Source organism: Salmonella enterica subsp. diarizonae, assembly GCF_008692785.1.
Taxonomy (GTDB): domain Bacteria; phylum Pseudomonadota; class Gammaproteobacteria; order Enterobacterales; family Enterobacteriaceae; genus Salmonella; species Salmonella diarizonae.
Genome location: NZ_VXJV01000004.1, coordinates 230,687 through 287,921, shown reverse-complemented (window position 1 = coordinate 287,921; position 57,235 = coordinate 230,687). Strand labels below are relative to the sequence as shown.

Sequence of the window (57,235 nt, the reverse complement as noted above, 5' to 3'; positions counted from 1 at the left end):
CTTCTTTTGTAGGCCGGGTAAGCGTAGCGCTACCCGGCAAGTGGGTTTGATGCCGGATGGCGGCCGCGCCTAATCCGGCCTGGAGCCAGCCTTCTACTCTTTTCCCTCAGGAGGGTACCGTGTTTCTCGCACAAGAAATTATTCGTAAAAAGCGTGATGGTCATGCGTTGAGTGACGAAGAAATTCGTTTCTTTATCAATGGCATTCGTGACAACACTATCTCGGAAGGACAGATTGCCGCCCTGGCGATGACCATCTTCTTCCACGATATGACCATGCCGGAGCGCGTTTCGCTGACCATGGCGATGCGGGATTCCGGTACTGTTCTTGACTGGAAAAGCCTGAATCTCAATGGCCCGATTGTCGATAAGCATTCGACCGGCGGCGTGGGGGACGTGACGTCTCTAATGCTGGGGCCAATGGTAGCGGCCTGCGGCGGCTATGTGCCGATGATCTCCGGTCGCGGCCTCGGACATACCGGCGGTACACTCGATAAACTGGAAGCGATCCCGGGCTTCGATATCTTCCCGGACGACAACCGTTTCCGCGAAATTATTCAAGACGTGGGTGTGGCGATTATTGGGCAAACCAGCTCGCTTGCACCGGCGGACAAACGTTTTTACGCCACCCGCGATATTACCGCGACGGTGGACTCTATTCCACTGATCACCGGTTCCATCCTCGCCAAAAAACTGGCCGAAGGGCTGGATGCGCTGGTGATGGACGTAAAAGTCGGCAGCGGCGCGTTTATGCCGACCTATGAACTCTCGGAAGCGCTGGCTGAAGCGATTGTCGGCGTGGCGAACGGCGCGGGAGTTCGCACCACGGCGTTGTTAACCGACATGAACCAGGTGCTGGCTTCGAGCGCGGGTAACGCGGTGGAAGTGCGCGAAGCGGTGCAGTTCCTGACTGGCGAGTACCGCAATCCGCGCTTGTTTGACGTCACCATGGCGCTGTGCGTGGAGATGCTGATCTCCGGTCAGCTTGCTAAAGATGATGCGCAAGCGCGGGCGAAATTACAGGCGGTGCTGGATAACGGTAAAGCGGCAGAGGTCTTTGGTCGTATGGTGGCAGCGCAGAAAGGCCCGAGCGATTTCGTTGAGAACTACGATAAATACCTGCCGACCGCCATGTTGAGCAAAGCGGTATATGCTGATACCGAAGGGTTTATCAGCGCGATGGATACGCGTGCGCTGGGAATGGCGGTCGTCTCGATGGGCGGCGGTCGTCGCCAGGCGTCAGACACTATTGATTACAGCGTCGGTTTTACCGATATGGCGCGTCTGGGCGACAGCATTGATGGACAGCGCCCGCTGGCAGTGATTCATGCCAAAGACGAAGCCAGTTGGCAGGAAGCGGCGAAGGCCGTCAAAGCGGCAATTATCCTTGACGATAAAGCGCCAGCAAGCACACCTTCGGTCTATCGTCGAATTACTGAATAGTTGTATACTGATCTGATCAATTATTTTTGAAGCACTAAGTACGGAGAAAATATGAAACGTGCATTTATTATGGTGCTGGACTCATTCGGCATCGGCGCTACTGAAGACGCGGATCGTTTTGGCGACGTAGGTTCCGACACGCTGGGCCACATCGCAGAAGCTTGTGCCAAAGGCGAAGCTGACAATGGCCGTAAAGGCCCGCTGAATCTGCCTAACCTGACTCGTCTGGGGCTGGTGAAAGCGCATGAAGGTTCTACCGGTAAAATTGCCGCAGGTATGGACGGCAACGCGGACGTCATTGGCGCATACGCATGGGCGCACGAACTGTCTTCCGGCAAAGATACGCCGTCCGGCCACTGGGAAATCGCTGGCGTGCCGGTGCTGTTCGACTGGGGTTATTTCAGCGATCACGAAAACAGCTTCCCGCAGGAGCTGCTGGATAAGCTGGTGAAACGCGCCAACCTGCCGGGCTATCTCGGTAACTGCCACTCATCCGGGACCGTTATTCTGGACAAACTGGGCGAAGAGCACATGAAAACCGGCAAGCCGATTTTCTATACCTCCGCTGACTCCGTGTTCCAGATTGCCTGCCACGAAGAGACCTTTGGCCTGGATAAACTCTACGAGCTGTGCGAAATCGCCCGTGAGGAGCTGACCGAAGGCGGCTACAACATTGGCCGTGTGATCGCGCGTCCGTTTATCGGCGACAAGGCCGGTAACTTCCAGCGTACCGGCAACCGTCACGACCTGGCCGTAGAACCGCCAGCGCCGACCGTGTTGCAGAAACTGGTCGATGAAAAACAGGGCCATGTGGTGTCCGTGGGTAAGATTGCCGACATCTACGCCAACTGCGGTATCACCAAAAAAGTGAAAGCGACCGGTCTGGATGCGCTGTTCGACGCCACCCTCAAAGAGATGAAAGAGGCGGGCGATAAAACCATCGTCTTCACTAACTTCGTTGACTTCGACTCCTCCTGGGGGCACCGTCGCGATGTTGCGGGCTATGCTGCGGGACTGGAACTGTTTGACCGTCGTCTGCCGGAATTGATGGAGCTGGTGGGGGAAGATGACATTCTGATCCTGACCGCTGACCACGGCTGCGATCCGACCTGGACCGGTACGGACCACACCCGCGAGCACATTCCGGTGCTGATCTACGGCCCGAAAGTGAAACCAGGCTCGCTGGGCCACCGTGAAACCTTTGCGGATATCGGCCAGACGCTGGCGACCTACTTTGGCACATCGCCAATGGAATACGGTAAAAACATGCTTTAAAACCGTGTTGCAACCTGTAGGCCTGATAAGGCATCGCCGCCATCAGGCGCTCGCTATGAATATATTGCCGGATGGCGCTACGCTTATCCGGCCTACGCCTGGTAAAGGTGTTTGATTAATTAAAAGGAAATAATAATGGCTACCCCACATATTAATGCAGAAATGGGCGATTTCGCTGACGTCGTTTTGATGCCGGGCGACCCGCTGCGTGCGAAACATATTGCGGAAACGTTCCTTGAAGACGTGCGTGAAGTGAACAACGTGCGCGGCATGTTAGGTTTCACCGGGACTTACAAAGGCCGCAAGATCTCCGTGATGGGCCACGGTATGGGCATTCCATCCTGCTCTATCTATACCAAAGAGCTGATCACCGATTTCGGCGTCAAGAAAATTATTCGCGTCGGCTCCTGCGGCGCAGTGCGTATGGACGTTAAACTGCGTGACGTGGTTATTGGCATGGGCGCCTGCACCGATTCCAAAGTGAATCGTATTCGTTTTAAAGATCACGATTTCGCAGCGATTGCCGATTTCGGCATGGTACGTAATGCGGTAGACGCAGCGAAAGCGCTGGGCGTTGACGCACGCGTCGGTAATCTGTTCTCCGCCGATCTGTTCTACTCTCCGGACGGTGAAATGTTCGACGTGATGGAAAAATACGGCATTCTGGGCGTGGAAATGGAAGCGGCGGGCATCTACGGCGTTGCCGCGGAATTTGGCGCGAAAGCGTTGACTATCTGCACCGTGTCCGACCATATCCGTACTCACGAACAGACTACGGCCGCTGAACGTCAGACCACCTTCAACGACATGATCAAAATCGCGCTGGAATCCGTTCTGCTGGGCGATAAAGAGTAAGGGCTGTTGGGCCGGGTGGCGGCTTCGCCTGACCCGGCCTACGGTTTTGGAGGCCCGCTAAGCGCAGCGCCAGCGGGCTTTTTATTAGCGCACTGCCAGTGCAATCCACGCCGATAATTCGCGCAACTCTTTTTCCTGTTCCGGGAAGTCAACCCGTAGCGCACTACACACCTGTTGCAGTACCTCCGCGCGGTATTGACAGCCCTGTAACCTCTCCGCCAGTGCTTCCAGCGGTACCGGGTTCAGACTGTCGGTAAAAATTTGCGCACGGGTAATATGGCCTTTCTCGACGTCGAAATGCAGCTCTATTCCACCCCAGGTGAAGCGTTCATCCAGCAGATGTGAAAAGGCGGGCGCCTGACCGAAATTCCACTCCCAACTGCTTTGACGGGCGAATGTCTCCGCAAAGTTGGGCAGATCCGGCGTGTTGTCCGGTGAGATCACTTCCGCCTCGACGCGTTCGCCATAATGCGCGAAAAAAGCTTCCGTGACCGCGGCGCATACTCGCTCATGGGTGATGCCCGGCAGCAGTTCGGTAAGATTCGCGACGCGTGAACGCACAGAGGTAATGCCTTTGGCGGCCAGCTTTTTCTTGTCCGGATTGAGATAGTTCGCCAGACGGTTAAGATCGGCGTTCAGCAACAGCGTACCGTGATGAAAGCCGCGATCTTTGGTTTCTCGATAGGCGGAACCGGAGACTTTGCGGTCGCCTTCGGCGGTTTTCACCACCAGATCGTTACGCCCGGAGGCTTCTGCCGTGACGCCCAGCGAATTCAGCGCCGCGAGCACAATATGGGTGGAGATGGTTTTATCGTATTCCGGTTTACCGGCCATAAAGGTAAAGCAGGTATTGCCGAGGTCATGGAATACCGCGCCGCCGCCGCTGCTACGGCGAGCCAGACGGACGTTATCTTCTTCCATACGACGCGTATTACACTCTTTCCACGGGTTTTGCGCGCGTCCAATGACCACCGTATCCGCGTTGCGCCACAGGAACAGCACGCGCTGGGTGGCAGGCATCTGGCGGAAAATGCACTCTTCTACCGCCAGGTTAAACCAGGGGTCGTAAGAGTCAGAAATAAGCAGGCGTAACGTTGTCATGGTGGTTTTCCTTACCTTTATTAAGCCGTCATTTTACTCTTTTTTCTCATGCTCTTCCTCTTCCGGAACAGGCTTGCTGGCTGTTAACAGAAAGGGTGACTGCTGCCAGCGGGTGCGTTTACCCTGCAACAACGTGCGTGTCAGCACCACGCCTATCGCCAGCGAAAGCAGCAGCATCAGGCGCAAAATGTTGGTGGTGTTATCCACCTGTTTCGCTTCGGTCGCCAGCGTATGGGTATCCAGCGTCAGACGCAGGTAGCCCAAGGGGCCGTTTTTCCCCTGGATAGGTTCGACAATTTGTTGGTTAAAATAGCTGCCCGCTTTTTTGCCATCCAGCGCCAGCCTGTCGCGCACGTTGACGCTTTCGCCTGCGCGAGTGATAAGATCGCCCTGTTCATCATAGACGCCGGCATCCAGAATACGGCTCTCTTGCGTGAGCTGGTGCAGTACGGCGTTGATACGTTTTTCATCCGGCGTTTCGCTGCGCATCAGCGGGGCGATGTTGAGCGTCACCTGACGCGCCAGCGTGCGGGCCAATTCTTCCAGTTGCGGGTTACGCTGCCGCTGATGGTTTTGGCTAAACCAGGAGGCGCCCTGCATGAGCGCGACGAGCAGTGTGAGACAGAACAATACAATCACTGCACGATGCAGCCGAAATTTCAGTTTTGCGCGAGCCATATTCCACCTGCTGAAAATTTGAGGCTTAATGTTGCCAGAAGTGATGGTTACAAGGTAGCCTCATGCGTTATTTTCCGCGGGGCGGTTACCGGCCTGAACGATTAACAGGAGCTTTAATGCCTAACATTACCTGGTGCGATCTGCCTGAAGATGTCTCTTTATGGCCTGGTTTGCCTCTCTCTTTAAGCGGCGACGAGGTGATGCCTCTGGATTACCACGCAGGCCGCAGCGGTTGGCTGCTGTATGGGCGCGGGCTGGATAAGCAGCGTTTAACCCAATATCAGACCAAACTGGGCGCCGCAATGGTGATTGTCGCCGCCTGGTGCGTGGAAGATTATCAGGTTATTCGCCTGGCGGGGTCGCTGACGCCGCGTGCGACGCGGCTGGCGCATGAGGCACAGTTGGATGTCGCGCCGCTGGGTAAAATTCCGCATCTGCGCACGCCTGGGCTGCTGGTGATGGATATGGATTCCACGGCGATCCAGATTGAGTGTATCGATGAAATCGCTAAGCTGGCCGGTACCGGAGAGAAGGTGGCTGAAGTCACCGAGCGCGCGATGCGCGGCGAGCTTGATTTTACCGCCAGCCTACGCAGCCGCGTGGCGACGCTGAAAGGCGCGGATGCCGATATTTTGCGCCAGGTGCGCGAGAATCTACCGCTAATGCCAGGATTAACACAGTTGGTGCTAAAACTGGAAACGCTCGGCTGGAAAGTCGCTATCGCGTCCGGCGGCTTCACTTTCTTCGCCGACTATCTGCGTGACAAGCTACGCCTGACGGCGGCGGTCGCCAACGAGCTGGAGATCATGGACGGTAAATTTACCGGTCATGTTATCGGCGATATTGTAGACGCCGAGTATAAAGCCAATACCTTGCTTCGTTTGGTGCAAGAGCATGACATCCCGCTGGCGCAGACGGTGGCGATTGGCGATGGCGCTAACGATCTGCCAATGATCAAAGCGGCAGGATTAGGAATTGCTTTCCATGCCAAGCCAAAAGTAAACGAAAAGACGGAGATTACAATCCGTCACGCTGACCTGATGGGCGTGTTTTGCATTCTCTCCGGCAGCATGAACCAGAAATAATGACATTGCCGGATGGGGCGTTCATTTTGTAGGTCGGCTAAGACGTGTTAGCGTCGTTATCCGGCAAACGTGTTAACGAAAGAGGTATATCGTGGCGAAAGCTCCCAAACGCGCCTTTGTCTGTAATGAATGTGGTGCCGATTACCCACGCTGGCAGGGGCAGTGCAGCGCCTGTCATGCCTGGAACACCATCACGGAAATGCGTGTTGCCGCATCGCCCACTGTCGCCCGTAACGAACGTCTGAGCGGATACGCCGGCAGTGCGGGCGTATCAAAAGTCCAGAAACTGTCTGATATCAGTCTTGAGGCGCTGCCGCGTTTTTCTACCGGTTTCAAGGAGTTTGACCGCGTACTGGGGGGCGGCGTAGTGCCCGGCAGCGCCATTTTGATCGGCGGTAATCCCGGCGCGGGCAAATCAACATTGCTGCTGCAAACGCTGTGTAAACTCGCCGAGCAGATGAAAACGCTCTACGTCACCGGCGAAGAGTCGCTTCAGCAGGTGGCAATGCGCGCGCACCGTCTCGGCCTGCCGACGGCGAATCTGAATATGCTGTCCGAAACCAGTATTGAGCAGATCTGCCTGATTGCGGAAGAAGAGCAGCCGAAGCTAATGGTTATCGACTCCATACAGGTGATGCATATGGCGGACATCCAGTCGTCGCCGGGCAGCGTTGCCCAGGTCCGCGAAACGGCAGCCTACCTGACGCGCTTCGCCAAAACGCGCGGCGTGGCGATCGTGATGGTTGGCCACGTTACCAAAGACGGGTCGTTGGCGGGGCCGAAAGTCCTGGAACACTGTATCGACTGCTCTGTGCTGCTCGACGGCGACGCCGATTCTCGTTTCCGTACTCTGCGCAGCCATAAAAACCGCTTTGGCGCAGTCAATGAGCTGGGCGTCTTTGCTATGACCGAACAGGGGTTGCGCGAAGTGAGCAATCCGTCCGCCATCTTTTTAAGCCGCGGCGATGAGGTCACTTCCGGCAGTTCAGTGATGGTAGTCTGGGAAGGTACGCGACCCTTGCTGGTGGAGATTCAGGCGCTGGTCGATCACTCGATGATGGCGAATCCCAGACGCGTGGCGGTCGGTCTGGAACAAAACCGTCTGGCAATCCTGCTGGCGGTGCTGCACCGACACGGCGGTCTGCAAATGTCGGATCAGGACGTCTTCGTCAACGTGGTCGGCGGCGTGAAAGTCACCGAAACCAGCGCGGATCTGGCTTTACTGCTGGCGATGGTCTCCAGCCTGCGTGACAGGCCGTTGCCGCAGGATCTGGTGGTGTTTGGCGAAGTGGGGCTGGCAGGCGAGATTCGTCCGGTGCCGAGCGGGCAGGAGCGTATTTCCGAGGCGGCGAAACACGGTTTTCGTCGGGCGATTGTGCCTGCCGCCAACGTACCGAAAAAGCCGCCGGAAGGAATGCAGGTGTTCGGCGTTAAAAAGCTTGCAGATGCGTTAAGCGTCTTTGACGACTTATAATAATCTGTATGTGTTTGATGTAGGCCATCAGGCGTAGCGTTGCCGGATGGCGACGCCGGGGCGTCTTATCCGGCCTACGATCTTTTTTTGCAGGAGGCTCTTGTGTCATCGTTCGACTATCTCAAAACCGCGATTAAGCAGCAAGGTTGCACTCTGCAACAGGTGGCTGACGCCAGCGGTATGACCAAGGGGTATCTGAGTCAGTTACTTAACGCCAAAATCAAAAGTCCCAGCGCGCAAAAACTGGAGGCGCTGCACCGTTTCCTCGGGCTGGAGTTTCCCCGCCAGCAGAAAAACATTGGCGTGGTGTTCGGTAAATTTTATCCACTGCATACCGGACACATCTATTTGATCCAGCGCGCCTGTAGCCAGGTGGATGAGTTGCACATCATTATGGGATATGACGATACGCGCGATCGCGGACTGTTTGAGGATAGCGCCATGTCGCAGCAGCCCACCGTGTCGGATCGCCTGCGCTGGTTGCTGCAAACCTTCAAATACCAAAAAAATATTCGTATCCACGCCTTTAATGAAGAGGGGATGGAGCCTTACCCGCATGGCTGGGACGTCTGGAGCAACGGCATTAAAGCGTTTATGGCAGAGAAGGGAATACAGCCGAGCTGGATCTACACTTCCGAAGAGGCCGATGCGCCGCAGTACCTTGAGCATTTAGGGATTGAGACGGTACTGGTCGATCCTGAACGCACATTTATGAATATCAGCGGGGCGCAAATCCGCGAAAATCCGTTTCGTTACTGGGAATATATTCCGACCGAAGTGAAGCCGTTTTTCGTGCGTACCGTCGCTATTCTGGGCGGGGAATCAAGCGGCAAGTCTACGCTGGTCAATAAGCTCGCCAATATTTTTAATACCACCAGCGCCTGGGAATATGGCCGCGACTATGTCTTTTCGCATTTGGGCGGCGATGAGATGGCGTTACAATATTCCGACTACGATAAAATCGCGCTGGGTCATGCGCAATATATTGATTTTGCAGTGAAATATGCTAACAAAGTGGCGTTCATCGATACCGACTTCGTCACCACCCAGGCATTTTGCAAAAAATACGAAGGGCGTGAGCATCCGTTTGTCCAGGCGCTGATTGACGAATATCGCTTCGACCTGGTGATTTTGCTGGAGAACAATACGCCGTGGGTAGCTGACGGACTGCGAAGCCTGGGCAGTTCAGTGGATCGCAAAGCATTCCAGAGCCTGTTGGTCGAGATGCTGAAAGAGAACAACATTGAGTTTGTTCACGTTAAAGAGGCTGATTACGATGGCCGCTTCTTGCGCTGCGTGGAGCTGGTGAAAGAGATGATGGGGGAGCAGGGATAAACTTTTTGCCCGATGGCGCTTGCGCTTATCGGGCCTGGCATAGGCCGGGTAAGCGCAAGCGCCACCCGGCATTCTGGCTTTTATTTGGCGATACGTTTGTACTTGATACGCTTCGGTTCCAGCGCCTCGGCGCCCAGCGTGCGTTTCTTGTACTCTTCGTATTCGGTAAAGTTACCTTCGAAGAATTCCACCTTACCTTCATCCTGATAATCCAGAATGTGGGTGGCGATACGGTCAAGGAACCAACGGTCGTGCGAGATAACCATCGCGCAGCCCGGGAACTCCAGCAGGGCGTTTTCCAGCGCGCGCAGGGTTTCGATATCCAGGTCGTTTGTCGGTTCGTCGAGCAGCAGGACGTTGCCGCCCACCTGCAGCAGTTTAGCCAGATGCAGACGACCGCGCTCACCGCCGGACAGCTCACCAACGCGTTTGCCTTGATCGACGCCTTTGAAGTTGAAGCGGCCTACATAGGCGCGGCTCGGCATTTCGGTGTTGCCGATCTTCATGATATCCAGCCCGCCGGACACTTCTTCCCAGACGGTTTTGCTGTTATCCATCGCGTCGCGGAACTGATCGACCGAGGCCAGCTTGACGGTTTCACCCAGTGTAATAGTGCCGCTATCAGGCTGCTCCTGACCGGACATCATGCGGAACAGGGTCGATTTACCCGCGCCGTTCGGCCCGATGATCCCGACGATAGCGCCTTTCGGTACCGAGAAGCTCAGGTCGTCTATCAACACGCGATCGCCGTAGGATTTACGCAGGTTGCTGACTTCAATGACTTTGTCGCCCAGACGCGGTCCAGGTGGAATAAACAGTTCGTTGGTTTCGTTACGTTTTTGATACTCAACGTTGTTCAGCTCCTCAAAGCGAGCCAGACGCGCCTTGCCTTTCGACTGACGGCCTTTCGCGCCCTGACGCACCCACTCCAGCTCTTTCTCAATGGATTTACGGCGCGCCGCTTCGGCAGACGCTTCCTGCGCCAGACGCTGATCTTTCTGCTCCAGCCAGGAGGAATAGTTGCCTTCCCACGGAATACCTTCGCCGCGGTCAAGCTCCAGAATCCAGCCGGCGACGTTATCGAGGAAGTAACGGTCGTGGGTAATCGCCACGACGGTGCCTTCGAAATCGTGCAGGAAGCGTTCCAGCCAGGCCACGGACTCCGCATCCAGGTGGTTAGTCGGTTCGTCGAGCAGCAGCATATCTGGTTTTTCCAGCAACAGACGGCACAGCGCCACGCGGCGGCGCTCACCGCCGGACAGTTTTTCGACTTTGGCATCCCAGTCCGGCAGACGCAGGGCGTCAGCGGCGCGCTCAAGCTGGACGTTCAGGTTATGTCCGTCGTGCGCCTGGATAATCTCTTCAAGCCGGCCTTGCTCTGCCGCCAGCTTGTCGAAGTCGGCATCCGGATCGGCGTACAACGCGTACACCTCATCCAGACGTTTGAGAGCGTTAACCACTTCAGAAACGGCCTCTTCAATCGACTCGCGTACCGTGTGTTCAGGATTTAGCTGAGGTTCCTGCGGCAGGTAGCCAATCTTAATGCCAGGCTGCGGGCGCGCTTCGCCCTCGATATCAGTATCGAGACCCGCCATGATGCGCAGCAGGGTAGACTTACCGGCGCCGTTAAGGCCCAGTACGCCGATTTTGGCGCCAGGGAAGAAGCTCAGCGAGATGTTTTTCAGAATATGACGTTTCGGCGGAACCACTTTGCCGACACGATGCATGGTATAAACGAATTGAGCCACGTTGGACTTCGCCTCTATGTTTATCGTGATGGTGAATAGATTTCAAAGGCGAAGTGTAGCCTTTTTCCCTGCCTAAGCCCAGCCAGCAGATCGTACTCGCAATAAAAGTAAAAAAGTGTCCGTAACGTGGCGCAAATGGCTATGACTGGTTAGCATAAATTCATTACGCGGCATGATGCTGCATTGGATAACAATTGAGGAAGAGCTTGTGGATAGAGCCAAACCATTTGCCTGGCGTCTCATCGCCGCCAGCGTATGCCTGCTGACCTTTTGTCACCTCGCGCGTGCCGACTCACTGGAGGAGCAGCGTAACCGTTATGCGCAGATTAAACAGGCCTGGGACAACCGTCAGATGGATGTGGTAGAGCAGATGATGCCGGGTCTGAAAGATTATCCGCTCTATCCGTACCTGGAATACCGTAAGATCACCGACGATTTAATGAACCAACCGGCGATTGCCGTCACGCAGTTTGTTCGCACCAATCCTACGCTTCCGCCTGCGCGTACGCTGCAATCACGCTTCGTCAATGAACTGGCGCGTCGTGAAGACTGGCGCGGCTTGCTGGCGTTTAGCCCGGAGAAACCCGGCACCACGGAAGCGCAATGCAACTATTACTACGCGAAATGGAGCACCGGGCAAACGGAAGAGGCCTGGCAGGGCGCGAAAGACCTTTGGTTGACCGGCAAAAGCCAGCCGAATGCCTGCGATAAACTGTTCAGCGTCTGGCGGGCCTCCGGCAAGCAAGACCCGCTGGCGTACCTGGAGCGTATTCGGCTGGCGATGAAAGCCGGGAATACCGGTCTGGTTACGGTGCTGGCCGGACAGATGCCGGCGGAATATCAAACGATCGCCTCAGCGATCATTACCCTGGCCAACGACCCTAATAACGTGTTGTCCTTCGCGTGGGCCACCGGCGCCACCGATTTTACCCGCCAGATGGCGGCAGTCGCGTTTGCCAGCGTTGCACGCCAGGACGCGGAAAATGCGCGTCTGATGATTCCATCGCTGGTACAGGCGCAGAAACTTAATGAGGAACAAACGCAGGCGCTGCGCGATATCGTCGCCTGGCGACTGATGGGCAACGATGTGACCGATGCGCAGGCGAAATGGCGCGATGACGCGATTATGCGTTCGCAATCGACATCGCTTATCGAGCGGCGCGTGCGTATGGCGCTGGGGACGGGCGATCGTCGCGGCCTCAATACCTGGCTTGCCCGACTGCCAATGGAAGCGAAAGAGAAAGACGAATGGCGTTACTGGCAGGCGGATTTATTGCTGGAGCGTGGTCGTGACGCCGAAGCGAAAGAGATTCTTCATGCTTTAATGCAGAAGCGCGGTTTTTATCCGATGGTCGCGGCGCAGCGTTTAGGCGAAGAGTACACCCTTAAAATCGATAAAGCGCCCGCCAACGTAAACAGCGCGCTGACACAGGGGCCGGAGATGGCGCGTGTACGTGAGCTGATGTACTGGAATCTGGATAACACGGCGCGCAGCGAATGGGCGAATCTGGTAAAAAGCCGTACTAAATCCGAACAGGCGCTGTTGGCGCGCTATGCGTTTAACCAGCACTGGTGGGATCTGAGCGTACAGGCGACGATCGCCGGAAAACTGTGGGATCATCTGGAGGAACGTTTCCCGCTGGCGTATAACGATCTTTTTACACGCTATACCCGCGGAAAAGATATCTCACAAAGCTATGCCATGGCGATTGCCCGCCAGGAGAGCGCCTGGAACCCGAAAGTAAAATCGCCGGTGGGGGCCAGCGGCTTAATGCAGATCATGCCGGGGACGGCCACCCATACGGTGAAAATGTTTTCGATCCCGGACTACCGCAGCCCTGGCCAACTGTTGGAGCCGGAGACCAACATCAACATTGGCACCCACTATTTGCAGTATGTCTATCAGCAGTTTGGCAATAACCGCATTTTCGCCTCTGCGGCGTATAACGCCGGGCCGGGGCGAGTACGCACCTGGCTTGGTAATAGCGCCGGGCGTATCGACGCCGTAGCGTTTGTCGAAAGCATTCCCTTTTCGGAAACGCGCGGCTACGTGAAAAACGTTCTGGCCTATGACGCTTACTATCGCCACTTTATGGGGCAGAAAGAGACCTTAATGAGCGACTCTGAGTGGCAGCGACGGTATTAATGCGGACGGGTTATGTTATCATTTGTACTCGTGTAACAGTACAAACGGCGGTATAACATGACCCAGCATTCCCCTTATTCATCGGCTATCGCCGAACAACGTAATCAGGAGTGGCTTCGTTTTGTGGAGTTACTCCGCCAGGCATATGCAGAAGATCTGCACCTGCCTTTATTACAACTGATGCTTACGCCGGACGAGCGTGAAGCGCTGGGAACGCGCGTGCGCATTATTGAGGAGTTGCTGCGGGGCGAAATGAGCCAGCGCGAATTGAAAACCGAGCTGGGGGCGGGCATCGCCACCATCACGCGGGGATCAAACAGCCTGAAATCCGCGCCGGTTGAACTGCGTCATTGGCTTGAGAATGTACTGCTGAAAAACGCCTGATGGCGCTGCGCTTATCAGGCCGGCAACAGACGGCGTTTACCGTAGGCCGAATACTATCCGGCAATAACGCCCAGGTTTAACGGTATATCGCGTTATGAAACGGGCTGAGCGCCAGGATCACCGCCTGGTGGTAAACGCTGGAGCGCGTTAATTTTCCGGCGGTAAATACGCCAATGGCGCCCTCTTTGCGGCCAATCTCGTCAATACCGGTATATTGGGACATCACCGGGCCGAGAGCCGCGCCGGCACGCACATTTTCAAGAATAACGGCTGGCAGGGGCAGCGTCGCGGAACGCGCCTCGCCGCGCTGTTCGACGCTTTCGATCGCGACCCAACTGAAGGTGCTGTCATCATCAATGCCCGCTTCAATGGCGACCCAAAAGTCTGCTTCCGGATACAGCAAACGCGCATTCGCGATGCGATTTCGTGCGCCAGCGCGCGTTTCCTCGCTTCCGAAGGGCTGCTCCGGTACGCCGCTCTCGACGGCGACGGGCGTAATATGGCACGATCCTTCGCCGAAAATCTCTTCAAATGCCTGTAGAATTGCCTGAATTTTGGCAGGATTGGTGGTCGCGGAGATAACCTGGTGCATAATTAAGCTCAGTTTTAAAAATTTATCGCAGTATAACGGAAAAAAAACATGTTACAGGTATACCTTGTTCGCCACGGTGAAACGCAGTGGAACGCCGAGCGACGTATTCAGGGCCAATCGGACAGTCCACTGACGGCAAAAGGCGAGCAGCAGGCCATGCAGGTAGGAGAACGCGCCCGCAGCCTCGGCATCACCCATATCATCAGCAGCGATTTAGGCCGCACAAAACGCACGGCGGAGATTATCGCCCAGGCGTGCGGTTGTGATATCACCTTTGACTCCCGCCTGCGCGAGCTGGATATGGGCGTGCTGGAAAAGCGCCAGATCGACTCGCTGACGGAAGAAGAAGAGGGCTGGCGTCGTCAGTTGGTCAACGGCACTCAGGATGGCCGCATTCCCGGTGGGGAATCGATGCAGGAGTTGAGCGATCGCGTTCATGCCGCGCTGGCGTCCTGCCTTGAATTGCCGCAGGGCAGCCGCCCCTTGTTGGTCAGCCACGGTATCGCGTTGGGCTGTCTGGTCAGTACTATACTGGGACTGCCCGCCTGGGCGGAACGCCGGTTACGTTTGCGCAACTGCTCTATTTCCCGCGTCGATTACCAGGAAAGTCAGTGGCTGGCATCTGGCTGGGTGGTAGAAACCGCAGGGGACGTTTCGCATCTGGACGCCCCCGCGTTGGATGAATTACAGCGTTAACGGCGAATTGGGATCAGAAATTCGCAGCGTAGGTGAATAGGGCGATCGCCGGTTTTGGTATCTTCTGACGGATAATATCGCTCTATATCCTGTCCTTTACGACGGGTCAGATTCAGCATTGGCATACAGGTACCGTAAACGGTCAGGATAAAGTCCTGCACGCCGGTTCCTAAGCCTTCATAGGTGAACATGACGTATTCACCGCCCTGCAACAGCACGGGGCGCGCCGACTGGACATAGCCATCGGCCTGCTCTTGCGGCAGCGCGGTGGTATAGAACACTTCCTGCTCATCGTCTTTCTCCAGGCTGGGGCGCGTTTCATTAAGCCCATAAAGCACTGGCGGAATAGTTGGCGAATGACCGAGGAAATCATGCCAGAATTGCACGCGCATTTCGTGGCGGAAGTCGGAAATCTGTTCCAGCGAGCAGGAATAGCTCTGCGTGACGCCAAGGAGCTGCGTATCTTCCAGCGTAACGAACTGATGTTCCGGCACGGTAAACTCGCCTAGCCGTAATGGCGGGCGAATGCCAAAGGCGCTCCATTCCGGGGAGCGACGATACAGTGCTGGCGTCTGAGAAAACTGTTTCTTAAAGGCGCGCGTAAAGGTTTGCTGAGAATCGAAGCGGTACTGGAGAGCAATATCCAGAATCGGACGCGCAGTCAAACGCAGCGCCACCGCTGATTTAGATAAACGACGGGCGCGGATATAAGCGCCTATGGCGTGGCCCGTCACGTCCTTAAACATTCTCTGCAGGTGCCACTTGGAATAGCCCGCTTTTGCCGCCACATTGTCAAGTGACAGCGGCTGATCCAGATGACCTTCCAGCCAGATTAACAGGTCGCGAATAATGCCAGCCTGATCCATAAAATATCCCCATCCTTTCAACAACGAGCACCCGATATCAGGTAAGAGGATAATAGCATTTTTTGTTCTTTTAGCATTCAGTGTTTTTTTTGAGCTTAAATGCTTTTTTTTGGACAACATAACACGTAATCATTCTAATCCTGTGATCTATAACCCTTTTATTTTAGAATGTTTAATAATTGTGCAATGTAACTTTTATGAATGGTAACAATATGAAATACAAGAACTTAGTACTCTTCTCAATTTTGTTGATGCTGGGGCAGATCGCCCGCGCGGAACAAATTGGTTCAGTCGATACGGTATTTAAAATGTTCGGCCCCGACCATAAAATCGTGGTGGAAGCTTTTGACGATCCTGATGTCAAAAACGTGACGTGCTATGTTAGCCGGGCGAAAACGGGCGGCATAAAAGGCGGATTAGGGCTGGCGGAAGATACGTCTGACGCCGCCATCTCTTGCCAGCAGGTTGGGCCTATTGAGCTGAGCGATAAAATTAAGAACGGTAAGGCGCAAGGAGAGGTGGTTTTCAAAAAACGTACCTCATTGATATTTAAGTCTCTACAGGTCGTGCGTTTCTATGATGAGAAACGCAACACGCTGGCGTATCTGGCCTACTCCGACAAAGTGGTCGAGGGGTCGCCGAAAAACGCCATCAGTGCGGTGCCTGTCATGCCGTGGCGGTAATAACAGGGAAAGAGTAGGCAGCACCGCTGGTCTGGTTAAAGGATACGCGCGCTATTGGGCTTTGGAATGTGGCGGTACCGGAAGCAACCGGGCCGCCTAAGGCAACCAGTTCAATATTGTAGGCGGGGGCCATCACATAGTGTGTTTTATCGCGATTATGGTAGATATTATCGTAGGGGCCAGAATTCGTTTGGGTTTTAATCGCAATTCTTACGCCGGAAAGACCGGTGCTTAATACTGGTGTGTTGTTCCCGTCATTCGCATTTATTGTCGCTGATGTATTTGACTACGCGCTACCGGGCTCATATAAGAAACCGACCTTATAATCGCGACTACAGCCATCCATTGTGACTTCAGAAGTGGAAACCCAGCCCGATTGCCACAACACTTCGCCTACGGCAGATCTTGGTCGTCTGTGGAAAAATAATGCCGCTGCTGGATACTGGGTATAATTTCAAGTATTGTCGCATTAGTGCGGATAAGTCAGCAGAAATTGCACAGCCGTTTTTCATACGGCCAGGGCAGATATTTATTTTTTTAGAAAAATTAAGAGGTTTTATGTTACCAGTATCTGCGTCTCAATCTGCTATCGCCCCAATTTCTATGTCTGAGGGACGACCACTAAGTGATCGACTTTCTATTGAAAATCTTCAGTGGCTTAAAGGTGCTGTCCTGAAACCTGCTGAAATGGCTATGGGGCCTTGTGTATTAACCTCTGCGGGTATCTTTACTTATCTTAATGGAGGAGGAAAAGAAAAGGCTGATGTTTTTTTCGAACAGGTACGATATAACGGCATGACAGGAAAAGACTGTTCGATGGAAATCATTGATATTTTTAGCAGTCTTATAGACACAGGTATACCCCTAAAGGTTGATATTTATTTTTCCAACACCCATATCCGGGACAGAGAGGGGTGTACACATGGCCGATTAGCTGAAAAATTAGGACATATTGCACAGGAACATCCTTTTGATATCGACCTGGTCAGATACAAACTGAATTCTCTTTCTGCCGGACAATGTTTGATCCTGACAATTGATAACGCTCATGTTATCTCAGTCGCGCGCGATGCTGAAAATTTATGGCTGTTTGATACCAACTTAAATCCTCATAAAAATTGTTATGAACAGAAATACCGTGAAATCATTATCGAAACTCAAAGAGAGATAGCACCTTACCTCTTTACGCCATCAGGGGAAAAATACGCCTGTAATGAGGAAGCACAATGTATTCTGGATAACTATTTAAGTCGTGTTATCAAGAGGCAACCAGTAATAATAAGTGTCGACTCACAGTGAAGCATTTACCTGTAGTACAACTCATGTTTGACTGATGGACAACTGTGACGCACACCCCGATAAACTTGTCCGGCGTTGCCCCGAGCAGGGGCTGAGGGAACTCCACAACATCGGTGCTAATAAACCAAAACTATATTTCGGTAGGCTTTAACAAGATGGTTAAGAGCGACGCTTAGCATCGTTCGTCGTAACATTAATGGAGAGCGTCGCAGGATATTATTCGCTAACGTCAGGTATAAGATAATCCGTCTTGATTTAAGTTTGTTGGCCTGGTGTCTCAGATATAATCCTTTATTTCAGAGTGATAGCCAAGAAGACATAATACTATTGTGCTCAGTGTAACCAGCAGACTAAGTACCGAGTAAGCAAGGTACTTTAGTTTTCGCAAGTTGAGAAGCAGCGCCATACGACAATTTTTGTATAAAAGAGTACGTCATAACGGCAGGCCAGGAAGGACAGTGAAGCCACTCAGCGGAAGGAGACATAAAAAACAGCCAGTAAGAATGACTTACTGGCTGTTTTTACTGTTCGGCGCCAGGGCCGAATTAATCTTGCAGGTCGCCGCAGAAGCGGTAACCTTCGCCGTGGATGGTGGCGATGATTTCCGGCGTATCCGGCGTGGATTCGAAATGCTTACGAATACGACGAATGGTGACGTCAACAGTACGGTCATGCGGCTTCAGCTCGCGTCCGGTCATTTTCTTCAACAGCTCTGCGCGCGACTGGATTTTGCCAGGGTTTTCGCAGAAGTGAAGCATCGCGCGGAACTCGCTGCGCGGTAGTTTATACTGCTCGCCGTCCGGGCCGATCAGTGAACGACTGTTGATATCCAGTTCCCAACCGTTGAACTTGTAGCTTTCAACGCTACGGCGCTCTTCGCTGACGGTACCCAGGTTCATGGTACGGGACAGCAGGTTGCGGGCACGGATGGTCAGTTCGCGTGGGTTAAACGGTTTGGTGATGTAATCATCCGCGCCGATTTCGAGGCCGAGAATTTTGTCGACTTCGTTATCGCGGCCCGTCAGGAACATCAGCGCAACGTTTGCCTGCTCACGCAGTTCACGCGCTAACAGGAGACCGTTTTTCCCTGGCAGATTGATATCCATGATCACCAGGTTGATGTCATATTCAGAGAGGATCTGATGCATTTCCGCGCCATCTGTCGCTTCGAATACATCATAGCCTTCCGCTTCGAAAATACTTTTCAACGTGTTGCGTGTTACCAACTCGTCTTCAACGATAAGAATGTGCGGGGTCTGCATGTTTGCTACCTAAATTGCCAACTAAATCGAAACAGGAAGTACAAAAGTCCCTGACCTGCCTGATGCATGTCGCAAATTAACATGATCGGCGTAACATGACTAAAGTACGTAATTGCGTTCTTGATGCACTTTCCATCAACGTCAACAACATCATTAGCTTGGTCGTGGGTACTTTCCCTCTGGACCCGACAGTGTCAAAAACGGCTGTCATCCTAACCATTTTAACAGCAACATAACAGGCTAAGACGTACCGGACACCCAATAAAACTACGCTTCGTTGACATATATCAAGTTCAATTGTAGCACGTTAACAGTTTGATGAAATCATCGTAGCTAAATGCTAGCTTTCATCACAAATTTGCAATATTCCAACTAGTTGCGTAAGCCAACTAATAAATGCGATGAATCCAAAGGGCGCAATCCATTTTAAATTAAATTATCCTAAATAAACAGCAGGATAAGCATGTTTTGTTAACATAAACGGCAATAGTACAGATACGCAATAGTGTAGCGTCTTTTACTGAATCAAAAATACTTTTTCAGTGACATTCGTTAAAATTTTGTAAATTCGCGAAGCGTAATATGCTGACAAATACCAGCTAATTTCCTGTAAGTTAGTCAAAAAGAGTAATAAAATGCGTGTAACAATCGTTCTTGTCGCTCCCGCCAGAGCGGAAAATATTGGCGCAGCCGCCCGGGCTATGAAGACCATGGGATTTACTAACCTGCGTATTGTCGACAGCCAGGCGCACCTGGATCCTGCCACCCGTTGGGTCGCGCATGGTTCTGGTGATGTTATTGATAATATTGATGTTTTCCATACCCTTGCCGACGCGCTCCACGATGTTGATTTTACCGTAGCGACGACAGCCCGCAGTCGGGCAAAATTTCACTACTATGCTTCGCCCGCTGAACTGGTTCCCTTATTGCAGGAAAAATCACGCTGGATGCATCATGCCGCGCTGGTTTTTGGCCGTGAGGATTCCGGTCTGACCAATGACGAGCTGGCGCTGGCGGATGTGTTGACCGGCGTGCCGATGGCGGCGGATTACCCTTCGCTCAATCTCGGGCAGGCGGTCATGGTGTATTGCTATCAATTAGCAGGTTTAATGCAACAGCCTACGGAATCCGTTGATATTGCTGATGGATCGCAGTTACAGGCATTACGTGCGCGCCTTTTACGCCTGTTAACGACTCTGGAGGCGGCTGATGACCACAAATTAACCGACTGGCTACAACAGCGAATCGGCCTGCTGGGACAGCGAGACACGGTAATGTTGCACCGTTTGGTCCACGATATTGAAAAAAAGCTAACGAAATAACGTGCTGTAATTTTTAAAATAATAAGAGGTTACGTCTGGTTGCAAGAGGCCGGGACAGGGTGGATTGGTCGAAAATAAATATATCGCCAGCAGCACATGAACAAGTTTCGGAATGTGATCAATTTAAAAAATTATTGACTTAGGCGGGCAGATACTTTAACCAATATAGGAATACAAGACAGACAAATAAAAATGACAGAGTACACAACATCCATGAATCGCATCAGCACCACCACCATTACCACCATCACCATTACCACAGGTAACGGTGCGGGCTGACGCGTACAGGAAACACAGAAAAAAGCCCGCACCTGAACAGTGCGGGCTTTTTTTTCGACCAGAGATCACGAGGTAACAACCATGCGAGTGTTGAAGTTCGGCGGTACATCAGTGGCAAATGCAGAACGTTTTCTGCGTGTTGCCGATATTCTGGAAAGCAATGCCAGGCAAGGGCAGGTAGCGACCGTACTTTCCGCCCCCGCGAAAATTACCAACCATCTGGTGGCGATGATTGAAAAAACCATCGGCGGCCAGGATGTTTTGCCGAATATCAGCGATGCCGAACGTATTTTTTCTGATCTGCTCGCAGGGCTTGCCAACGCGCAGCCGGGATTCCCGCTTGCACGGTTGAAAATCGTCGTCGAACAAGAATTCGCGCAGATCAAACATGTTTTGCATGGTATCAGCCTGCTGGGCCAGTGCCCGGACAGCATCAACGCCGCGCTGATTTGCCGTGGCGAAAAAATGTCTATCGCTATTATGGCGGGACTCCTGGAGGCGCGTGGACATCGCGTCACGGTGATTGATCCGGTAGAAAAACTGCTGGCGGTGGGCCATTACCTTGAATCTACCGTCGATATCGCGGAATCGACTCGCCGTATCGCCGCCAGTCAGATTCCGACCGATCATATGATCCTGATGGCGGGCTTTACCGCCGGTAATGAAAAAGGTGAACTGGTGGTGCTGGGCCGTAACGGCTCCGACTATTCCGCCGCCGTTCTGGCCGCCTGTTTACGCGCTGACTGCTGTGAAATCTGGACTGACGTCGATGGCGTGTATACCTGTGACCCGCGCCAGGTGCCGGACGCCAGGCTGCTGAAATCGATGTCCTACCAGGAAGCGATGGAACTCTCTTACTTCGGTGCCAAAGTCCTCCACCCTCGCACCATTACGCCCATCGCCCAGTTCCAGATCCCCTGTCTGATTAAAAATACCGGCAATCCGCAGGCACCAGGAACGCTGATCGGCGCGTCCAGCGACGATGATGATCTGCCGGTTAAAGGGATCTCTAACCTTAACAACATGGCGATGTTTAGCGTCTCCGGCCCAGGGATGAAAGGGATGATTGGGATGGCGGCGCGTGTTTTCGCCGCCATGTCTCGCGCTGGGATCTCGGTGGTACTCATTACCCAGTCCTCCTCTGAGTACAGCATCAGCTTCTGTGTGCCGCAGAGTGACTGCGCGCGTGCCCGGCGTGCGATGCAGGATGAGTTCTATCTGGAGCTGAAAGAGGGGCTGCTGGAACCGCTGGCAGTCACTGAGCGGTTGGCGATCATCTCTGTTGTCGGCGACGGTATGCGCACGCTACGCGGCATTTCAGCGAAATTTTTCGCCGCGCTGGCGCGGGCCAATATCAATATCGTGGCGATTGCTCAGGGATCTTCTGAGCGTTCCATTTCTGTGGTGGTGAATAACGACGATGCTACAACCGGCGTGCGGGTAACGCACCAGATGCTGTTCAATACCGATCAGGTGATTGAAGTGTTTGTCATTGGCGTTGGCGGCGTCGGCGGCGCGCTACTGGAACAGCTTAAACGTCAGCAAACCTGGCTGAAGAACAAGCACATCGATCTACGCGTATGCGGCGTGGCGAACTCAAAGGCGTTGCTAACCAATGTGCATGGCCTGAATCTGGAGAACTGGCAGGCGGAACTGGCGCAAGCGAACGCGCCGTTCAATCTGGGGCGCTTAATTCGCCTTGTGAAAGAATATCATCTACTCAATCCGGTAATTGTCGATTGTACCTCCAGTCAGGCGGTGGCCGACCAGTATGCTGACTTCCTGCGTGAAGGGTTCCATGTGGTGACGCCGAACAAGAAAGCGAATACCTCGTCGATGGACTACTACCATCAGCTACGTTTCGCCGCCGCGAAATCACGGCGAAAATTCTTGTATGACACCAACGTCGGCGCCGGTTTGCCGGTAATCGAAAACTTGCAAAACCTGCTGAATGCGGGCGATGAACTGCAAAAATTCTCCGGTATTCTTTCCGGGTCGCTCTCTTTTATTTTCGGCAAACTGGAAGAGGGAATGAGTCTCTCACAGGCGACCGCCCTGGCGCGCGAGATGGGCTATACCGAACCCGATCCGCGCGACGATCTTTCCGGCATGGATGTGGCACGTAAACTGTTGATCCTCGCCCGCGAGACGGGCCGTGAGTTGGAGCTTTCCGATATCGTGATTGAGCCGGTACTGCCGGACGGGTTTGACGCCTCCGGCGATGTGACCGACTTTATGGCGAATCTACCGCAGCTTGACGACGCGTTTGCCGCCCGCGTGGCGAAAGCCCGTGATGAAGGTAAGGTATTGCGCTATGTTGGCAATATCGAAGAGGATGGCGTGTGCCGCGTGAAGATTGCTGACGTTGATGGTAACGATCCGCTCTTCAAAGTGAAAAATGGTGAAAATGCGCTGGCGTTCTACAGCCACTATTATCAGCCTTTGCCGCTGGTGCTGCGTGGCTACGGCGCAGGCAATGATGTGACGGCGGCGGGCGTATTTGCCGATCTGTTACGTACCCTCTCATGGAAGTTAGGAGTTTAACATGGTGAAAGTTTATGCCCCGGCTTCCAGCGCGAACATGAGCGTCGGTTTCGACGTCCTGGGCGCGGCTGTCACGCCCGTTGACGGCGCGTTGCTGGGCGATGTGGTATCCGTTGAAGCAGCGGACAGTTTCCGTCTGAATAACCTGGGGAAATTTGCCGATAAACTGCCGCCGGAGCCGCGTGAAAATATTGTTTATCAGTGTTGGGAACGCTTTTGCCAGGCATTGGGGAAAACCATCCCGGTGGCGATGACGCTGGAAAAAAATATGCCGATTGGTTCCGGGTTAGGGTCCAGCGCCTGTTCCGTCGTCGCCGCGCTGGTCGCGATGAATGAGCACTGCGGCAAACCGTTAAACGACACGCGTCTGTTGGCGCTGATGGGCGAGCTGGAAGGTCGTATCTCCGGCAGCATCCATTACGATAACGTCGCGCCGTGCTTTCTTGGCGGTATGCAGTTGATGATTGAAGAAAACGGCATTATTAGTCAGCAGGTGCCGGGCTTTGATGAGTGGCTATGGGTACTGGCTTATCCGGGCATTAAAGTTTCCACCGCAGAAGCTCGGGCTATTTTGCCCGCGCAGTATCGCCGTCAGGATTGCATTGCGCATGGACGGCATCTGGCCGGTTTTATTCACGCCTGCTACTCGCGACAGCCGCAGCTTGCCGCCGCGCTGATGAAAGATGTCATTGCCGAGCCATACCGCGCGCGTTTACTGCCGGGCTTTAGCCAGGCGCGGCAGGCGGTAGCGGAGATCGGCGCGCTGGCGAGCGGGATTTCCGGATCGGGGCCGACGCTGTTTGCGCTATGCGATAAACCGGAGACGGCGCAGCGCGTCGCGGACTGGCTGAGCAAACATTATCTGCAAAATCAGGAAGGCTTTGTTCATATTTGCCGGCTGGATACGGCGGGCGCACGAGTAGTGGGATAATCAATGAAACTCTATAATCTGAAAGACCATAATGAGCAGGTCAGCTTTGCGCAGGCCGTCACGCAAGGGCTGGGCAAGCAGCAGGGACTTTTTTTTCCGCACGACCTGCCGGAGTTTAGCCTGACGGAAATTGATGAGATGCTCAACCAGGACTTTGTCAGCCGTAGCGCAAAGATCCTCTCGGCATTTATTGGCGATGAAATACCTCAGGAGATTCTGGAAGAGCGCGTCCGCGCGGCGTTTGCTTTCCCGGCGCCGGTAGCGCAGGTAGAAAGCGATGTCGGCTGCCTGGAGCTGTTCCATGGTCCGACGCTGGCATTTAAAGACTTCGGCGGGCGTTTTATGGCGCAAATGCTGACGCATCTCAGCGGCGACAAGCCGGTGACGATTCTGACCGCAACGTCAGGCGATACCGGCGCGGCGGTGGCTCACGCGTTCTATGGCCTGGAAAATGTGCGGGTCGTCATTCTCTATCCGCGCGGTAAGATCAGTCCGTTGCAGGAAAAACTATTCTGTACGCTGGGCGGTAACATCGAAACCGTGGCGATAGACGGTGATTTCGACGCTTGCCAGGCGCTGGTGAAACAGGCATTTGATGACGAAGAGCTGAAAACGGCTCTGGGGCTGAATTCGGCTAACTCTATTAATATTAGCCGCCTGCTGGCGCAAATTTGCTACTACTTTGAAGCCGTGGCGCAATTACCTCAGGCGGCGCGTAATCAACTGGTGATCTCCGTACCCAGTGGCAATTTTGGCGATTTGACGGCAGGACTGCTGGCGAAGTCGTTAGGTCTACCGGTGAAACGTTTTATCGCCGCCACCAACGTCAACGACACGGTGCCGCGTTTCCTGCATGATGGGAAGTGGGCGCCGAAAGCGACGCAGGCGACCTTGTCGAATGCGATGGATGTCAGCCAGCCGAATAACTGGCCGCGCGTGGAGGAGCTATTCCGCCGTAAAATCTGGCGTCTGACTGAGCTGGGCTATGCGGCGGTAGATGATACTACGACACAGCAGACGATGCGCGAGCTGAAAGCGAAAGGTTATATTTCGGAGCCTCATGCGGCGGTAGCGTATCGGGCATTGCGCGACCAGTTAAACCCTGGCGAGTATGGCTTGTTTCTCGGAACGGCGCATCCGGCGAAGTTTAAAGAGAGCGTGGAGTCCATTCTGGGGGAAACGCTGGCGTTGCCTGAAGCGCTCGCCGAACGCGCCGATCTGCCGCTGCTTTCACATCATCTGCCTGCGGATTTTGCCGCCCTGCGTAAGCTGATGATGACCCGCCAATAACCGTTGTGCCCGGTGGCGCTGTCGCTTACCGGGCCTACGGGGCAATGTCGTTACTGCTCGTAGCGTTTAAAGACCAGCTCGTCTTGCGTGGAGGTTCCTTCATCAAAGAAATACCCTTCACTGCTAAATGCAGTAAGTTGTTCCGGCTTTGTTAAGCGGTTTTCAATAATAAAACGACTCATCAGTCCGCGCGCTTTTTTGGCGTAGAAGCTTACCACCTTAAACTTACCGTTTTTCTCATCAAGGAACACGGGCTTAATCAGTTCGGCGGTCAGTTTCTTCGGCTTCACCGATTTAAAATATTCCTCGGAGGCCAGATTCACCACCACCCGATCGCCCTGCGCCTCAAGCGCCTCGTTGAGCTTATCGGTAATGATATCTCCCCAGAATTGATAAAGATCTTTGCCGCGCGGATTTTCCAGGCGAATTCCCATTTCCAGACGATAGGGCTGCATTAAATCCAGCGGGCGCAATACGCCATACAAGCCAGAGAGCATTCGCAGATGCTGCTGAGCAAAATCAAAATCCGCGTCGCTGAACGTTTCCGCCTGTAGGCCGGTATAAACATCGCCTTTAAACGCCAGAATCGCCTGGCGCGCGTTATCCGGCGTAAAATGGGGCTGCCAGTCATGAAAACGCGTGGCGTTGAGATCCGCCAGTTTGTCGCTAATTCCCATCAGCCTGGCAATTTGCGGCGCCGAAAGCTGGCGGGCCTGGTGAATAAGCTGCTGGCTGTGATCCAACAGCTCCGGCTGGGTATAGCGGGTCGTGGCCAGCGGGCTTTGATAATCAAGCGTTTTTGCAGGTGAAATCAGAATCAGCATATCCAGTCCTTGCAGGGAATTTTCTGTGACTTTAGCAAAAAAACGCCACAGAGTTGACCAATGGTTGCGATTGTCGGCTTAATCGCGCGATGCCGCATCCCAGGTATCTGGCGCCAGTTGTGGTTCGATATCCGGGAAGCGCTGCGGATCGAACTGTGGTCTTACGCCCAGTTTCCGTTGTCGCAGATAATCGCTGGCGAGGGTATACACCACCGGCGAGAGCAGCAAAATCGCCGTCAGGTTGGTAATGGCCATACAGGCCATGATCACGTCGGCGAGCTGCCATATCAGCGGAAAACTGAGAAGCGTACCGGCGATGACCATGCCAATCGTCGCAAGACGTAACAGCCAGATGGCCTTTGCGTTATGTAACCGCAGAAAAAACAGGTTGTTCTCGGCGTAAATGTAGTTGGTGACGATAGAACTGAAAGCGAACAGGATGACCATAAGCGCGACAAAACTGGCGCCCCATTCACCGGTCAAAGAAACCATTGCGTGCTGGATAAGCTGAATGCCTTCTGTTGACGCGTGGGACGCGTGATTCCCCGCCAGCAGGATAATCATCGCGCTGGCGGTACAAATGATAATGGTATCGCTGAATACGCCAATCATTTGCACAATCCCCTGCGCGACAGGGTGAGGTGGATACGACGCTGCCGCAGCGGCCGCATTAGGCGTTGACCCCATTCCCGCTTCATTAGAGAACATCCCACGTTGAAAACCGCTGGTAATAGCCTGAGTGAGCGTATATCCGGCTGCGCCTGCCGCGGCTTCCTGCCAGCCAAATGCGCTTTTGACTATCGAGGCGATAACGCCAGGCATTTGCTCAATATGCCAGAGGCAAATGAACACGCTGCTGGCGACCCACAATAACGCGATAATGGGAATCAGCCACTGCATCAGGCGGGCGACGCCTTTTATGCCGCGAATAATAATTAACAGTGAACAGAACGCCAGAGCAATGCCGGAGATAAGCGGCGGAATGTTGAAGGCGAAATGGAGCGCGCGTGAGACGGAATTCGCCTGCACGCTATTAAAAATCAACCCGTAGGCGATGAGCAGAAAGAGGGCGAAAACCACGCCCATCCAGCGCATTCCCAGCCCGCGCGCCATATACCACGCCGGGCCGCCGCGGAACTGGCCTGTCGGGTCGCGTTCTTTATAAAGCTGGGCAAGCGAACACTCGGCGAAGGAGGTCGCCATGCCGATGATGGCCGAGACCCACATCCAGAATACCGCGCCGGGTCCGCCTGCGGCGATAGCCAGCGCCACGCCGGCCAGATTACCGCTGCCAATCCGCGCTGCGAGACTGGTACACAGCGCCTGAAATGACGTCAGGCCGCCTGGCTGCGGGCTAAGGCTCCCTTTCAGGCTGCGGCTAAATTGACGAATATAACGAAACTGAATGAATCCGGTACGCCAGGTAAACCAACATCCTGCGCCGAACAGCAGGTAAATCATTACCGAGCCCCAGAGTATTTCGTTAATAAAACTGAAAAACTCAGGCATTAACGTCCCTCTTGTTGATGCCGGCACGCTTTCATGATCCTGTATAAGCGTGGCCCATGATGTGGATGACCTTGTCAGGCTAATATTAACGGCAGTTTACCATAAATACGGCGGTATCCTTTAATTGCGCATAAACCGTTGGCAGATACGCAATCAATCTACAAGGGCAGCCAGGTGCATGTAGGCGGTTGCGCTGTGAGTGCGTCGTGTTATCATCAGGGTAGACCGGTTACATCCCCTAACAAGCTGTTTAAAGAGAAACTCTATCATGACGGACAAATTGACCTCCCTTCGTCAGTTCACCACCGTAGTGGCCGACACCGGAGATATCGCGGCAATGAAGCTGTACCAGCCGCAGGATGCTACAACTAACCCTTCTCTCATTCTTAACGCAGCGCAAATCCCGGAATATCGTAAGCTGATTGACGATGCTGTCGCCTGGGCGAAGCAGCAGAGCAGCGACCGCGCACAGCAGGTTGTTGACGCGACCGATAAGCTGGCGGTGAATATTGGTCTGGAAATCCTGAAGCTGGTGCCGGGGCGTATTTCTACCGAAGTTGATGCGCGTCTATCTTATGACACCGACGCGTCTATCGCCAAAGCAAAACGTATCATTAAACTCTACAATGATGCGGGTATCAGCAACGATCGTATCCTGATCAAGCTGGCGTCCACCTGGCAAGGCATTCGCGCAGCCGAACAGCTGGAAAAAGAAGGTATCAACTGTAACCTGACGCTGTTGTTCTCCTTCGCACAGGCGCGCGCGTGCGCCGAAGCGGGCGTCTACCTGATCTCGCCGTTCGTAGGTCGTATTCTTGACTGGTATAAAGCCAATACTGACAAGAAAGACTATGCGCCAGCCGAAGATCCGGGCGTGGTTTCCGTAACGGAAATCTACGAGTACTACAAACAGCATGGTTATGAAACCGTGGTTATGGGCGCAAGCTTCCGTAACGTAGGCGAAATTCTGGAACTGGCGGGCTGCGACCGTCTGACTATCGCGCCGGCATTACTGAAAGAACTGGCGGAAAGCGAAGGGGCGATTGAGCGTAAGCTCTCTTTCTCCGGCGAAGTCAAAGCGCGTCCGGAACGCATTACCGAAGCCGAGTTCCTGTGGCAGCATAACCAGGACCCAATGGCAGTTGACAAACTGGCGGATGGTATCCGTAAGTTTGCAGTAGACCAGGAAAAACTGGAAAAAATGATCGGCGATCTGCTGTAATACTAACGGATTGCATGACAATATAGCCCGCTTTCCGGTTGAGAGCGGGCTTTTTTTTATTAATGCCGCAGTGACGGGATCTCTTCTACGCTAACGTCGGTCGTTTCGATGATATCGGCCATCGGTATGCCTTTTTTCAGCATTGCCCTGGCAATTTTACGTGAGGTTTTACGTTCGCCAGTTTGCATCCCTTGTTGTATCTCTTCCATACGACCTTTCTGCTTCAGTTGTTCTGCTAACGTCATCAGTTCGTCTCCATACTGAGGCGCGCGCTGCGCTATTTCATACAGCAATGTGTGGGCATCCTGTGCCTCTCCCGCCTGGAGCAGGTAGTTTACCGGCGCAATAACCTGCTGTCCGCTACACCCAATGTTTTACCTGTTCGAGGATTTAGTATTGCTGTCCATTCGCGTGTATGATTCTGCATAACGTGACAGTTTTAACGGAATAATTATGAATACCTTACGTATTGGCTTAGTTTCTATCTCCGACCGCGCTTCAAGCGGCGTTTACCAGGATAAAGGCATTCCCGCGCTTGAGGAGTGGCTCGCTTCCGCGCTGAGCACGCCTTTCGAGGTTCAACGGCGCTTAATTCCTGATGAACAGGAAATTATCGAGCAAACGTTGTGTGAACTGGTCGATGAAATGAGCTGTCATCTGGTGCTGACCACTGGCGGTACCGGTCCGGCGCGCCGCGACGTCACGCCGGACGCGACCCTTGCCATCGCCGACCGCGAAATGCCTGGTTTTGGCGAGCAGATGCGCCAGATCAGCCTGCGCTTTGTGCCGACCGCCATTCTTTCCCGTCAGGTGGGCGTTATCCGTAAACAGGCGTTAATTCTTAATCTGCCTGGACAGCCAAAATCGATCAAGGAAACGCTGGAAGGCGTAAAAGCGGACGATGGCAGCGTTATTGTGCCGGGCATTTTTGCGAGTGTGCCGTATTGCATACAGTTGCTTGACGGGCCGTATGTCGAAACGGCGTCGGAAGTAGTCGCCTCTTTCCGTCCGAAAAGCGCCAGACGTGAGAATATGTCAGCCTGACCGGGAGATACTGATGGCGGCGTCGACCAGCGTTTTTACGTTTCGTACAACGTAGGCTTGATAAGCGAGCGCCATCAAGCATTGCAGAGTAGGGGTATTCCTCCCTGTGCGGGAGGAATAAAAGAGATTTAGTGCGCCTCGCCGATTGGCAGAATAGTACGGCCAAATTGCTCGTTTAGCACTTCACCCATCGCCAGATAAATAGCGCTGGCGCCGCAAACCAGACCAACCCAGCCTGCGACATGGATAATCGCTTCATTACCGGTGATATTGCCAACCGCCAGCAGAGCGAACAGGACGGTCAGGCTCAGGAAAACAAATTGCAGCGCGCGGGCGGCTTTCAGCGTACCAAAGAACATAAACAGCGTGAACACGCCCCACAGACCTAAATAAGCGCCGAGTAGCTGGGCGTCAGGCGCATCCGTCAGGCCTATTTTCGGCATCAGCAGGATAGCGACCAGCGTCAGCCAGAACGAACCGTAAGAGGTAAAGGCCGTTAAACCAAAGGTATTGCCTTTTTTATACTCCAGCAGACCGGCAAAAATTTGCGCGATACCGCCGTAGAAAATCCCCATCGCCAGAATAATACCGTCCAGGGCGAAAAAACCGGCATTGTGCAGGTTAAGCAGAATGGTGGTCATGCCGAAGCCCATCAGGCCCAGCGGTGCCGGATTAGCCAACTTAGTGTTGCCCATAATTCCTCAAAATCATCATAATTGAATGGTGAAATAGTTTCCCGAAATAACGAGTTCCGTATTCGGGGCGCGGCATAATAATCAGGGGGGAGAGGGCTGTCTATGATCTAATAAGGGGAAAAGAAAATATTTTCCCCTGTGAGGGCATTCACGCCTGAATCGCCGCCATCATTCGTCGCAGGCAGGCAATTTGCAACACTGCCGGAATAGTAACGCGATACGCGCTGCCGCTCATCGCTTTGATGCCGTTTAACGCCGCGCCGACCGGGCCGCCGAGACCTGCGCCGCGCAACAATCCGTGACCCAGGATGCTCATTGCGGCATGGGTACGCAAAATGCGGGTAAGCTGGGTGGAAAGCAGGTGGGAGACCCCTTTTGCCAGACGGCGATCTTTCATGAGCAGCGGCAGCAGATCTTCCAGTTCAGAAACTTTGGCCTCTACGGCTTGCAGAAATTCCTGCTTATGCGCCGCGTCCATCTTCTGCCAGGTATGACGTAAAAAATGCTCCAGCAGTTGCTGTTCTATTTCAAACGTCGACATGCTTTTATCTGCTTTGAGTTTTAGCCGTTTTGCGACATCCAGCAGAATCGCGCGGTACTGTTTTCCGTGTCCGCGCAATTTGTTGGCGATACTGTCGCCGCCGTAATGCTGAAATTCGCCGGCAATGAGCCGCCAGTTACGGCGGTGTTGCTCCGGGTGACCTTCCATTGCTTTGAATAGCTCGTTATGGCTAAGGACGCTCGACAAGCGAGCTTTGCCCTTTTCGTTATGCGTCAGCAAACGGGCGAAATCGGCGAGCTGCTCTTCGCTACAGTGCTGAAGAAAGTCTAAATCCTCGTCGTGTAAATAGGTGACGTTCATTTTCAGTCTGGCTTTTGGAATAGAAATAACAGCGATTAATCGTCGCCGATGACTTTAAGTCTCGCCATATCGGAAGAATTTACCGTATGACCTGAGAAGGTAATCTTTGATACGCAGCGTTTGTTGTCGTTATCGCTATTAATATTGATCCAGCCTGTTGTCTGGCCCTCTTTGATTGAGGAAGGGACGTTCAGGCTTTGGCTGGCGCTACGCGCAGTTTTAAAATAGACGGATGCGCCGCTAAGTTCGATGTCGCCGTGATCCGCCGTGAATTGAATGCGCTTCACGATGCGGCAGACGGGAATTTTCAGCGCGAGATCGTTCGTTTCATTTCTGGGCATGGCAATAACGCCCAACACTTTATGGTCGTTTGCACGCGCGACGCTACTTAACGCCAGGCCGAGCAGCAGGCCGGCGGAAATCGTTAACACAAATCGCATGGAATTTCTCTTTGACGGGTTCAATAAGCAATTACCGTCTATCATACTCTGCTCGTGGCAACGATTCAGGTTTGTAATCTTTTCTTTTTATTACAATTTTTACGTGAATAATATTTTGGTGTTTAATTTATTTAGTGAATGTTTATCTGCCTGTTTTTCCGTCTTTCCCTCTCGTCAATAAAAAATTTTTTCATCTCCCCCTTGATGACGTGGGTTACGACCCCATCTTGTAGTCAACCGCAGTGGTGAGTCTGAAAAAAAACGATTCAGGGTAGTTGAAACCGTATGTTTCGCCCTTATTACAGATTCACAACCACATGATGACCGAATTTTTAGTGGAGACGTTTAGATGGGTAAAATTATTGGTATCGACCTGGGTACTACCAACTCTTGTGTAGCGATCATGGATGGAACGCAGGCACGCGTGCTGGAGAACGCCGAGGGCGATCGCACTACGCCTTCTATCATTGCTTATACCCAGGATGGTGAAACTCTGGTTGGTCAGCCGGCTAAACGTCAGGCAGTGACAAACCCGCAAAACACCCTGTTTGCGATTAAACGCCTGATTGGCCGCCGCTTCCAGGACGAAGAAGTTCAACGTGACGTTTCTATCATGCCGTACAAAATCATCGGCGCCGACAACGGCGACGCATGGCTTGATGTGAAAGGCCAGAAAATGGCGCCGCCGCAGATTTCTGCCGAAGTGCTGAAGAAAATGAAGAAAACGGCTGAAGATTATCTGGGCGAACCGGTAACTGAAGCGGTTATCACCGTACCGGCTTACTTTAACGATGCGCAGCGTCAGGCAACCAAAGATGCTGGTCGTATCGCGGGGCTGGAAGTAAAACGTATCATCAACGAACCGACTGCCGCAGCGCTGGCTTACGGTCTGGATAAAGAAGTTGGCAACCGTACTATCGCGGTATATGACCTCGGTGGCGGTACCTTCGATATCTCCATTATCGAAATCGACGAAGTAGACGGCGAAAAAACCTTTGAAGTTCTGGCGACCAACGGTGATACCCACCTGGGTGGCGAAGACTTCGATACCCGCCTGATCAACTACCTCGTTGACGAATTTAAGAAAGATCAGGGCATTGACCTGCGTAACGATCCGCTGGCAATGCAGCGCCTGAAAGAAGCCGCAGAAAAAGCCAAAATCGAGCTGTCTTCTGCGCAGCAGACCGACGTGAACCTGCCGTATATTACCGCAGATGCCACCGGTCCGAAGCATATGAACATCAAAGTGACCCGTGCGAAACTGGAAAGCCTGGTTGAAGATCTGGTGAACCGTTCTATCGAGCCGCTGAAAGTCGCACTGCAGGATGCTGGCCTGTCCGTGTCTGATATCAACGACGTGATCCTCGTCGGCGGTCAGACCCGTATGCCAATGGTGCAGAAAAAAGTGGCTGAGTTCTTTGGTAAAGAGCCGCGTAAAGACGTTAACCCGGACGAAGCTGTGGCTATCGGCGCAGCGGTACAGGGCGGCGTATTGACCGGTGATGTGAAAGACGTACTGCTGCTGGACGTTACCCCGCTGTCTCTGGGTATCGAAACGATGGGTGGCGTGATGACTCCGCTTATCACCAAAAACACCACCATCCCGACCAAGCACAGCCAGGTGTTCTCTACTGCGGAAGACAACCAGTCTGCAGTAACCATCCATGTGTTGCAGGGTGAGCGTAAACGTGCGTCTGATAACAAATCTCTGGGTCAGTTCAACCTGGATGGCATCAACCCGGCGCCGCGCGGTATGCCGCAGATCGAAGTCACCTTCGATATCGATGCTGACGGTATCCTGCACGTCTCCGCGAAAGATAAAAATAGCGGTAAAGAGCAGAAGATCACCATCAAGGCGTCTTCTGGTCTGAACGAAGAAGAAATTCAGAAAATGGTTCGCGATGCAGAAGCGAACGCTGAATCCGACCGTAAGTTCGAAGAACTGGTTCAGACCCGTAACCAGGGCGACCATCTGCTGCATAGCACCCGTAAGCAGGTTGAAGAAGCAGGCGATAAACTGCCTGCTGATGACAAAACCGCTATCGAGTCTGCGCTGAGCGCGCTGGAAACCGCCCTGAAAGGCGAAGATAAAGCCGCTATCGAAGCGAAAATGCAGGAACTGGCGCAGGTTTCCCAGAAACTGATGGAAATCGCGCAGCAGCAACATGCGCAGCAGCAGGCTGGCTCCGCTGATGCTTCTGCAAACAACGCGAAAGATGACGACGTTGTCGACGCTGAGTTTGAAGAAGTAAAAGATAAAAAATAATCGCCCTTTGAACGGGTAATTACTGGCACGGGCGAAGAGGTTTCCTCTCCGCCCGTGTATGCATGTTAAGGGCAGATAAAAAGAGATGGCGAAAAGAGATTACTACGAGATTTTAGGCGTTTCCAAAACAGCGGAAGAGCGTGAAATCAAAAAGGCGTACAAGCGCCTGGCCATGAAATATCATCCGGACCGCAATCAGGGTGATAAAGAGGCCGAAGCTAAATTTAAAGAGATTAAAGAAGCCTATGAAGTGCTGACCGATGCGCAAAAACGCGCAGCCTACGATCAGTATGGTCACGCCGCGTTTGAACAAGGCGGTATGGGCGGCGGCTTTAATGGCGGCGCTGATTTCAGTGATATCTTTGGTGACGTTTTTGGCGATATCTTTGGCGGCGGGCGCGGTCGCCAACGTGCGGCGCGTGGGGCTGATTTGCGTTATAACATGGATCTCACCCTGGAAGAAGCGGTGCGTGGCGTGACCAAAGAGATCCGTATTCCGACGCTGGAAGAGTGCGACGTTTGCCACGGCAGCGGCGCGAAAGCTGGCACGCAACCGCAAACCTGTCCGACCTGTCACGGTTCCGGTCAGGTGCAGATGCGCCAGGGATTCTTTGCTGTACAGCAGACCTGTCCGCACTGTCAGGGACGCGGTACGCTGATCAAAGATCCGTGCCATAAATGTCATGGTCATGGGCGTGTTGAAAAGAGTAAAACCCTGTCCGTTAAAATCCCCGCAGGCGTGGATACCGGTGACCGTATTCGTCTGGCAGGCGAGGGCGAAGCGGGCGAGCATGGCGCACCGGCAGGCGACTTGTACGTTCAGGTCCAGGTGAAACAACACCCTATTTTCGAGCGTGAAGGCAATAATCTTTATTGCGAAGTGCCGATCAACTTTGCGATGGCGGCGCTGGGCGGTGAAATCGAAGTGCCGACGTTAGATGGTCGCGTGAAGCTGAAAGTACCGAGCGAAACGCAAACGGGCAAGCTGTTCCGTATGCGCGGAAAAGGCGTGAAGTCCGTACGCGGCGGCGCGCAGGGCGATTTGCTGTGCCGTGTGGTGGTTGAAACGCCGGTCGGTCTGAGCGAAAAACAGAAGCAATTGCTAAAAGATCTTCAGGAAAGTTTTGGCGGCCCGACGGGGGAGAAAAACAGCCCGCGTTCAAAAAGCTTCTTTGACGGCGTGAAAAAATTCTTTGATGATTTGACCCGCTAACCGTTTTTCCGTTGTATTTTTCTTCAGCCCGGGTGTTTATCCGGGCTTTTTTCTGCCTGTACGCGCCCAGGCCTCTGCTAAACGCATCATATTCTCTCATTTGTTGATATTGTGTTTTTACTGATAAACAAATTGATGTTAATCAGCAGGTTTGCATACGCTCATTTTAAAAAAAACGTGATGTGATGACATTACGATTGCTTTTTTAGATGCTGTGAATTGATTTATCTTGAGTATTATCTATATTGCTTTTTTTAGTTTCCGGAGGCAGACAGCGAATGGGATCGAAAGGTGCCAACAAGAACTTTGATTATAATTTAATCAAAATTCTTGACGCTGTTATTTTGTCAGGAAATGCGGCTATGGCGGCTAAGAAGTTAGGCATTACGCCGGCTGCCGTTTCGCTGGCGTTAAAGCGCTTGCAGAGTTATTACCCGGAAGAGCTGTTTAGCAGAGGGAAAGGCGGACTCATCCCCACGGCTAAGGCTGTCGACATTCACCAAAATTTCAGTCAGGTGATGAAACTGGTGGACGACACCTTTCTCAGTAAGAGCAAAAAAGATGAAGCATTTCAGATAACGCTGTTAGGCAGTGATATTGTTGAAAGCTATTACCTTTCTCAGCTCTATAACAGTGACATTTTTGACCGTATTCTGATAAATCATTTCTCCGTCAGAAATATGAGCCGGGAGCGTATCAGCGAGCTTCTGTTTACTGCGCAAGGCGATCTGCTGATTGGCGCTGAACCTTTGCTGGAATCCGGTATTGAGAATCAAGTCATTGATAGTTTTAAATCGTTTGTTTGTATCTGTAGCAGTAAACATATGCTAAGTACTCTGTCACAACTGTCGCTACATCATTTTTATTCTTCGCGTCATGCATTGTATCAGCCAGGAATGGGGGCTTCGATGATATATCATGATAGCGAATTATTTAAGGATGAGCTTTATTATACCGGCAGGCGTATTGTCGGCTATCGCAGTGATTCACTTAACGGTTTGATGAGCATGATCGAACGAACATCATTGATTGCGTTGATGCCTTTAAAATTAGCGCTTTTCTATAAAAATTATCGTAAATATGACATTAAATTTATTCAGCCTCCGCCCGAGTTGGCTTTTAAGTCAATTCAGGTCTACGCATCCTGGAATAAAAATAGTAGAAATATATCGACGATTAATGAGATGGTAAGCATGTTACAAACGCTTTCCTCCTTTCGTCGCTAATACATCTCATTTTTAGTCTTTGAGTGAATATGCTTTTAAATGATGTGCTTTGATTTTTACGCTCCTGACAGGGCGCTTACACTCCTCGTGTTAATTATTCATTTATAATGATTCAGGAGTGTTAAAATGTCTATTCCCAACCATGTATCGACAACGGAAGTTGTGCTATTGGAGCTGGAGATCTTACTCACTATTATTGCGATTGGCGCGTGGGGGGGCTTTGTCAGCTATCTTTTACGCAAAGATAAGAAAGAATATAATAGTTCTCATGAAAGTATTAAATATTGTTTAACGCAGATCGTTATTTCCTGTTTTACCAGTTTCTTGCTAAGCGCGATTGCGATTGAAAAAGAGTGTAGTTTCAACATGGTTCTGCTGGCGGCAGGCTTAGGTGGTGTTTTCGCTGGTCCCATTTTAAAAATACTTGGGCAGAGAATTAAAAAAATTATCGAAGGGAATACTTCAGATTAATTATTCTTCGCAATATCAGGCTCATCCGTGAGCCTTTTATACGCCTTTTTTCAGCCTGATTCAGGTTACTCTATTCTTAATCCAGCCATAAATAAATTGTTCGTTGTTGTGGTTTTTTTCAGCAACATTTAAGTAGTACGCACCCTGGCTGCAATTGAGGGCCTTCACCAAAACGGCTTCCCCTTCCTGGCCTCGCCGGACCAGATAATGTTCAAGAGCGGCAAGCGTCCGCGGGCCAATATTGCCATCCACATGAATATCCGGGTAGCGTTTACCTTCGTGATTAAAGACGTTCAACCAGCGTTGTAGCCACGCACTGGGATGGTAAGCGCCTATGTTGACTGCCGCATCGCACAGCTCGAATGAGACTGGCCACGATAACGTCGAGATGACATCAAAGCCTGGTTTTATCCAGTAATCCTCTTCGAGAATCGCGTAGGCTTCGGTGCGGGTCAGATCCCGCATATCACCAGCATAACCATGCGCTCGCGCCGTTGCTTCGGTAATGCCCCAATGGGTAGCGCCACCTTTATCTTTAGGATTAAATACGTAGCCGCCTTCAAGCGCTATAATTCCATCTATAATTGGATTCATCTTCCCTTTCCTTCGCTTAGTGAATATGCAGATACATGAGTGAACCTAACGTTACTGAGAATACAGTCGTCAGAGCGGCGATGGTTTGCCGTACAATCTGTTTATTTCTTCCCTTTGTTTTGCTGTCCGTCGCGGTAATGGATATATCGCTATTAACCTTGAGACCTTGTCTTGGAATGGTAATAAAAAGATCGTTAATGCCAAGCGCTTTAAGGTCGCGTCTGATTAAATAGAGTATCTGCGTTAGATTTGCATCATTAACATAGTGGCTTCGACTTCCCCATAACGCGTTGGTTATTTTTTGTCGCTCGATAATCTCCAGGTGAGCATTCTCGATGATGAAACTGAGACATTTAGCTCTCATCGCAGTCATTTTAATAACGTGTGAATTTGAGAACGTTCTCAGCTCATATTTACCTTCATTGTAAATACAATTGCTATTAATGATATAACTTTTCATAACGTCTTCCTTTAGAGATATACATCCTGGTTGTCTGTGCTGACTATATTGTATGAGAAGTATCTTAATCCAATAAATATCACTGGTTTTATTGTATTGTCATTGTCTATAGCGAGTGAAGTCACATTATTTCATTGTAATTAAATGATATTTAATTACATGATAAATGATATTTACTATGTTCTCACCAGAACGGAGTAAGCGTGCGATGAGAGGTGTTGTTTTCTCTTCGGCAGGCGGTGCTGTTAACCTCATTTTTATGATTTTTATATCATCTAAAAACATGATGTTTTGTGATTAGCCATTTTTTGTGTCTGTAACAATTATGGACCCCGCAGAACGAGCTGCGACAATTTTTAAACGTAAAAGGAAATTTGAAAATGGCTACAAGCAAACTGATTCAAGGTGATACCCTTACTGAAACCAGTAATGCAGCAGATGGTTTTAATCCTGCCACGGATGACAGCAAATTAAGCTATACCTCTGCTCGTGTCGCTAAGCCGGTTTATAACAAGTACAAAGAGTCCACCACCAAACCAAAAGTTTTCGGTTATTACACTGACTGGTCGCAGTATGACAGCCGTCTGCAGGGTGACGATATCCCTAAAAATCGTGGACGTGGTTATGATCTGACCAACGTTTCACCGACAGCGTATGACAAACTGATTTTCGGTTTTGTCGGCATCACCGGTTTTAAAAAGGTTGATAAAGAAGACCGCGACGTCATCGCTGAAGCGGCGGCGGCATGTGGCAAAGTTAAGTATGAGCCAACTTTCCTCGACCCGTGGGGCGACTTCCAGTCTTATGTCAACTTAGGTTTCGATGTGAGCGGTTGGGACGTTGATCCGATGACCGTTACCCAGGCCAATGCAAAAGGTCTGCTGGGCGCGCTGCGTGATATGCAGGCAAAAGCAAAAGCAGCGGGCCACACGCTGGCGCTGTCGATGAGTATCGGCGGCTGGAGCATGAGTAACGGTTTCCACGAAACCGCCGCTTCTGACTCTTCTCGTAAAATCTTTGCGAAAGGCGTGGTGAAACTGTTCAAACAGTTCCCGATGTTTAGCGAAGTGGATATCGACTGGGAATACCCGAACAATGAAGGGGCGGGCAACCCGTTTGGTGCGGAAGATGGCGCTAACTACGCGCTGCTGATTGCGGAAGTACGTAAGCAACTGGATTCCGCTGGTTTGAGCAATGTGAAGATCTCTATTGCCGCTTCTGCCGTCACCAATATTTTTGACTATGCGAAAGTAAAAGATCTGATGGCTGCCGGCCTGTACGGCATCAACCTGATGACTTATGACTTCTTCGGTACTCCGTGGGCGGAAACGCTGGGCCATCACACCAACCGCAAAGCGCTGGAAGAAGGCGGCTGGTCTGTCGAAACCATCGTTGATCACCTGCTGGCGGAAGGTTTCTCCGCTGAGCGTATCAATATCGGTTATGCGGGCTATACCCGTAATGCCCGCAACGTGGAAATGGAATTACTCTCTCCGCTGAAAGGTACATATAACCCAGGCAAATTATTGTCCAACGGTGAATATGAAACCACTACCGGTTCCTTCGAATCCGGCACCAGTGAATGGTATGACGTCATTTATAACTACCTGGATCTGGAAAACCAGAAAGGTCGTAACGGTTTCAACGTTTACACCGACCAGGTTGCTGACGCTGATTACCTGTATAACCCGGAATCCAAACTGTTTTTATCCCTGGATACGCCGCGTACTGTTAAAGCGAAAGGCGAATATGCAGCGAAACTGGGCCTGGGCGGCGTATTTACCTGGACTATAGATCAGGACAACGGCGTGCTGGTTAACGCCGTGCGTGAAGGTCTGGGTTATGAAATCGAATCTGAAGTTATCGATATGGAACCGTTCTACTTCGAAGGTATCAATGTAGAAAATGATGAAGAGCCGAGCGACAGCGACGACGCGCAGAAGGTCAACCACGCGCCGAAAGCGGTGATTGAACTGATGGTCGTAGGCGGATCTACGGTACAACTGTCTGGCGCAGGTTCTTCTGATGAAGATAACGATGAGCTGTCCTTTAGCTGGGGCGTGCCTTCTCAAATCACGGTGGCAGACAAAACCGCAGAAATCATTGAGGTTGTGGTACCGGAAGTTAGTGAAAAAACGGTCTTCCAGTTCACCCTGTTTGTACGCGACTGCTACAACGAACCATCCTCTCAACAGCGCTTTGTTCTGACGGCTGTACCTGCGCTGTCTCAGGTACAACCGGAGCCGGAGGAAGACGATGAAGAAGAAATTATCGTTCCTGTGCCTGACGAGGAAGAAGATACCACGCCGGCTGAGGATGATACGCCAGCAGATGACAAAACGTCGCCTTACGCGCAGTGGGAGGCCTCTACCGTTTATGGCGCAAGCTGGGGTACTTTCGAAATCGTTAGCTGGAAAGGCCATAACTATCAGGTGAAATGGTGGACTATGGGCGATCAGCCTGACCTGAACTGCAGTGCCGGCGGTGCGTGGACCGATCTTGGCGCTTACTAATACACGGTATTAAACGCGATGTATTGGGCTTCATGATTTAAGCCCCGATTTACCGGGGCTTTTCTCCACCAGGGACAGCGGAAGAGTAGACCATGACCATTTCCATCCATGCCAGCGCATTTGACGTCAACAGCTGGTATCAAAAAATCACCTTAACCTTCATCAATGAGAGTGGTAATCCGGTCGATATGAACCATGCCGCGATATTATTCACGGCTTCCGGACACATCGATCCATGGGGAAATAGCGGTGGTACGCTCAAAGGGAACCTGCCGCTTACGCTGAATGATACTTCGTATGGCACGCTGGAAACTAACAACATCATCATTAATAACAGCGATGTATTACTTCTTCAGCCGGGCGAATACGGGACACTCTCTTTCAGCCTCGCGGCGACGCAGGTGCCGGTAAAAATGTCCGCCATTACGTTGACGCTGGCATCATCTTCATCCGAAGACGCAGAGTCTGAAACGATATCCGATGAGGACACGCCAGCGATACCCGTCGCAGATGAACAACCAGCCGAAACCGATATGCCGGAAAAGGATAACGACCTTCAGGAACACGGTCTTATGCTTAGCGTCAGTGAGTTGAATACGGCGAGTTGGTATCAACGCGTCACCTTTACGCTAATCAACCTCTACGCCCAGGCGGTAGATCTTAATCAGCTTCAACTGAATTTTACGACCAGCGCGCACCCCGATCCCTACAGTCCGTTTCAGGGAACGATGCTGGGGAGTCAGGCCGTAACGCTGGTCAGCGATGGGGGATGGCCCATCGAAAAGAATACCATCACCATTAATCATGACGGCGCGCTGATGCTGGCGGCGGGGGATATCGCCGAATTACAGTGCTATCTGGCCGCCACGCAGACGCCGGTTTCCATCAGCGATCTGAGCGCGACGCTGGCCCATGACCCTGCCCGTCAGGGAAAAATTTGCGTTCACTTTCCTGCCATGACGCAGACCGTGGCGCTCAAACCGGCAATTGAGCTGCTCTTTCCTGCCGGCGAAACCCGGCGCTTTGTCGGTGAGTGGGGAGAGGTTCTGACAATAGGCGATCTTAGCGCAGGAACGTATCGGCTTACCGTACCGGTACTGGCGAATGATGAGATGCAAATCGCGCCTGTCGAGTCCTCTTTTACCGTTACGCTGCAATCCGGCGGCGACGCCGCGCAGATCCAGGTATCCTGTCTACCGATTGTCCGTTATGCCAGCGCGCGTCTGATGATTGACGACCCTGCGCTTGGTCATGCGAAATTGACCGTTGAGATCGCCGACGCTACGCAAGCGGATGAGCATACCGTCACGCTTATCGCCAACCAACCGCAGTTAATTACCCGGCTACTGGCGGGGCATCATTATACGGTCAATCTACAGCCTGCGATGATTAATAACCGCTTCATATCGGCACCCGTACAGCTTACGGGGTTTATCCCTGCCGCGGCGCAGGTTGCCGAGGTTGCTGTCGCTTACCAACAGTCCGCGATCGACACGGCGAGTTTCGTGACGGTGGATGCCACTATTCTGGGCCTGCCCGACGGCGTCGCGCCGCAGCGTTATCTGTTCAGCAGCGGTAAATATCAATACTCATTAATACTGAAAAGCGGCAGCGATCGGCAGACGTTAGCATTACGCTTTGTGCCCGGGCTGTATGATGTTCAGACTGACGATATTTTCATCGATAGCGTGCTGTGGCGTTGTGAACAGGCCGGGCCGCTACGCTTGTTGCAAAAGGTCAACCATGTGGCGCTGGAGTTTCTGCCCAGCGTGAGGCTACAGGTAAAAGGTTGGCCTGATTACCTTGCTCATGGCGGCGTGACGGTTAACGCGCCAGAGACGGTTTCTCTTTATCGCGATGTACCGTTTAGCGCGTTGTTTAAATACGATGGTTTTGACGGTGGCGGCGATCCGGTTCCGGCGGCGGAGGTTGACGTGAACGGAGATGGTTTTCTGGATTACGCGACGTTACCCATCCATAAAACCGTTGCGCTGGTGCGTCAGATAGAAAAAGAGGCCGGGCGTAGCATCATGCCGGTGATGGTCATTTATACCGCGAATGCCAGCGGTGGTAGCGCCCTGGCGGATTTACAGGATGCGCAAAAGCTACGTAACCATTTTGGTAACTTTATTACCCAGTGTCTGGCGGCGCAGTCATACAAAGATGAGACGCATCCAGTTCCGGCCACCTTTGTGCTTAACCCGGATTTTTTGGGGGCGCTACAGCAAGGACCGTATGGCTACACCGTAGTACGGCAAAAAAACAGTGTGCCGGTGAATGCCCAACTGGCGGCGGCGATACAAGCATTACCGGCTATTACTGGCTTTATCGCGCCTTCGTTGCCGACGTTTAGCGATGATCTCTACGGCTATATTCAGGCGGTGAACTATCTTGTTCGTCAGTTTGCCCCGGATGTGGCTTTTGGCTGGCAGACGAATGTCTGGGCGACAGGAACGGCGGACTGGGTGCTGCGCGATACCGCTGATCCGGTAGCTGAAGGGCAGGCGATCGCCGGATTTATTCATGTACTGGGAGTTTATAGCGGAGAATATGCGCCGGACTTTATTGCGTTTGATAAATTTGAGCGTGATTGTTTCAGTCCTGATGCGCTTGCCCACTACGGCTGGAATGCGACGTGCTGGCTTAATTACCTGGAGATGGTAAAACAGGTGACGAAAGCGCTGCTGATGCCCGCCATGTTGTGGCAAATTCCTGGCGGCCATATGCCTACAGTAGAAGAAGGCGTGAGTAAAATCACCGCAGCGCACTTTGCATCTGGCGGAACATTTTTTATGGGGGACGCCCGCATTGGCAGCGATCCTGACACTCTCTCTTTGCAGCTACTCAATACGGCATTAAATAGCGCGACTTACGGCGTCCCGACCGTCGGCGACTTTTTACGTAAAGATAAAGGGTATGACTGGAGCCAGGTGCAGGCGCTGAACCTACCGGACTTTAACGTCTTCTCGATCTTATGGGGCGGCGGTTCCACTATCAGTATTACAACAATCCATTCTAACGGTGAAGACGGCGGCTGGCTGGCGGATAAAATGGTAGAGTATTATGCTGATCCACGATATTTTAGATAATATCACTGCTTATTTGCGTTAATCTGGACTATAGATTTGAGGTTCGAAGGCGCGCTCTTTCGAGTCTCTTTGCCTGCGCCATCTGCCTCTCATTCTTTTTACGCAATTTGCCATTACTTTTCTGTAATCATTTTGTGTTAAGGATCATCTTAATCATAAAAATATTGCGTATTAGTGCTTTCTGAATACAGAAATACTGCATAGCGATGTTATTTATTATTAATTTAAGCGCTTTTTGAGAGGTTATACTGTGGCGCTACATTGAGTAGACAACCGTTAATGAAAAAATGATGAACGATGCTTTTGCTAAAGATAATAATGAGAATTTATTACACTCTTTTCTTTTTTCTCAGCAGGCTAAACCTCACGCGGCGATTGATGCCTTATTTTCGGCATTATTGCCGTTTGGTCAACCGTTTATGCTGGGTATTGGCGACGAGTTTTATTTACAGGCAAACGATGAGAACTACATTGTATTACTGGAATCAGGGATCGTTTCTTTCTGCCGTAATGATAACCGACTCCATATATCTTCAGCGTTTGCGCCATCGGTCGTGGGGATGGTTGACAGCTATGGCGCTACCTATAACGTCCCGGCGCGACCAGAGCACTTTTTGCTCGCAGAAACGGCCTGTACCGGTAGATTTGTTCGCTTACCTGATTTTATAAAAATTGCCGATGAATGTGATTTGTGGCAAGACGTGGCCCGCTGTCTGGCTTACCGCCTGATGGTGATGAGCGCGCGCGACCGTGAATTAGTTGGCGTTGATTCTTATCTGAAAGTCCGGACGCTGCTGATTGAGATTTGGGCTTATCCCCAGGCCTACCGGGAAAACATTATTGTGTTGAATTTTATTCAGCGGCGCACCGGGATATCGCGTAGTCGGGCCATGAAAATTCTGTCTGAACTGAAAAAAGGCGGGTATATCCATATCGATAATGGTCGGTTAACGGCGCTCGGAAAACTACCAGTAGCATATTGATGAACTATACGCAACGATATATTTACATATCGCGGCTGAATTTTTATTTTATTGTTAATGCGGCGTTTTATTTTAAATTGCTGTGAAAATTATTTTCAAAAAGTCAATGTGGTCAAAGGCCGTGGGTAAAACGGCTGGTGTAAATTTTTATAAAACAATAAGTTAGTTCTGGTCCTTTAAAACCAAACGTCGATGATTGCAACTTGTCTGTGGCTTGCTAATAATTAATAACATCGTTATTCCATTATAACGTAAAGATTAACTCACAACGTTGAGTTGCTGTCTTATTGCTGTCTGACATTTATATCAGAACAAGAAGACGCTTTTTTTCGCATAAGAAAAGGCGTGATATTGCTGTGAAGCAATATCAGTAGCCGCTTTGTTAAAAATCTGATTACCCTCATTTTATATTTAAAAGGAGTTTGAATGAAAAAGTCTGTATTAGCATTAATGGTCTCTGCGATTGCCTTTGGCGGAATGCTCTCCACCGCACAAGCGGCTACTACAACCGTCACTGGCGGTACGGTGAATTTTGTCGGGCAGGTGGTTGACGCCGCCTGTTCTGTTTCCGCTGACTCTGTCGATCAGACCGTGACATTAGGCCAGGTCCGCGCCAGTAAATTAACCGATGCCGGTATGGTGGCGAATCAAAAAGAAGACTTCACCATTAAGCTGGAAGACTGCGATACTCAGACCAGCCAGAATGCGGCGGTTATTTTTAATGGTCAGCAGGACGCAAACCAGCCGGGGTCGCTGGCGAATACCGCCGGTGCAGGTTCGGCGACGAATGTGGCATTACAACTTTATGGACCTGATGGCCAGGCGCTGAATATCGGTGAAACGTCCAGCACCGTTACCCTGAACAATGGCGAAAACGTTGTTCCGCTTAGCGTGGACTATATCGCTACCGGTGCCGCGACTGCTGGTAATGTCAACGCGACTGCAACATTTAGCATGGTTTATTCCTGATTCCTCATCGGGATTTTTTCTCGTCTGTTGGCGACGAAAGAGGGGCGTTACGCGCGTTACGGCGCGTAACAAACCGACGGTATCAGGATATTACGTAGATGAAAAAAACAGTACCAATTTTTCTTCGATTATTGCTACTGCTGTCGGCGGCCGGCCTGTCGTTTGCCGCGCAGGCGGGAGGCATTGCGCTGGGCGCGACAAGGGTGATTTATCCGCAGGGAAGTAAACAAACCTCCTTGCCGGTTATTAATTCCTCTGACAGCAATGTTTTTTTAATTCAGTCATGGGTTGCGAATGCCGATGGTTCACGCTCGACGGATTTTATCGTTACGCCGCCTCTATTTGTGATCCAACCTAAAAAAGAAAATATATTACGCATTATGTATGTCGGACCGTCATTACCGACCGATCGCGAGAGCGTATTTTATTTAAACAGTAAAGCAATACCCTCTGTCGATAAAAATAAATTGGCCGGCAACTCCCTGCAAATTGCGACGCAAAGTGTGATTAAGCTATTTATTCGCCCGAAAAATCTGGTGGAGGTATCAACCGATGCCCCGGCGACGCTTCGCTGCCGTAACGCGCACGACCAGTTAACGATTGTTAATCCTTCGCCGTACTACGTTTCGCTGGTTGAACTGTACAGCGCGGGGAAAAAACTGCCGAATACCATGGTGCCGCCAAAAGGCTCGATCACCCTCCCGGCAACGCCCGGTCAGGTATCTCTGCGCACGGTAAACGATTTTGGCGCAACGACACCAGCCCACGTTTGTTCAGCCTCATGATGTTATGCGCGATAAGCTTTTCATGACGCGATACTACTCCGGCGTAGTTAAACCCGTATTAACCCGACTGGCGCTGGCTATCGCATTGGCGCCGGTGCCGGGGTGGGCGGAAAACTATTTTAACCCGGCATTTCTGTCTGACGACCCGTCTGCGGTGGCAGACTTATCAACCTTTTCCCGTAATGCCCAGGCGGCGGGAGTGTACCGCGTTGACATTTATCTGAATAATACCTTTATCGCAACCAAAGATATTGCCTTCCAGGCGGTGAAAACGGCGGGAAAAAGCGCGCCAACCGATGACAGCGGATTACGCGTCTGCCTGACGCCTGAAATGCTTAAAAATATGGGTGTAAATACCGGAGCGTTTCCGCAGTTGGCGAAGGCGGCGGCGGGAAGTTGCCCGGATCTTGCCAGCGCGATACCGGTCGCCCGAACCCGCTTTGATTTTGCGCAGCAACGTCTCGACATTAGCATTCCGCAGGCGGCGATGATTGCCAGCGCCAGAGGATATATCCCACCGCAATACTGGGATGAAGGTATTAACGCGCTGCTAATGAATTACACGTTTACCGGCGCGAATAGTCGGGATCGGAGCGCAGACGGCAGTGCGGAGAATAGCTATTTTCTTGGATTAAATAGCGGCCTTAATTTAGGGGCCTGGCGGTTACGCGACTATTCCACATGGAACGCGAATAGCGGCGATCAGAATAGCGACAGCAACTGGCAGCATATCAGTACTTATCTGGAACGTGATATGGGCTTTTTGCAGGGAGAACTGACGGCGGGCGACAGTTATACCCCCTCCGCATTGTTCGACAGCCTTCCTTTTCGAGGGCTACAACTGGCGTCTGACGACAATATGTTGCCAGACAGCATGAAGGGCTTCGCGCCGACCATTCACGGCATTGCCAGAAGCAACGCGCAAGTGACCATTCGGCAAAACGGCTACATCATCAATCAGCGTTATGTGCCGCCCGGGGCATTTACTATCAATGATCTCTATCCCACCGCCGCCAGCGGCGATTTGACCGTTGAAGTCAAAGAATCCGACGGCTCTATTAATCGCTATAACGTACCCTATTCCGCCGTGCCAATTCTGCAGCGAGAAGGGCGGTTGAAGTACGCGGCAACGGTGGCGGAATATCGCGGCGATAGCAGCCAAAAAGAGAAGGTGAAATTCAGTCAGGCGACGCTGATATGGGGTTTAGCGCATGGCTTTACGCTGTATGGCGGAACGCAACTTTCCAGTAAATATCATGCGCTGGCGATCGGTAGCGGTGCGAATCTGGGCGATTGGGGCGCGGTGTCGCTGGATGTCACCCAGGCCGCCAGTACGCTGGCGGATAACAGCACCCACCAGGGACAATCGCTGCGGTTCCTGTATGCCAAATCGCTTGCGCAGACAGGAACTCATTTACAGCTCATGGGTTATCGCTATTCAACATCGGGCTTTTATACGCTGGATGATACGGCGTGGAAACAGATGAGCGGCTATGACGATGACGATCGGACTGACAACGATAAAAGCAGGCCGGAATGGGCGGATTATTACAATCTGTATTATACCCGGAGGGGGAAAGTACAACTCGATATCAATCAGCAGTTAGGCGGGTTGGGATCGCTTTTTATTACCGGCAGTCAGCAAAGTTACTGGCACACCGATGAAAAGGATTCTCTGTTGCAGGTGGGATACAGCGATACGCTGGCGGGTATTGCATGGAGCATTTCTTACAACAATAACAAATCCTCAGGCGATGCAAAGCGCGATCAAATTTTTGCGCTGAATATCTCAGTGCCGCTAAGTCAATGGCTGCAACACGATGATGAGGTTACACGCCATCACAACGTTTACGCCACCTTTAGCACCAGTACGGATAAACAGCATAACGTTACGCAGAATGCGGGCCTTAACGGCACGCTGCTGGACGAAAATAACCTTAGTTACAACATACAGCAAAGTTATCAGAATCACGGTATTGGCGAAAGCGGCGCCGCCAGCCTGGAATACGATGGGGCGAAAGGTAATGCCAACATTGGCTATAACGTCAGCGATAACGGCGATTATCAGCAGGTGAATTATGGTCTGAGCGGCGGTCTGGTGGCGCACGCGCATGGACTCACGTTAAGCCAGCCGCTGGGCAATACCAATATTTTGATTGCCGCGCCGGGCGCAGCTAATGTCGGCGTTGTCGACCAGCCGGGTATTCATACGGATGCGCGCGGCTATGCGGTGGTGCCGTATGCGACGACGTATCGGCAAAACCGTATGGCGCTGGACATCAACGCGATGGCCGATGATGTTGATATTGATGACGCGGTGACTCGCGTTGTGCCGACCGAAGGCGCGCTGGTTCTGGCCCGCTTTAAAGCGCGGGTCGGCGCGCGAGCCTTATTGACGCTGAATCATAACGGTAAACCTGTGCCCTTTGGCGCGACGGTGACGGTGAATGATCGCCATGCGGAGGCAATTGTTGACGAGGCCGGGGAGCTCTATCTTTCCGGGTTGTCAGCACAAGGCGTTCTGCACGTTCGCTGGGGGGACCTGCCGGATCAACAATGTGTCGCGCACTATCATCTCTCTTCCTCCCGTCAGATTCTGAGTCGACAACATGCGGAGTGTCATTAAATGAAAATACCTCTTTTATTTGCTCTGCTGACAGGAAGTGTCGTATCGCAGTATGCATTTGCGGACGTGTGTAAAAACGTTAACGGCGTGCCTTCCAGTGTTAATTACGATTTAACGACCACGTTGACGGCAGAACAAAACCAGGCAGGAAAGACGGTCCAACTGGAAAAAAGCCAGAAAGTCAATGTACAAGCGGTGTGTCCCGCCAGCGCGGCGACCTATAGCCAGACCTATCGCTCCTATGTGTCGCAATATCCGGTCGTAGAAACGAGCGGTAACTGGAAATATGTAAAGCTGGACCCGGACTACCTTGAAGGCGGAATGCGGATTGTGGATTCTGCGGCGGGCGATATCTATCCGCCAGTGAACAATATCCCTATGGGGCATGATGAAAAGGTTAAAGCTGGCCAACCGTTTTACGTTCGTAACTCAAATCTGGAGTTTCAACTCAAAATTATTAAACCGTTCATCGGCACGGTGAATATCAGCCCTAAGACTATGTTCAACGTTTATGTTACGACCGCCGTCGGCGATCCGCTGACAGACGTGGTGTACAGCATTCTTTATAGCGGAACGGTGACCGTACCGCAAAGCTGCGAAATCAACGCCGGACAAACGATTCTGGTGAATTTCGGCGCGTTATACAGCGGCAATTTTAGCCACGCAGGCCAAAAACCCGTGGGGGTAAGCGCGAAAAAATTCAGTGTACCGGTAAAGTGCAGCGGTCTGGATTCGCCGGTCAATTTAACGATGCGTCTTATCGCTACGCCGGATAGCCATTTTCCCCAGGCTATTGCTTCGGATAATGCGGATGTCGGCGTAGTGGTCGAAACCGATGAAGGAAACGCGCTTATCCCTAATGATGTGCAGAGCGTCGCGCCTTTTATCACCGATAGCGCCGGACGCGCTAACATCACGTTGCAGGCCTACCCGATGAGTACGACAGGAGAAACGCCCGCGGAAGGGGCGTTTACCGCGTTGGCCAGCCTGCGAGTGGACTTTGACTAAATGAACAGATCACACTGTGCTTTTTTTGCTATGGGGCTGATGCTGTGCCCCGAAATCAACGCCAGCGCTGACGACCTTGCTTATAACCTCGAATTTACCGGCACTATTGTGGCGCAAACCTGCGACATGGATATTTCCAGCCTCAGTCAAAGTATTGATTTAGGACGGTTTGCGGTCGGCGATTTTCCCTCGATGGGAACTACGACAAAATTTAAGCCCTTTAATATCAACCTCAAAAATTGTTCCCGAGGAATTGCCGGGGCGAAGATCTGGTTTACCGGCGAACCCGATCCAGACAATCCCGCGCTATTAGCGATCACCGATACCGGAATGGGAAGCATGCTGGCAAGCGGTATAGGGGTGGAAATTCTGAATGAGGATCAGGATACCGTCAGTATCAATAATACCGACTCGGTGGTCTATCCGTTGAAAGCCGGACGCAATACGCTGTCTTTTTATATTCGCTATAAATCGACCCGGCCAATGGTCACGTCCGGGAACGCGACGGCGGTCATGTATTTCGATATGCAGTATGAATGAGGAGTCATCGTAATTATGCGTAGCGATATCCTGTGCGGCATCGGGATGCTGCTGGCGGTATCCGGCGTCCTGGCGCACGATGGACGGGTCTATGTCTCCGGAACCATCACGGACAATACCTGTTCCCTCTCTCCAGGCTCGGAAAATATTAACGTAGCGATGGGCGCGGTTTCTCAACGCCAATTTTATCGCGCGGGTGACGGTTCCGCCTGGCAACCTTTTGCTATCGATTTACAGAACTGCGGCAGCACTGCCAGTGGCGTAACGGTCAGTTTTAGCGGTACGGCGGACAGTCGTAATACGGATTTATTGGCGCTTACAGCGGGGAAAAGCGACGCTTCAGGCATTGGGATCGCGCTTTATGACCAGAATAAAACCTTAATTCCACTGGGGCAGGAGAGTGATGTGGTAACGCTCAGCCCGGGGCAGGCGTCGGCGCATCTGCAATTTTACGCGCGTTATCTTGCCGATGACAGTACAGTGACGCCCGGTGACGCCAATGCTTCCGCGACTTTTATTCTTGCGTATGAATAAGTTCTTTTTACGCTGCGCGATGTGTTGGTGCTTACTTCCCATATCATGGGCGCAGGCCGGCGTAGTTATTGGCGGTACTCGTTTTATCTATCATGCGGGCGCCCCGGCATTAAGCGTACCGGTAAGTAACCATTCAGACGCGTTCTGGCTAATTGATACGCATCTTTTACCTGGCGACCGATGGCCAGGGGCGAAAAGCGCAGGGAATTCCACGCCATTCGTGGTCACGCCGCCATTATTTATGCTTTCAGCGCGCCAGGAAAACACGCTGCGGGTGGTTTATACCGGTGAACCGCTGCCAGCGGACAGGGAAAGCCTGTTTACCTTAAGTATCGCCGCTATTCCCTCCGGTAAACCGGAAGCGAACCGTGTGCAAATGGCGTTTCGTTCAGCCTTAAAACTGCTCTATCGCCCTGATGGACTTGCTGGCGAGCCGCAGCAGGCTTACCGGCATCTGGTCTGGAACCTTACCCCCGATGGGGCGACGGTGCGTAATCCGACGCCCTATTACGTTACGCTCTTTTTGCTGCGCGCCAATGGACGCGCCCAGAATAACGCCGGGGTGGTTGCGCCTTTTGCAACGCGTCAAACGGAATGGTGCCGGCACACGGTTCGCTGCACTGTGCGCTGGCAAAGTATTAATGACTATGGGCGGGTGATGCCGCCGCAAACCGTGGATCTGACGCGTGTGCATTACCCTATTTTTACAGGCGTCTCCCGATAGCGGGAGGCTTTCCGATCTTATCGAACGAGACTTTTATTATGTATTATCACGCGTTAAAACGTTCCCGGCTGGCGATATTGACGCTGGCAAGCGTTGCGGTATCCGGCGCGGCAATCGCCGCCGATTCTGTCCCGACGTCGCAAATTGGTCCGGCGGCGGAAGCCTACATCGTCAGCCATCCGGATAAAGTGGGGGAAGTGGTGGCGACGTATCTGGCCGAACATCCTGAATTTTTGGTCGCCGCCAGCGAGACGTTGCATCAGCGTCAGCAGATTGCGCAACAACAGGCTTATGTTCAACTGGCATTACAGTATCGTGCTGAGCTGCTAAGCAGTAACACTCCTTCCGTTGGACCTGCCGATGCAAAAGCGGCAGTGGTGATGTTTTTTGATTACCAGTGCTCGTGGTGCAGCAAAATGGCGCCTGTGGTTGAAAATCTGATTAAGGCGAATCCGGATACTCGGTTTATTTTCAAAGAGTTTCCTATTTTTTCCTCCCGCTGGCCGGTATCCGGACTGGCGGCAAGAGTCGGCGAACAGGTATGGCTTACACAGGGGGGAGAAAAATACCTCGCCTGGCATAATGCGCTTTATGCCACGGGGAAGGTTGAAGGTGCGTTAACGGAACACGATGTCTATACCCTGGCGCAACATTATCTGACGCCGACGCAGTTGGCGGTCGTAAAAGAAGTGCAAAGCCGCGGCGCGGTACATGATGCGCTACTCACTAACCAGGCGCTGGCGCAGCATATGGATTTTAACGGGACGCCTGCTTTTGTCGTCATGCCCCAGACGCAAGATGGTGACATAAAACGGGTTGCCGTGATCCCGGGAAGCACGACTCAGGATATGTTGCAAACGGCGATTCAGAAAGCGAAGGGGTGATATTCGCTCAGAGGAGAGCGCACAGGAGTGAAAGTAAAATGAAGACTATGCGTTGCGTAATACCGGTGATTTTACTTTCCTTTATCGTTCATGCAGGGAAAGCGAAACCAACCGCTCAGATTCATTTTATGGGTTCGGTAGTCGAGGCTGGCTGCTGGAATGACGTGGGAACCTTAGAAATTCAATGCCATAATAAAGAGGGGGTTGAACGCTATATTCTCGTCGAGAATATAGCCACGCCGATATCGTCTCCTCATGCAATGGTAAAACAAGATTATTTGGATGAAGATAAGCAATTAACAGTGCTACGCATTGTCTACGACTGAGTAGTCGTTATTTTTTATTAACAGACAGCAGGCGGTGTCCCGTCAGTATAATGGGAAGATATTACGTAAAATAATTCCCTACTTATCGGGACATGGTCTGTTGCCTTGCTATTTAAATAAACGGCGCCAAAAAATATAGTACGATCAATAGAAAAAGAGCAGGTATACCCATGGATATAATTTTACTATATCGATGAGTATGATATTCAATGGATTGTGGCGGCATGTCAGCAGAGTTTATGATAAATCTTTCATCAATTTTTATCCCCTGTCTGGGGAGGGTGACGAACAGCTCGAAAAGCCCGATTTGCTGTAGATCTCGTCGCAGTAGATAAAGAAGTTGCGTCAGATTGGCATCGCTAACAAACTGGCTTCTCTCTCCCCAAACCGCCTGTGAAATCATTTCCCGCGTGATCAGTTTCCTGTAGGCATTTTCAAAAAGATAGCTTAAACAGCGGGCCCGCATGAGCGTGACTTTTAGTACCTTTTTATCACGCAATGATATTATTTCTCTTAACGTTTCATTATAAATGAATTCGTCATTGATAGTGTATTGTCTCATGAATTCACTCCATTTTGATATTCATAAGGTAAAATTTCACACTGTCGGTGTGTTCACTGGCAGTAAAGTACTCCGTACATCAGCACGGATAAGCGTAGAGAATCTCAAAGGAATAAGAGAATCATTTGTGATTAAATAAGATAACATCATGCTTTTTTGTTTTTTTATAAAGTGTGTTAGATGTTTTTGATGTTTTTATAATATGGTTTTATATGTTTTTGCTTCACTCAGGCATGAAACTATGTAAATAAAATTATAATTTATTAGCAAACAGATAAGATAAGCGATTTATTTTATTGAAATAAATGTGGCGCGAGGTTAATCTGCGCCTAAAGTGATAGTGCCAGAGTATGCCAGCCAGGATAAGCTATATGCGGCCAATAAAAAATGCTAAAAAAATTGACTACAATCTGATCAAAGTATTCGATATGGTTATTACTGAGGGAAATGCAACCAGGGCTGCAAGGAAGCTGGACGTCACACCTGCGGCTATCTCTCAGGCTCTTCTTCGCTTACAAAGTCTTTATGGCGAAGAGTTATTTATCCGAACCAGGCAAGGCTTAGTCCCTTCCAGCAAAGGTAAATCACTCCATCAGGTATTCCGCCAGGCAATTGAATCTATAGAGAATACGTTTTACGATAAAACCTACATTCAGGAGAGTAATGAACTTACCGTTCTGGGCAGTGATATAACCGAAAACTATTATTTTCCGGCATTGCTGGATACCATGCTGCTTAATCGACATGTTATTAAACATTATGCGATTAAAAAAACAGGGGAGTACACGCCTGCATCTATGCTGACGCATGGATATGCGGATGTGGTTATGGGAATTCTGGAAATTAAGAATGCGATGATCGAAAGTTATCTTATTGATAACTTATCTGATTTTGTTTGCGTTTGTGGTGAAAAGAGCCCACTGGTTGGACTTGAACAAATCTCTTTATATAATTTTTATGCCGCCAGACATGCTGTCTACCATTCAGATATGTTCTCTTCTTTCACCGCTGACACGATTGACTTGTTCAAGGTCAGTACGCCTTATACGGGGCGCAGGAAAATAGGTTATCATAGTGATTCATTATTTGGAATTATGGGTGTCGTTGAAAAAGGTGATATGGTTGCGATTTTGCCAAGAAAGATTGCCGCTTATTTTAGAGATGTGAGACGTTATAATATAAAAATAATGCGCATGCCTGATGAAATGACTTTTCGCGCATTGCCTGTTTATGCCTATCTGGCCACAAACAGTATGAGTTATAAAAATGCTAAGAATCTGATATCAACCTTTCAGTCCATCTCTCTGATTAAGCCAGAAAAGGAACCTGATATTTTGGTTAAAGATAGCATATCCTTATGCCATTTATAGATTTGGAATTAAATTATTGCATTAAGAAAATAATCATTGTAATCATGCTTAGTGAGGCGAAAAATAATACCATATACTTATACTGTGCTCTTCTTAAAGAAGAGGTTTTTTTGGGTTTTTCATTACTGATAATGATTTCAGCATCTACTTTAATCCCGGTTCGTGGTACGGTAGAAAAAAATTGGCTCAGGCCAAAACCTTTAAGGTCGCGACGTAATAGATATAAAATTTGAGTCAGGTTGGCGTCGCTGATAAATTGACCTCTTTCTCCCCAAAGTGCGTTGGTGAGTTGGCGTTTATAAATAATCTCTTGTTGAGCGTGGTTTAGCATATACTCCAGACACTTTACACGCATCGCGGCAATTTTTATCATCTTTCCCGTTTTTATGTTTTTTAGCTCATTTGTTATATCATTGTATGTATGCGTGTCGTTAATTAAATAAATAGTCATGATATTATTTTTTTTTGAGTTTAATTTGGGGTGCGATAATAGTATGCATATTAATTTTAATGGATCAACTGGTGAGGCTGCACTGACGTCTTTTTGCGAAAAAAAATTGTATCAGGTCACAAAGATGATGGTTTTTTAGAAAGGCTAAAATTTCATGTTTAGCTATTCTAAAAATAAAGTGATAGTAGTGTTAATTTTTATCGGTAGGTTGGTGTATTTTGATTGATTTATTGTTGATGTAAAATAATTTGAATTATGCCGTAAGGCTTATGTCAATCGTGAAAAAGGTATAGGCTATTAGTTATAATGCATTAATTTTACATAACTGTTATGCTTTTATATTAGTGCCAGGGAAATAAATCCTAATAGTTTTAGTCTGGGTTTTATTTTATGGACGTTTTATTTTAAATTATTAAACGGTTTCTCTTGCTGAGGTTGGGTTATTTGGCAAGCAACTTGCTGGGATGTTGTGGCAGTACGTTGTCTGTATCTGAAATAATCAGGAGAAATGTATGGATAAGAAAAACCCATCAATGGTTAACCTGCCCGCATCGCATGAGTCGATTAACCAGAAAATCGATACCATTACCGCGCAACCGGGCTCCAGCGATCTTGTCGATCCGGATGAAGGACAACAGGCATTAGGCTGACTGGTATTACAAGAAATCAATAAAGAGACGAAAGAGGCATTGTTTGAAGCGACGGTGACGTCGGGCTATTTCAAGAACGAAGAAAGTTGCGAACCATTTCAACGTCGTTCCAGTTCACAATGATAAACTTTTCATTAAACATATTGAAGTTATCTGCTGCGGCCCAGCCGAGGACATAACTGTTAAAGTCAGTCGCCGTACCCCAGGCTAATTTTGCCGTATACGCGTTTAAGCTCTGTTGCCTGGCCATTAAAGCAAGAGAAAAGAACACATGCGGCGAGTAGACTATTAATATATTTCTTATTTTTCATGCTCAACTCCATGAGGTAAAAACACAGTGAAATGTTGTGTAAAAAAGCGAATTCTAAGGAGTGTCTTTTTATACGTAGGTGATAGATGTCTGAAAAATATCAGCAATATATATTCATTAATTATTGGTGTTAGATAATGTTGTTTGTTATGTGGTAGCTATTTTATTTGTGATTTATGTTTCTGTTGTAAAATTCACACCCGATAACGAGAAATTAATGAAACCTCGAATGGGAATAATTTCTCGCAAAGACAACTTACTGCCAGTGAATGAGGATGTTATCGTTGAAACAGCAACATATATTGACATCACAACAGCGGTTCTGACACATGAGCTATATTTGAGATCTGCATCACTCGTTCGCGATCCATTTTTTTATAGCCTGCTTCAGGCGTGTTTTCTTTAGCACGAAATATATTTATGGCATTAATATTATAATGCATATGAATAATTTCCTGCGATAAAACGATGTTGATTAAAGAAATATAAGACAAATCGAATGTAATAGTGCAATTCATTTAGGCTGTATTCCGCAGCCGGGTCTATCGGCAAATATATCGTAATCAGACCGTGCGATAACTCAAAGGAGTTGAAATGAAAAGAACAGTCGTTGCCAGTATGATAGGGTTGGCGCTATGCGCTGGAAGCGTATTATCCACCGCGCAAGCGGCAACCGCAAAGCGCCCTAATTTAGTCATTATTCTGGCGGATGATTTAGGGTATGGCGATCTCGCCACCTACGGGCACCGCATCGTTAAAACACCTAACATAGATAAATTGGCGCAGGAGGGGGTGAAG

General features: G+C 51.0%; 54 protein-coding genes, 4 pseudogenes and 1 other annotated feature (1 of these 59 only partly in view). Of the genes and pseudogenes, 38 read left to right on the top strand and 20 right to left on the bottom strand.

Annotation, left to right across the window (positions count from 1 at the left end):
* Window positions 1–119 precede the first annotated feature (119 nt).
* The 3 genes from deoA to deoD all read left to right on the top strand — a co-directional run bounded on the left by deoA (window position 120) and on the right by deoD (window position 3,572).
* Window positions 120–1,442 carry a thymidine phosphorylase gene (gene deoA / locus F4V72_RS10430; RefSeq protein ID WP_000477846.1) on the top strand — a complete coding sequence of 441 codons (1,323 nt, stop codon included), beginning with the start codon at window positions 120–122 and terminating at the stop codon, window positions 1,440–1,442.
* Window positions 1,443–1,493: 51 nt separating this feature from the next.
* Window positions 1,494–2,717, top strand: a complete 1,224-nt coding sequence (gene deoB / locus F4V72_RS10425; RefSeq protein WP_000816451.1) for a phosphopentomutase — start codon at window positions 1,494–1,496, stop codon at window positions 2,715–2,717.
* A gap of 135 nt (window positions 2,718–2,852) precedes the next feature.
* Complete coding sequence (gene deoD / locus F4V72_RS10420; protein WP_023245603.1) at window positions 2,853–3,572, top strand: purine-nucleoside phosphorylase; 720 nt, start codon at window positions 2,853–2,855, stop codon at window positions 3,570–3,572.
* Between the two features lie 84 nt (window positions 3,573–3,656).
* Here deoD and lplA read toward each other — a convergent pair whose 3' ends face one another.
* Complete coding sequence (lplA, locus tag F4V72_RS10415; protein ID WP_136058499.1) at window positions 3,657–4,673, bottom strand: lipoate--protein ligase LplA; 1,017 nt, start codon at window positions 4,671–4,673, stop codon at window positions 3,657–3,659.
* A 33-nt stretch (window positions 4,674–4,706) separates the two neighbouring features.
* Window positions 4,707–5,351 (bottom strand): YtjB family periplasmic protein, encoded by a 645-nt coding sequence (locus tag F4V72_RS10410; protein WP_063390089.1) that lies wholly within the window; start codon window positions 5,349–5,351, stop codon window positions 4,707–4,709.
* 116 nt (window positions 5,352–5,467) lie between these two features.
* On the opposite strand from F4V72_RS10410, the gene serB reads away from it, so the two are divergent.
* The 3 genes from serB to nadR all read left to right on the top strand — a co-directional run bounded on the left by serB (window position 5,468) and on the right by nadR (window position 9,245).
* A complete protein-coding gene (gene serB / locus F4V72_RS10405) occupies window positions 5,468–6,436 on the top strand; it encodes a phosphoserine phosphatase (RefSeq protein ID WP_053509872.1) in 969 nt (322 codons plus the stop codon).
* Between the two features lie 91 nt (window positions 6,437–6,527).
* The gene (radA, locus tag F4V72_RS10400) at window positions 6,528–7,910 is read left to right on the top strand and encodes a DNA repair protein RadA (RefSeq protein WP_023245606.1); all 1,383 of its coding nucleotides are present in this window, start codon (window positions 6,528–6,530) and stop codon (window positions 7,908–7,910) included.
* A 102-nt stretch (window positions 7,911–8,012) separates the two neighbouring features.
* Window positions 8,013–9,245 (top strand): multifunctional transcriptional regulator/nicotinamide-nucleotide adenylyltransferase/ribosylnicotinamide kinase NadR, encoded by a 1,233-nt coding sequence (gene nadR / locus F4V72_RS10395; RefSeq protein ID WP_023245607.1) that lies wholly within the window; start codon window positions 8,013–8,015, stop codon window positions 9,243–9,245.
* Between the two features lie 80 nt (window positions 9,246–9,325).
* On the opposite strand, the gene ettA is transcribed toward nadR, so the two are convergent.
* Window positions 9,326–10,993 carry an energy-dependent translational throttle protein EttA gene (ettA, locus tag F4V72_RS10390; protein WP_023245608.1) on the bottom strand — a complete coding sequence of 556 codons (1,668 nt, stop codon included), beginning with the start codon at window positions 10,991–10,993 and terminating at the stop codon, window positions 9,326–9,328.
* Between the two features lie 208 nt (window positions 10,994–11,201).
* Here ettA and sltY point away from each other — a divergent pair, with 208 nt between their 5' ends.
* Window positions 11,202–13,139 (top strand): murein transglycosylase, encoded by a 1,938-nt coding sequence (sltY, locus tag F4V72_RS10385; RefSeq protein WP_023245609.1) that lies wholly within the window; start codon window positions 11,202–11,204, stop codon window positions 13,137–13,139.
* A gap of 57 nt (window positions 13,140–13,196) precedes the next feature.
* A complete protein-coding gene (trpR, locus tag F4V72_RS10380; protein WP_000192003.1) occupies window positions 13,197–13,523 on the top strand; it encodes a trp operon repressor in 327 nt (108 codons plus the stop codon).
* A gap of 76 nt (window positions 13,524–13,599) precedes the next feature.
* Here trpR and yjjX read toward each other — a convergent pair whose 3' ends face one another.
* On the bottom strand, window positions 13,600–14,115 hold the full coding sequence (yjjX, locus tag F4V72_RS10375; RefSeq protein WP_000554304.1) for an inosine/xanthosine triphosphatase: 516 nt from the start codon (window positions 14,113–14,115) through the stop codon (window positions 13,600–13,602).
* 48 nt (window positions 14,116–14,163) lie between these two features.
* On the opposite strand from yjjX, the gene gpmB reads away from it, so the two are divergent.
* The gene (gene gpmB, locus F4V72_RS10370) at window positions 14,164–14,811 is read left to right on the top strand and encodes a 2,3-diphosphoglycerate-dependent phosphoglycerate mutase GpmB (RefSeq protein ID WP_000942364.1); all 648 of its coding nucleotides are present in this window, start codon (window positions 14,164–14,166) and stop codon (window positions 14,809–14,811) included.
* On the opposite strand, the gene robA is transcribed toward gpmB, so the two are convergent.
* The gene (robA, locus tag F4V72_RS10365) at window positions 14,808–15,677 is read right to left on the bottom strand and encodes an MDR efflux pump AcrAB transcriptional activator RobA (protein ID WP_023245611.1); all 870 of its coding nucleotides are present in this window, start codon (window positions 15,675–15,677) and stop codon (window positions 14,808–14,810) included. The genes gpmB and robA overlap by 4 nt on opposite strands.
* Before the next feature lie 212 nt (window positions 15,678–15,889).
* Here robA and creA point away from each other — a divergent pair, with 212 nt between their 5' ends.
* Window positions 15,890–16,360: a protein CreA gene (gene creA / locus F4V72_RS10360; RefSeq protein WP_023245612.1), complete on the top strand. Its 471-nt coding sequence runs from the start codon at window positions 15,890–15,892 to the stop codon at window positions 16,358–16,360.
* A gap of 25 nt (window positions 16,361–16,385) precedes the next feature.
* On the opposite strand, the pseudogene F4V72_RS10355 reads toward creA, so the two are convergent.
* Window positions 16,386–16,754: pseudogene (locus tag F4V72_RS10355) on the bottom strand (fimbrial major subunit SthE); the annotation flags it as partial.
* A gap of 32 nt (window positions 16,755–16,786) precedes the next feature.
* On the opposite strand from F4V72_RS10355, the gene F4V72_RS10350 reads away from it, so the two are divergent.
* Window positions 16,787–17,659: a hypothetical protein gene (locus tag F4V72_RS10350; protein WP_053509880.1), complete on the top strand. Its 873-nt coding sequence runs from the start codon at window positions 16,787–16,789 to the stop codon at window positions 17,657–17,659.
* A gap of 116 nt (window positions 17,660–17,775) precedes the next feature.
* On the opposite strand, the pseudogene F4V72_RS10345 reads toward F4V72_RS10350, so the two are convergent.
* Together F4V72_RS10345 and arcA are read right to left on the bottom strand one after the other, a co-directional pair.
* A pseudogene (locus F4V72_RS10345) lies at window positions 17,776–18,017 on the bottom strand (IS4 family transposase); the annotation flags it as partial.
* Between the two features lie 187 nt (window positions 18,018–18,204).
* Window positions 18,205–18,921: a two-component system response regulator ArcA gene (gene arcA / locus F4V72_RS10340; protein ID WP_001194359.1), complete on the bottom strand. Its 717-nt coding sequence runs from the start codon at window positions 18,919–18,921 to the stop codon at window positions 18,205–18,207.
* A gap of 95 nt (window positions 18,922–19,016) precedes the next feature.
* On the opposite strand from arcA, the gene yjjY reads away from it, so the two are divergent.
* From yjjY to thrC, 6 genes are all read left to right on the top strand, one after another.
* Window positions 19,017–19,157, top strand: a complete 141-nt coding sequence (yjjY, locus tag F4V72_RS10335) for a protein YjjY (protein WP_001541509.1) — start codon at window positions 19,017–19,019, stop codon at window positions 19,155–19,157.
* Between the two features lie 399 nt (window positions 19,158–19,556).
* Window positions 19,557–20,243, top strand: coding sequence for a tRNA/rRNA methyltransferase (locus F4V72_RS10330; protein WP_023245615.1), 687 nt, complete (start codon window positions 19,557–19,559; stop codon window positions 20,241–20,243).
* Window positions 20,244–20,456: 213 nt separating this feature from the next.
* On the top strand, window positions 20,457–20,522 hold the full coding sequence (gene thrL, locus F4V72_RS10325) for a thr operon leader peptide (RefSeq protein WP_001575544.1): 66 nt from the start codon (window positions 20,457–20,459) through the stop codon (window positions 20,520–20,522).
* Window positions 20,458–20,578, top strand: a sequence feature (Thr leader region). Its footprint overlaps the gene before it by 65 nt.
* Window positions 20,579–20,603: 25 nt before the next feature.
* Window positions 20,604–23,066, top strand: a complete 2,463-nt coding sequence (thrA, locus tag F4V72_RS10320; protein WP_023245616.1) for a bifunctional aspartate kinase/homoserine dehydrogenase I — start codon at window positions 20,604–20,606, stop codon at window positions 23,064–23,066.
* 1 nt (window position 23,067) lies between these two features.
* Window positions 23,068–23,997, top strand: coding sequence for a homoserine kinase (gene thrB / locus F4V72_RS10315; RefSeq protein ID WP_023245617.1), 930 nt, complete (start codon window positions 23,068–23,070; stop codon window positions 23,995–23,997).
* A 3-nt stretch (window positions 23,998–24,000) separates the two neighbouring features.
* Window positions 24,001–25,287: a threonine synthase gene (gene thrC / locus F4V72_RS10310; RefSeq protein WP_023245618.1), complete on the top strand. Its 1,287-nt coding sequence runs from the start codon at window positions 24,001–24,003 to the stop codon at window positions 25,285–25,287.
* A gap of 50 nt (window positions 25,288–25,337) precedes the next feature.
* Here the strand turns inward: thrC and yaaA are convergent, their stop codons facing one another.
* Both yaaA and F4V72_RS10300 read right to left on the bottom strand, forming a co-directional pair.
* Complete coding sequence (gene yaaA / locus F4V72_RS10305; RefSeq protein ID WP_023245619.1) at window positions 25,338–26,111, bottom strand: peroxide stress protein YaaA; 774 nt, start codon at window positions 26,109–26,111, stop codon at window positions 25,338–25,340.
* A gap of 78 nt (window positions 26,112–26,189) precedes the next feature.
* Window positions 26,190–27,620, bottom strand: coding sequence for an alanine/glycine:cation symporter family protein (locus F4V72_RS10300; protein WP_070801412.1), 1,431 nt, complete (start codon window positions 27,618–27,620; stop codon window positions 26,190–26,192).
* 268 nt (window positions 27,621–27,888) lie between these two features.
* Here F4V72_RS10300 and tal point away from each other — a divergent pair, with 268 nt between their 5' ends.
* Window positions 27,889–28,842 (top strand): transaldolase, encoded by a 954-nt coding sequence (gene tal, locus F4V72_RS10295; protein ID WP_023245621.1) that lies wholly within the window; start codon window positions 27,889–27,891, stop codon window positions 28,840–28,842.
* 59 nt (window positions 28,843–28,901) lie between these two features.
* Here the strand turns inward: tal and F4V72_RS10290 are convergent, their stop codons facing one another.
* A complete protein-coding gene (locus F4V72_RS10290) occupies window positions 28,902–29,087 on the bottom strand; it encodes a hypothetical protein (RefSeq protein WP_136058498.1) in 186 nt (61 codons plus the stop codon).
* A 208-nt stretch (window positions 29,088–29,295) separates the two neighbouring features.
* On the opposite strand from F4V72_RS10290, the gene mog reads away from it, so the two are divergent.
* Window positions 29,296–29,886 (top strand): molybdopterin adenylyltransferase, encoded by a 591-nt coding sequence (mog, locus tag F4V72_RS10285; protein WP_023245623.1) that lies wholly within the window; start codon window positions 29,296–29,298, stop codon window positions 29,884–29,886.
* 128 nt (window positions 29,887–30,014) lie between these two features.
* On the opposite strand, the gene satP is transcribed toward mog, so the two are convergent.
* The 3 genes from satP to F4V72_RS10270 all read right to left on the bottom strand — a co-directional run bounded on the left by satP (window position 30,015) and on the right by F4V72_RS10270 (window position 31,883).
* Window positions 30,015–30,581 (bottom strand): acetate uptake transporter, encoded by a 567-nt coding sequence (gene satP / locus F4V72_RS10280; RefSeq protein WP_053509888.1) that lies wholly within the window; start codon window positions 30,579–30,581, stop codon window positions 30,015–30,017.
* A gap of 148 nt (window positions 30,582–30,729) precedes the next feature.
* Window positions 30,730–31,443, bottom strand: a complete 714-nt coding sequence (gene msyB, locus F4V72_RS10275; RefSeq protein WP_023245624.1) for an acidic protein MsyB — start codon at window positions 31,441–31,443, stop codon at window positions 30,730–30,732.
* A 35-nt stretch (window positions 31,444–31,478) separates the two neighbouring features.
* Entirely contained in the window at window positions 31,479–31,883 is a 405-nt protein-coding gene (locus F4V72_RS10270) for a DUF2541 family protein (RefSeq protein WP_053529509.1), read from the bottom strand.
* A 349-nt stretch (window positions 31,884–32,232) separates the two neighbouring features.
* Here F4V72_RS10270 and dnaK point away from each other — a divergent pair, with 349 nt between their 5' ends.
* From dnaK to F4V72_RS10250, 4 genes are all read left to right on the top strand, one after another.
* Complete coding sequence (gene dnaK / locus F4V72_RS10265; RefSeq protein ID WP_000516126.1) at window positions 32,233–34,149, top strand: molecular chaperone DnaK; 1,917 nt, start codon at window positions 32,233–32,235, stop codon at window positions 34,147–34,149.
* Between the two features lie 85 nt (window positions 34,150–34,234).
* Entirely contained in the window at window positions 34,235–35,362 is a 1,128-nt protein-coding gene (gene dnaJ, locus F4V72_RS10260) for a molecular chaperone DnaJ (RefSeq protein ID WP_001119011.1), read from the top strand.
* A 278-nt stretch (window positions 35,363–35,640) separates the two neighbouring features.
* Entirely contained in the window at window positions 35,641–36,588 is a 948-nt protein-coding gene (locus F4V72_RS10255) for a LysR family transcriptional regulator (protein ID WP_023245626.1), read from the top strand.
* 126 nt (window positions 36,589–36,714) lie between these two features.
* A complete protein-coding gene (locus F4V72_RS10250) occupies window positions 36,715–37,059 on the top strand; it encodes a phage holin family protein (RefSeq protein WP_023245627.1) in 345 nt (114 codons plus the stop codon).
* Window positions 37,060–37,119: 60 nt separating this feature from the next.
* Here the strand turns inward: F4V72_RS10250 and F4V72_RS10245 are convergent, their stop codons facing one another.
* Both F4V72_RS10245 and F4V72_RS10240 read right to left on the bottom strand, forming a co-directional pair.
* On the bottom strand, window positions 37,120–37,653 hold the full coding sequence (locus tag F4V72_RS10245) for a glycoside hydrolase family 108 protein (RefSeq protein ID WP_114048535.1): 534 nt from the start codon (window positions 37,651–37,653) through the stop codon (window positions 37,120–37,122).
* Window positions 37,654–37,669: 16 nt separating this feature from the next.
* Window positions 37,670–38,113, bottom strand: a complete 444-nt coding sequence (locus F4V72_RS10240) for a winged helix-turn-helix domain-containing protein (protein ID WP_023245629.1) — start codon at window positions 38,111–38,113, stop codon at window positions 37,670–37,672.
* Between the two features lie 380 nt (window positions 38,114–38,493).
* On the opposite strand from F4V72_RS10240, the gene F4V72_RS10235 reads away from it, so the two are divergent.
* From F4V72_RS10235 to F4V72_RS10180, 12 genes are all read left to right on the top strand, one after another.
* Window positions 38,494–40,626 (top strand): glycosyl hydrolase family 18 protein, encoded by a 2,133-nt coding sequence (locus F4V72_RS10235; RefSeq protein WP_063390097.1) that lies wholly within the window; start codon window positions 38,494–38,496, stop codon window positions 40,624–40,626.
* Window positions 40,627–40,718: 92 nt separating this feature from the next.
* Entirely contained in the window at window positions 40,719–43,715 is a 2,997-nt protein-coding gene (locus F4V72_RS10230; protein ID WP_136058497.1) for a chitinase, read from the top strand.
* Window positions 43,716–44,002: 287 nt separating this feature from the next.
* Window positions 44,003–44,698, top strand: a complete 696-nt coding sequence (locus F4V72_RS10225; RefSeq protein WP_044135962.1) for a winged helix-turn-helix transcriptional regulator — start codon at window positions 44,003–44,005, stop codon at window positions 44,696–44,698.
* 426 nt (window positions 44,699–45,124) lie between these two features.
* Window positions 45,125–45,667, top strand: coding sequence for a fimbrial protein BcfA (locus F4V72_RS10220; RefSeq protein ID WP_023245633.1), 543 nt, complete (start codon window positions 45,125–45,127; stop codon window positions 45,665–45,667).
* Between the two features lie 98 nt (window positions 45,668–45,765).
* Window positions 45,766–46,452, top strand: a complete 687-nt coding sequence (locus tag F4V72_RS10215) for a fimbria/pilus periplasmic chaperone (protein WP_023245634.1) — start codon at window positions 45,766–45,768, stop codon at window positions 46,450–46,452.
* 4 nt (window positions 46,453–46,456) lie between these two features.
* Window positions 46,457–49,078 carry a fimbrial usher BcfC gene (bcfC, locus tag F4V72_RS10210; protein WP_053509897.1) on the top strand — a complete coding sequence of 874 codons (2,622 nt, stop codon included), beginning with the start codon at window positions 46,457–46,459 and terminating at the stop codon, window positions 49,076–49,078.
* Complete coding sequence (locus tag F4V72_RS10205; protein WP_023245636.1) at window positions 49,079–50,086, top strand: fimbrial protein BcfD; 1,008 nt, start codon at window positions 49,079–49,081, stop codon at window positions 50,084–50,086.
* A complete protein-coding gene (locus tag F4V72_RS10200; RefSeq protein WP_063390100.1) occupies window positions 50,087–50,626 on the top strand; it encodes a fimbrial protein BcfE in 540 nt (179 codons plus the stop codon).
* 15 nt (window positions 50,627–50,641) lie between these two features.
* Entirely contained in the window at window positions 50,642–51,160 is a 519-nt protein-coding gene (locus F4V72_RS10195; RefSeq protein ID WP_023245638.1) for a fimbrial protein BcfF, read from the top strand.
* Window positions 51,126–51,884 (top strand): pili/flagellar-assembly chaperone, encoded by a 759-nt coding sequence (locus F4V72_RS10190; RefSeq protein ID WP_023245639.1) that lies wholly within the window; start codon window positions 51,126–51,128, stop codon window positions 51,882–51,884. Before F4V72_RS10195 ends, F4V72_RS10190 begins: the two co-directional genes overlap by 35 nt.
* Before the next feature lie 38 nt (window positions 51,885–51,922).
* Window positions 51,923–52,768: a DsbA family protein gene (locus tag F4V72_RS10185; protein ID WP_053529500.1), complete on the top strand. Its 846-nt coding sequence runs from the start codon at window positions 51,923–51,925 to the stop codon at window positions 52,766–52,768.
* Between the two features lie 38 nt (window positions 52,769–52,806).
* Entirely contained in the window at window positions 52,807–53,094 is a 288-nt protein-coding gene (locus F4V72_RS10180; RefSeq protein WP_023245641.1) for a hypothetical protein, read from the top strand.
* A 112-nt stretch (window positions 53,095–53,206) separates the two neighbouring features.
* Here the strand turns inward: F4V72_RS10180 and F4V72_RS10175 are convergent, their stop codons facing one another.
* Window positions 53,207–53,656, bottom strand: coding sequence for a winged helix-turn-helix domain-containing protein (locus tag F4V72_RS10175; RefSeq protein WP_023245642.1), 450 nt, complete (start codon window positions 53,654–53,656; stop codon window positions 53,207–53,209).
* A gap of 371 nt (window positions 53,657–54,027) precedes the next feature.
* Here F4V72_RS10175 and F4V72_RS10170 point away from each other — a divergent pair, with 371 nt between their 5' ends.
* Window positions 54,028–55,026, top strand: coding sequence for a LysR family transcriptional regulator (locus F4V72_RS10170; RefSeq protein WP_136058496.1), 999 nt, complete (start codon window positions 54,028–54,030; stop codon window positions 55,024–55,026).
* A 13-nt stretch (window positions 55,027–55,039) separates the two neighbouring features.
* On the opposite strand, the gene F4V72_RS10165 is transcribed toward F4V72_RS10170, so the two are convergent.
* A complete protein-coding gene (locus F4V72_RS10165; RefSeq protein WP_136058495.1) occupies window positions 55,040–55,477 on the bottom strand; it encodes a winged helix-turn-helix domain-containing protein in 438 nt (145 codons plus the stop codon).
* A gap of 581 nt (window positions 55,478–56,058) precedes the next feature.
* Between F4V72_RS10165 and F4V72_RS24785 the strand changes: the two are divergent.
* A pseudogene (locus F4V72_RS24785) lies at window positions 56,059–56,214 on the top strand (hypothetical protein); the annotation flags it as partial.
* A 104-nt stretch (window positions 56,215–56,318) separates the two neighbouring features.
* Here the strand turns inward: F4V72_RS24785 and F4V72_RS24780 are convergent.
* Window positions 56,319–56,438, bottom strand: a pseudogene (locus F4V72_RS24780) (outer membrane protein OmpK); the annotation flags it as partial.
* A gap of 307 nt (window positions 56,439–56,745) precedes the next feature.
* Window positions 56,746–56,880, bottom strand: a complete 135-nt coding sequence (locus F4V72_RS24605) for a hypothetical protein (protein ID WP_254888664.1) — start codon at window positions 56,878–56,880, stop codon at window positions 56,746–56,748.
* 151 nt (window positions 56,881–57,031) lie between these two features.
* On the opposite strand from F4V72_RS24605, the gene F4V72_RS10150 reads away from it, so the two are divergent.
* Window positions 57,032–57,235: the start of a sulfatase family protein gene (locus tag F4V72_RS10150; protein WP_070789392.1), read on the top strand. 1,290 nt of this gene lie beyond the right edge of the window; only the first 204 of its 1,494 coding nucleotides appear in the window; it begins with the start codon at window positions 57,032–57,034; its stop codon lies off the right edge, out of view.

What these genes read in the sequence shown, in the direction of transcription:
- deoB (WP_000816451.1), top strand. Translation starts at nt 1,494, where the DNA reads ATGAAACGTGCATTTATTATGGTGCTGGACTCATTCGGCATCGGCGCT.
- deoD (WP_023245603.1), top strand. Translation starts at nt 2,853, where the DNA reads ATGGCTACCCCACATATTAATGCAGAAATGGGCGATTTCGCTGACGTC.
- lplA (WP_136058499.1), bottom strand. Translation starts at nt 4,673, where the DNA reads ATGACAACGTTACGCCTGCTTATTTCTGACTCTTACGACCCCTGGTTT.
- F4V72_RS10410 (WP_063390089.1), bottom strand. Translation starts at nt 5,351, where the DNA reads ATGGCTCGCGCAAAACTGAAATTTCGGCTGCATCGTGCAGTGATTGTA.
- serB (WP_053509872.1), top strand. Translation starts at nt 5,468, where the DNA reads ATGCCTAACATTACCTGGTGCGATCTGCCTGAAGATGTCTCTTTATGG.
- trpR (WP_000192003.1), top strand. Translation starts at nt 13,197, where the DNA reads ATGACCCAGCATTCCCCTTATTCATCGGCTATCGCCGAACAACGTAAT.
- yjjX (WP_000554304.1), bottom strand. Translation starts at nt 14,115, where the DNA reads ATGCACCAGGTTATCTCCGCGACCACCAATCCTGCCAAAATTCAGGCA.
- gpmB (WP_000942364.1), top strand. Translation starts at nt 14,164, where the DNA reads ATGTTACAGGTATACCTTGTTCGCCACGGTGAAACGCAGTGGAACGCC.
- robA (WP_023245611.1), bottom strand. Translation starts at nt 15,677, where the DNA reads ATGGATCAGGCTGGCATTATTCGCGACCTGTTAATCTGGCTGGAAGGT.
- creA (WP_023245612.1), top strand. Translation starts at nt 15,890, where the DNA reads ATGAAATACAAGAACTTAGTACTCTTCTCAATTTTGTTGATGCTGGGG.
- F4V72_RS10350 (WP_053509880.1), top strand. Translation starts at nt 16,787, where the DNA reads ATGCCGCTGCTGGATACTGGGTATAATTTCAAGTATTGTCGCATTAGT.
- arcA (WP_001194359.1), bottom strand. Translation starts at nt 18,921, where the DNA reads ATGCAGACCCCGCACATTCTTATCGTTGAAGACGAGTTGGTAACACGC.
- yjjY (WP_001541509.1), top strand. Translation starts at nt 19,017, where the DNA reads ATGACTAAAGTACGTAATTGCGTTCTTGATGCACTTTCCATCAACGTC.
- F4V72_RS10330 (WP_023245615.1), top strand. Translation starts at nt 19,557, where the DNA reads ATGCGTGTAACAATCGTTCTTGTCGCTCCCGCCAGAGCGGAAAATATT.
- thrA (WP_023245616.1), top strand. Translation starts at nt 20,604, where the DNA reads ATGCGAGTGTTGAAGTTCGGCGGTACATCAGTGGCAAATGCAGAACGT.
- thrB (WP_023245617.1), top strand. Translation starts at nt 23,068, where the DNA reads ATGGTGAAAGTTTATGCCCCGGCTTCCAGCGCGAACATGAGCGTCGGT.
- thrC (WP_023245618.1), top strand. Translation starts at nt 24,001, where the DNA reads ATGAAACTCTATAATCTGAAAGACCATAATGAGCAGGTCAGCTTTGCG.
- yaaA (WP_023245619.1), bottom strand. Translation starts at nt 26,111, where the DNA reads ATGCTGATTCTGATTTCACCTGCAAAAACGCTTGATTATCAAAGCCCG.
- F4V72_RS10300 (WP_070801412.1), bottom strand. Translation starts at nt 27,620, where the DNA reads ATGCCTGAGTTTTTCAGTTTTATTAACGAAATACTCTGGGGCTCGGTA.
- tal (WP_023245621.1), top strand. Translation starts at nt 27,889, where the DNA reads ATGACGGACAAATTGACCTCCCTTCGTCAGTTCACCACCGTAGTGGCC.
- F4V72_RS10290 (WP_136058498.1), bottom strand. Translation starts at nt 29,087, where the DNA reads ATGACGTTAGCAGAACAACTGAAGCAGAAAGGTCGTATGGAAGAGATA.
- mog (WP_023245623.1), top strand. Translation starts at nt 29,296, where the DNA reads ATGAATACCTTACGTATTGGCTTAGTTTCTATCTCCGACCGCGCTTCA.
- satP (WP_053509888.1), bottom strand. Translation starts at nt 30,581, where the DNA reads ATGGGCAACACTAAGTTGGCTAATCCGGCACCGCTGGGCCTGATGGGC.
- msyB (WP_023245624.1), bottom strand. Translation starts at nt 31,443, where the DNA reads ATGAACGTCACCTATTTACACGACGAGGATTTAGACTTTCTTCAGCAC.
- F4V72_RS10270 (WP_053529509.1), bottom strand. Translation starts at nt 31,883, where the DNA reads ATGCGATTTGTGTTAACGATTTCCGCCGGCCTGCTGCTCGGCCTGGCG.
- dnaK (WP_000516126.1), top strand. Translation starts at nt 32,233, where the DNA reads ATGGGTAAAATTATTGGTATCGACCTGGGTACTACCAACTCTTGTGTA.
- dnaJ (WP_001119011.1), top strand. Translation starts at nt 34,235, where the DNA reads ATGGCGAAAAGAGATTACTACGAGATTTTAGGCGTTTCCAAAACAGCG.
- F4V72_RS10255 (WP_023245626.1), top strand. Translation starts at nt 35,641, where the DNA reads ATGGGATCGAAAGGTGCCAACAAGAACTTTGATTATAATTTAATCAAA.
- F4V72_RS10250 (WP_023245627.1), top strand. Translation starts at nt 36,715, where the DNA reads ATGTCTATTCCCAACCATGTATCGACAACGGAAGTTGTGCTATTGGAG.
- F4V72_RS10245 (WP_114048535.1), bottom strand. Translation starts at nt 37,653, where the DNA reads ATGAATCCAATTATAGATGGAATTATAGCGCTTGAAGGCGGCTACGTA.
- F4V72_RS10240 (WP_023245629.1), bottom strand. Translation starts at nt 38,113, where the DNA reads ATGAAAAGTTATATCATTAATAGCAATTGTATTTACAATGAAGGTAAA.
- F4V72_RS10235 (WP_063390097.1), top strand. Translation starts at nt 38,494, where the DNA reads ATGGCTACAAGCAAACTGATTCAAGGTGATACCCTTACTGAAACCAGT.
- F4V72_RS10230 (WP_136058497.1), top strand. Translation starts at nt 40,719, where the DNA reads ATGACCATTTCCATCCATGCCAGCGCATTTGACGTCAACAGCTGGTAT.
- F4V72_RS10225 (WP_044135962.1), top strand. Translation starts at nt 44,003, where the DNA reads ATGATGAACGATGCTTTTGCTAAAGATAATAATGAGAATTTATTACAC.
- F4V72_RS10220 (WP_023245633.1), top strand. Translation starts at nt 45,125, where the DNA reads ATGAAAAAGTCTGTATTAGCATTAATGGTCTCTGCGATTGCCTTTGGC.
- F4V72_RS10215 (WP_023245634.1), top strand. Translation starts at nt 45,766, where the DNA reads ATGAAAAAAACAGTACCAATTTTTCTTCGATTATTGCTACTGCTGTCG.
- bcfC (WP_053509897.1), top strand. Translation starts at nt 46,457, where the DNA reads ATGCGCGATAAGCTTTTCATGACGCGATACTACTCCGGCGTAGTTAAA.
- F4V72_RS10205 (WP_023245636.1), top strand. Translation starts at nt 49,079, where the DNA reads ATGAAAATACCTCTTTTATTTGCTCTGCTGACAGGAAGTGTCGTATCG.
- F4V72_RS10200 (WP_063390100.1), top strand. Translation starts at nt 50,087, where the DNA reads ATGAACAGATCACACTGTGCTTTTTTTGCTATGGGGCTGATGCTGTGC.
- F4V72_RS10195 (WP_023245638.1), top strand. Translation starts at nt 50,642, where the DNA reads ATGCGTAGCGATATCCTGTGCGGCATCGGGATGCTGCTGGCGGTATCC.
- F4V72_RS10190 (WP_023245639.1), top strand. Translation starts at nt 51,126, where the DNA reads ATGCTTCCGCGACTTTTATTCTTGCGTATGAATAAGTTCTTTTTACGC.
- F4V72_RS10185 (WP_053529500.1), top strand. Translation starts at nt 51,923, where the DNA reads ATGTATTATCACGCGTTAAAACGTTCCCGGCTGGCGATATTGACGCTG.
- F4V72_RS10180 (WP_023245641.1), top strand. Translation starts at nt 52,807, where the DNA reads ATGAAGACTATGCGTTGCGTAATACCGGTGATTTTACTTTCCTTTATC.
- F4V72_RS10175 (WP_023245642.1), bottom strand. Translation starts at nt 53,656, where the DNA reads ATGAGACAATACACTATCAATGACGAATTCATTTATAATGAAACGTTA.
- F4V72_RS10170 (WP_136058496.1), top strand. Translation starts at nt 54,028, where the DNA reads ATGCGGCCAATAAAAAATGCTAAAAAAATTGACTACAATCTGATCAAA.
- F4V72_RS10165 (WP_136058495.1), bottom strand. Translation starts at nt 55,477, where the DNA reads ATGACTATTTATTTAATTAACGACACGCATACATACAATGATATAACA.
- F4V72_RS24605 (WP_254888664.1), bottom strand. Translation starts at nt 56,880, where the DNA reads ATGCATTATAATATTAATGCCATAAATATATTTCGTGCTAAAGAAAAC.